This window comes from Acinetobacter sp. YT-02, assembly GCF_002412355.1.
GTDB classification, from domain to species: Bacteria; Pseudomonadota; Gammaproteobacteria; order Pseudomonadales; family Moraxellaceae; genus Acinetobacter; species Acinetobacter towneri.
Map to the genome: position 1 here is coordinate 1 of NZ_NOZT01000003.1, position 57,671 is coordinate 57,671.

Below are 57,671 nucleotides of genomic sequence, written 5' to 3' on the forward strand. Positions count from 1 at the left end.
TCCAAACCTGCATCTTTTAAGCGTTCTGCCTGAGATTGATTCAACATCCCTAAAGTCATGCAAGTTTCTAAGCCGAGTGCTTTGACTTCACGCACCATTTCTAAAACATACGGCATATCGCGTTCATGCGGATTACGCCATGCTGCGCCCATACAAAAACGTGAAGAACCTGATGCTAAAGCTTCTTTAGCCTCTTGAATGACTTTATCAACTGCAATACGTTTTTCAGCTTCAAGCTGTGAATCATAATGCGCAGATTGCGAGCAATATTTGCAGTCCTCAGGGCATTTGCCTGTTTTAATCGACAATAAGGTACTGACTTGTACGGTATTGGCAGCAAAATGTTGGCGATGCACACGCTGTGCTTCAAAGACTAAATCCAGAAAAGGTTGCTCATATAACTGCTGAATTTCTTCTCGAGTCCAATCATTGCGTACGGTCATTATTTTCATCCTTGATTATCACGCATCATGCTTAAACTTGTGCCATCTTTTATTAAGCCGAGCATGCGATATATTTTTAGTGTGATTATTCCTGTATAGAGTATCCCTTTATCTCTGCGTGAGAAATAAAGGGTGTGTGCTGACAAAATTAAAAGGTCGATCTTGCAGCAGTAAATAGCTGAAATAATGCCTTAAGCAATTTCCTTTAAATTTAATTCTTCACGCATAAATTCACGTAATTTAAATTTCTGTGCCTTGCCTGAAGCGGTCATTGGAAATTCACTAAAGAAGCGCACATAACGTGGGACTTTATTGTGTGAAATGTGTTCTGCACAGTATTGGCGAATTGCCTCTTCGGTACATTCATGGTGTTCATGCAAAATAATACAGGCACATAGTTCTTCACCATAACGATGATCTGGCACGCCAATTACTTGCACATCGCAGACCGCATCGTGAGTATATAAGAAATCTTCAATTTCTTTCGGGAACAGGTTTTCACCGCCACGAATCACCACATCTTTAATGCGACCTTTGATTTTTACAAAGCCTTCATCATCCATTTCTGCAATGTCGCCTGTGTGCATCCAACGTGCAACATCAATGACTTCTTGGGTTTTGTCATGTTCATCCCAGTAACCCAGCATGACTGAATAACCACGCACACACAATTCTCCTAACTGTCCGCGCGGCACGACTTTGCCTTCTTCATCGACAATTTTTACTTCCAGATGTGGATGTACACGCCCCACCGTACTGACTCGACGTTCCACCGAATCTTCAGTCGAACTTTGTGCGCTCACAGGCGCTGTTTCGGTCATGCCATAACAAATGGTGATTTGCGCCATGTGCATACGGTCGATGACGCGTTGCATAATTTCTTGCGGACACGGACTGCCTGCCATGATGCCTGTACGCAAGCTAGATAAATCAAATTCATCAAACTGTTCATGCTCTAAAATGGCAATAAACATGGTCGGTACGCCGTAAGCAGCTGTACATTTTTCTTGCTGAATGGCTTTTAAGGTATCGAGCGGGTTAAACACTGCCGATGGATAGACCATGGTTGAACCATGTGTGATACACGCTAAATTGCCCATCACCATACCAAAGCAGTGAAACAGCGGTACGGAAATACAAACACGGTCTTGTGGACTTAAATGAATTGCTTCTCCTACAAAGTAACCATTATTTAAAATGTTGTTGTGGGTCAGCATAGTGCCTTTCGGATTGCCCGTCGTGCCTGAGGTAAATTGAATGTTAATGGTTTCATCGAACTGCAACTCACTGGCAATGTGTTGCAGTTTTTTCAGCATGTGTGTGGTTGGAGCTGTCAATAAATCCTGAAAACGATGCATTCCTGTATGTGCTTGATCATCAATTTTAATCACATGCTTTAAATGCGGTAAACGCTTGGCGTTGAGGACTTTATTGTCTGCCTGACACAGCTCTGGGGCAATTTTCGTTAAGATGTCCTGATAGTTGGTACTTTTAAACTGCGATGCAATTACCAAACCTTTACAGGAAACTTTGTTGAGCACAAATTCCAGTTCATTGCTTTTATAGGCTGGGTTTAAATTCACCAAAATCACCCCTGCCTTAAAGGCTGCGAATTGAGTGATCGTCCATTCCACACAATTCGGAGACCAAATGGCAAGGCGGTCACCTTTTTTAAAACCGAGTTTTAACAAACTACAGGCAAAGGCATTGACCTGTTGCTGTAGTTGCTTATAGGTCAGACGCACATTTTGATGCACGCTTACCAAAGCATCCTGATCTGCATATTGCTGGCAAGCCTGATCAAACTTTTCACCAATGGTCATGCCTAACAAAGGCTGATTACTGGTGCCATAGGCATAACTTAACCGTACTTGTGTCATTGAATCGATCTCCTTGATTCTTTGTAATTCTGTTTTCCATTATGACGACGATTACTTTTTGCCTGTTTTGTGCGTTGTTTTTACTACCCTCCCTGCTGTTTTCGCACTGCATTTACACAAAAGTCGGCAATTTGTTTGACAAAGTAATCTTTATAATTTTGATCAAACATCACATTGCGAGACGGGTTTAAAGGTTCAATCACTACAAAGGTCATGGAGCCAACCACACCCAAAGCAGCAGTGTTCAAATCTTCAAAATCAAACTCACCATTGACTTTTCCTTCAGCCAAAATTTCCTTGATGCTCTGTTTGATCAGTTGTTTACTGCGAAAACGCTCATGTTCCATTTCTGGGTCTACAGGCTCGAACATTAACGAATACGCCAATTGAGGGCTGTTCATCGCACGCTTCACAAAAGTGGTGACAGATTTTTGCAATTTTTGTTTTGCACTTAAATCTGACTTCGCAATGTGGTCCAAAATTTCGACCTCACGACGAATCGCATCCGATAAAACTTCAATCAAAATCTGACTTTTATTTTCAAAGTAGCGATACACCAAACCTGTAGATACGCCTGCGCGTTCTGCAATGGCTTGGATAGACGCTTCTTTAAAGCCCCCATGAGCAATAAGTTCACGAGCAGAATCTAAAATCGCCATGCGATTTTGTTCCATACGTTCCTGCATCAATGATGATCTTTTATAACTCATATCTTATTCTCAACCAGATAAAATGAATTGTAAATCATTTTGTGAATTTTAGTTCACTTTTTTAAATTTTCGATGTATGTTAGAACCTAAGCACAACAACAATGCTTGTTTTAGGAACAACAAATATAACCACAGGATGGATGAACACATGATTTTACAAAGCTTAGACTTCGGCTTAGATAAAACCTTAATCGCCCTGCGCGATTCAATCGCTGCTTTTTGTGCAAAGGAAATTGCACCCATTGCTCAACAGGTTGATCGTGATAACGAATTCCCTGCCCAGCTTTGGAAAAAATTTGGCGATATGGGCTTACTTGGCTTAACCGTGAGTGAAGAATACGGCGGCACTAACTTAGGCTATTTAGCTCACATCATTGCCATGCAAGAAATTTCTCGTGCATCAGCATCCATTGGTTTGTCTTACGGTGCTCATTCTAACCTATGTGTGAACCAAATTAAGCGAAATGGGACAGAAGAACAGAAGCAACGCTATTTACCAAAACTGATTTCAGGCGATTACGTCGGCGCTTTGGCAATGTCTGAACCAAATGCAGGCTCAGACGTGGTTAGCATGAAACTGAAAGCTGAAGATAAAGGCGATCATTACTTGCTCAACGGCTCAAAAATGTGGATTACCAATGGCGGTGATGCCGATGTTTTGGTGGTGTATGCCAAAACTGACTTACAGGCAGGCGCCAAAGGTATGACTGCTTTCTTAATTGAAAAAACCATGTCAGGTTTTAGCCACGGCAGCCATTTAGACAAACTCGGGATGCGCGGCTCAAATACCTATCCATTGTTCTTTGACAATGTTGAAGTACCAAAAGAAAACGTCTTGGGCGGTGTGGGCAATGGTACAAAAGTACTAATGAGTGGACTGGACTATGAACGTGCAGTTTTAAGTGCAGGGCCGCTAGGCATTATGGATGCCTGCATGGATACCGTGATTCCTTATATTCATGAGCGTAAACAGTTTGGTCAGGCATTGGGTGAATTCCAGCTTATGCAAGGCAAAATTGCCGATATGTATTCGACTTGGTTGGCATGTAAAGCACTGGTCTATGCCGTTGGCGCAGAATGTGACAAAGCTGAACACAGCCGTAGTTTACGTAAAGATGCAGCCAGTGCCATTTTATACGCTGCCGAAAAAGCCACATGGATGGCAGGTGAAACCATCCAAACCTTGGGCGGTAATGGCTATATCAATGAGTTCTCTGCAGGACGTTTATGGCGTGATGCCAAACTCTATGAAATTGGTGCGGGTACTTCAGAAATTCGCCGTATGTTGATTGGCCGTGAATTGTTTAACGAAACTGCCTAAAAATAAATCACAAGAATAGACAAGGATGTTGGCATGAATCAATTACAGAGCAAAATTAATATTCGCAGCGACGAGTTTAAAAACAACCAAGCTGCGATGCAAAGCCTAGTCGATGACCTCAGAGAAAAAGTCCAAAAAATTGCTTTGGGTGGTGGCGAAACTGCACGCCAAAAACATTTAGACCGTGGCAAATTACTGCCACGTGAACGGATTGACCACCTGATCGATCCGGGTACTGCATTTATTGAAATTGGTCAGTTGGCCGCTTATCAGGTCTATCAGGATGATGTCCCTGCTGCGGGTGTAGTGGCGGGTGTCGGTCAAGTGAATGGCGTGACCTGCATGATCATTGCCAACGATGCCACAGTAAAAGGTGGAACGTACTATCCACTGACTGTGAAAAAGCATTTACGCGCACAGGAAATTGCCGAACAGAATCACCTGACTTGTATTTATTTGGTCGATTCTGGCGGTGCATATTTGCCGCTACAAGATGAAGTCTTTCCAGACCGTGATCATTTCGGACGCATTTTCTATAACCAAGCGCGTATGTCGAGCATGGGCATTGCCCAAATTGCCGTTGTGATGGGAAGTTGTACCGCAGGCGGTGCGTATGTCCCTGCCATGTCAGATGAAACCATCATTGTGCGTAATCAGGGGACAATTTTCTTGGGCGGCCCACCGCTGGTTAAAGCCGCAACAGGTGAAGTGGTTAGCAGCGAAGACTTGGGTGGTGGCGATGTACACACTCGCCTTTCAGGTGTAGCCGATCATTTGGCAGAAAATGATGAACATGCCTTGGCAATTGCCCGCAACATCGTTGCCAATTTAAATAAAAAGCCAAACCCGCAGCCTGAGCATATAGAAGCACCATTATTCGATGCCTCTGAACTGTATGGCATTGTTCCGACTGACGCGCGTAAACCGTTTGATGTACGTGAAGTGATTGCCCGTATTGTCGATGGTTCACGTTTTGATGAATTTAAAGCGCGCTTTGGCACCACATTAATTACAGGTTTTGCCAAACTATATGGTATGTCTGTCGGGATTATTGCCAACAACGGTATTTTATTTTCCGAGTCGGCACAAAAAGGCGCACACTTTATTGAACTATGCACCCAACGCAACATTCCCCTGTTATTTATTCAAAATATCACAGGCTTCATGGTTGGACGCCAATATGAAAATGAAGGCATTGCCAAAAATGGTGCCAAACTGGTGATGGCGGTTGCCACAGCCAATGTGCCTAAACTGACTTTGGTGATTGGCGGTTCTTTTGGTGCAGGTAACTACGGGATGTGTGGTCGTGCTTATTCACCACGTTTTATGTGGACATGGCCAAACTCACGTATTTCAGTGATGGGTGGCGAACAAGCATCGAGCGTATTGTCTACCTTAAAGCGTGATCAGATTGAAGCCAAAGGTGGTAGCTGGTCTGCAGAAGAAGAAGATCAGTTCAAACAGCCAATTCGTGAACAATACGAACGTCAGGGTCATCCATATTATGCGTCTGCACGCTTATGGGATGATGGTGTGATTGATCCAGCACAGTCGCGTGAAGTTTTGGCATTAAGTTTAGCCGCTGCCCTCAATGCACCCATCCAACCGACCAAATTTGGCGTGTTCCGCATGTAAGAGGTGACAAAATGGATTATCAGTTTTTACAGCTCGAACAGAACAACCAAGTGGCTACGGTTTGGATTAATCGTGCGGAATTGCATAACGCTTTCAATACAGAGGTGATTGAAGAATTACACGCCTGCTTTCAGGCACTGAATAGCCGTGATGATATTCGAGTGGTGATTTTGGCAGGACGCGGCAAAAGCTTTTCTGCAGGTGCAGATTTGAACTGGATGAAACAGGCAGGTCAAGCTTCTACAGCAGAAAATCAAGCCGATGCCCTAAAACTGGCAAAAATGCTGCAAAGTTTAGCGACGTTAAAACAACCGACTATTGCCCGTGTGCATGGTATTGCCTTTGGTGGTGGTATGGGTTTGGCAGCTGCCTGTGATATTTGCGTTGCCAGCACCGATGCCAAGTTTGCGACCTCTGAAGTACGTTTAGGTTTAGCACCATCTACCATTAGCCCTTACGTCATTCGTGCGATTGGCGCACGTCAGGCATCACGTTACTTTTTAACGGCAGAGCGTATTTCTGCAGAACAGGCACAGCAAATTGGTTTAGCGCATGAAGTCACTTCAGCCGAAGACTTAGACAGCAAAATTGATGAAATTGTGCAAGCCTTATTGCTTGGTGGCCCAGAAGCGCAACATGCTTCTAAACAACTGATTCAGATGGTTAATCATCAAGTTTTGACCGAAGATTTACTCCAACAAACTGCACAGCATATTGCACATGTTCGCCAAGGAACTGAGGCGAAAAATGGCTTAAATGCTTTTTTAAATAAACAAAGCCCGGCTTGGATCAAGACCACGGCAGAATAAAAGAAGGATCGCACGATGTTTGAAAAGATTTTAATTGCCAACCGTGGTGAAATTGCCTGCCGTGTAATTCGTACCGCAAAAAAACTTGGGATTGCGACAGTCGCGGTGTATTCAGATGCCGATGCGCAATCACAACACGTTAAACTGGCAGACGAAGCCATTTATATTGGTGAATCGCCTGCGGCACAAAGTTATTTGCAAGTTGAACGTATTATTCAGGCAGCCAAAAGCACAGGTGCACAAGCGATTCACCCGGGTTATGGTTTCTTATCTGAAAATGACCAATTCGCACTTGCCTGTAAAGACAACAATATTGTTTTTATTGGCCCGCCAGTTGAAGCCATTTTGGCGATGGGTCTAAAAGCAACCTCTAAAGCCTTGATGGAAAAAGCAGGTGTGCCACTAACTCCGGGCTACCACGGCAGCAATCAAGATGCGGCATTTTTAAAGCAACAAGCCGACAGCATTGGTTATCCTGTGCTCATTAAAGCCAGTGCAGGCGGTGGCGGTAAAGGCATGCGTTTAGTAGAACGCAGTGAAGACTTTCTCAGCTCACTCGCTTCATGTAAAAGTGAAGCACGTTCTAGCTTTGGCAACGAAGACGTGCTGATTGAACGCTATGTGATTCAACCACGTCATATTGAAGTACAGGTTTTTGGCGATACTCACGGCAACTACGTGCATTTGTTTGAACGTGATTGCTCGGTACAACGTCGCCACCAAAAAGTGCTTGAAGAAGCACCTGCACCAAAAATGCCAGAAGATAAACTCGAAACTATGCGCCAAGCCGCAATTGATGCCGCACGTGCTGTAAATTACGTGGGCGCAGGTACGGTAGAGTTTATTGTCGAGCAAGACGGTACTGCTTATTTCATGGAAATGAATACCCGCTTGCAGGTCGAACACCCCGTCACAGAAATGATTACAGGGCAAGACTTGGTTGAGTGGCAATTGCGAGTTGCTTTTGGTGAGCGATTGCCAAAACAGCAACATGAATTGCAAATTCATGGTCATGCCCTTGAAGCGCGTGTGTATGCCGAAGAACCAGAAAAAGGCTTTATTCCTGCCATTGGTCAAATCAGCTATCTGCATTATCCAGAGCAAAATGATGCCGTACGTGTCGATAGCGGGATTGTCGAAGGTGATGAAATCAGCACCTACTACGACCCAATGATTGCCAAACTGATTGTTTGGGGTAAAAACCGTGAAGCAGCATTAACGCAAATGCACCATGCTTTAGGTCAGTTCCACGTCGATGGTTTAGGCAACAACATTGCATTCTTGGATCGTTTGGTGCTGTGTGATTCCTTTAAACATGCCAATTTGGATACAGGGCTTATTCAACGTGAGGAAGCATTTTTACTTAACGCAAAACCTGAAGTCGCTACAGAAACTGTCGTTGCAGCTGCGTTAATTGATGTACTTTCTCGTATTCAAAACAACAAAGCGGCAAACAACGCGGTTTGGCAAAAAGACCACTTCTGGCGCTTAAATCAGCAAAGCGCCCACACAGTGCAATTACAGTGCAATGACCAAACACTCAAAATCCAGTTAAAACCATGCACTTCTGGTTTTGAGGCTCACTACAATGGGCAAACGCTGAGCGTTCAAGGCGAGCTTTTGGATGCACATCGTCTACAGGTTTGTATCAATGGTCAGCAACAAAAAATAGCATTTAACCAACATGCGCAAGGCATCACCCTGTTCCAAAACGGTCAGCGTCATGTGTTTAGCTATGTACAAGCAAACTTTAACAGCGATGATCAACAAGACAATGCCAACAATCTGACTGCACCAATGCCGGGTGTAATCACCCAAGTTTTGGTGGCAGCCAATGCCCGTGTGAAAAAAGATGATGTACTGATGACACTGGAAGCCATGAAAATTGAATATTCAATTCGTGCGCCTTTCGATGGCATTGTGGCAAGTTCGTACTTCCAAGCGGGCGATCAGGTCAAAGCAGGCGATGAACTGGTTGAATTTGAAGCCTTGACGGAGGAAGTTGCATGACTGAATTTGTCAAAATTGTAGAGGTTGGCCCACGAGATGGTCTGCAAAATGAGAAAACGCCACTCACTTTGGCAGACCGTAAAAACCTGATTTTGGATTTAATGCAAACAGGTTTAAGCAGCATTGAGGTCGGTTCTTGCGTATCGGCCAAATGGGTACCGCAAATGGCAGACAGCGATGTGCTGTTTGCCAGCCTGCCACAAAACCCAAACATTCAATTCAGTTTACTGACCCCAAACTCAAAAGGTTTTGAGTCGGCTTTGGCGGTGGGTTGCAAAGAAGTTGCCGTGTTTACCGCCGCTTCTGAAAGCTTTACCCGAAAAAATATCAACTGTTCAATTGAAGAAAGTTTGGAAAAATTTAGCGATGTCATGCGTCAAGCCAAAGCGCACAACATTCGCGTGCGTGGTTATGTATCTTGTATGGTGGACTGTCCTTATGAAGGCGCAATTGACCCGAAACAAGTCGCAAAAGTCACACAGCAATTATTGGACATGGGCTGCTATGAAGTGTCTTTGGGTGAAACCATTGGTACAGCAACCCCTGACCGTGTGCAAAAAGTCTGGGATGCATGTTTGGCAGAGGTCGATGCCAAAGTTTTAGCAGGTCATTTTCACAATACTTACGGCATGGCGATTGCCAATATTTATCAATCGCTCTTACAAGGCATTCGTGTATTTGATTCATCCATTGCTGGTTTGGGTGGCTGTCCGTATGCCAAAGGTGCATCGGGCAATGTGTCTACCGAAGACTTGTACTATTTACTGTCCAAGATGGGTTTTGAAACAGGTGTGCGGTTAGAGCCGCTGATGCAAGCCAGTCGCAACATCAGCAATATCTTACAGCGTGATAATCCATCTCACTATGCCAATGCCTACTGGCAAAAGGTTTGTGCTTAAAACCCATTTCATCCTCAATAGCATTGGAACATAAGCAATAAGGATGGCAACAACACAACATGGCAAGTGAATGCCGTGCAGAGAATAAAGAGGTGACAAATGTCCAATAAAGTATATGACAGCGCACAAGCTGCATTAAATGGCGTGGTTCAAGATGGGCATACCTTGGCGGTGGGTGGTTTTGGTTTATGCGGTATTCCTGAAGCCTTGATTGCTGCGTTAAAAGATACAGGTGTGAAACAGCTGACTTGTATTTCCAACAACGCAGGGGTCGATGGTTTTGGTTTAGGCTTATTGCTTGAAACCAAACAAATTAAAAAAATGATTTCATCTTATGTCGGCGAAAATAAAGAATTTGAACGCCAGTTTTTAAGCGGTGAACTGGAAGTTGAACTTACCCCGCAAGGCACACTGGCAGAAAAATTACGCGCAGGCGGTGCGGGTATTCCTGCATTTTTCACCCCAACAGGTGTAGGCACTGTCATTGCAGAAGGCAAAGAAGTCCGTGAATTTAACGGCAAAGATTATATTTTAGAAGAATCTTTGACTGCAGATGTCGCTTTGGTCAAAGCCTACAAAGCAGATAAAGCGGGTAATCTTATTTTCCGTAAAACAGCACAAAACTTTAATCCTGTTTGTGCTATGGCAGGCAAAATCACCATTGCCGAAGTTGAACAAATCGTTGAAATTGGCGATTTAGACCCCGACGAAATCCACTTAGCTGGTATTTATGTGAACCGCATTGTCCTCAATGCAAGCCCAGAAAAACGGATTGAACAAATGACTTTAAAGGCGGAGGCTTAAGACATGGCTTGGACGCGTAATCAAATGGCGCAGCGCGCTGCACAAGAATTAGAAGATGGTTTTTATGTCAATTTAGGCATTGGCTTACCCACACTGGTCGCCAATTATATTCCTGAACATATCAATGTCTGGTTACAGTCCGAAAATGGCTTGCTTGGCATTGGTGAGTTCCCAACTGCCGAAACTGTAGATGCCGACCTGATCAATGCAGGTAAACAAACTGTGACAGCGCGTAAAGGTGCGGCTTTTTTCTCTAGCGCAGATTCCTTTGCCATGATTCGTGGCGGGCATGTCAATATCGCTATTTTAGGGGCAATGGAAGTTTCTGAACAAGGCGATCTTGCCAACTGGATGATTCCCGGCAAGAAAGTTAAAGGTATGGGCGGTGCAATGGATTTGGTTGCAGGCGTACAAAAAGTTGTGGTGTTGATGGAACATTGTGCCAAAGATGGTACGCCTAAAATTGTATCGCAGTGCAGTTTGCCACTCACAGGTAAAGCGGTGGTGCATCGTATCATTACCGACTTAGGCGTGCTTGATATTACTCCACAAGGCGTAAAGTTGATTGAACTTGCACCCGATGTCAGTTTTGATGAAATTCAAAAAGTCACAGGTGTTGCCTTACAAAAAGTCGCAGCTTGATGAATTTATCTCGAGTGAATAACCCTCTCCTTTGCAAGTTTTGATGCACTGCTTTAAAACTTAATACAAGGGAGAGAGTTTATTTTGACTCCTATACTTTTCCACTCAACAAAACCAATAAATCACTGATTTATAAAATTATTCCACTAAACCAAAAATCATTTAAAAAATCACTTTCAATTTCGATATTTGCACAATACTTCGGGATTGATCCACAATAAAAAAGCCTTCACTTTGCAAAGTGAAGGCTTACAAGAAAATAGACCTATTTTAAGATTGAGGCGCCTTTTGCTCTACCACGCCAGCATCTTCCACACTACGCACCGTGCCTGTATCTACATTCAAGACTTCAAACTCAATACGGCGGTTTTTAAATTGACCTTCTGGCGTTGCATTTGCCGCAATCGGCTGCTCTGAACCAAAACCAATGGCTTGCAATTGACCCGGATTTACACCACGTGATACTAAATAATCGACCACTGCTTGCGCACGTTGTTGTGACAAAGTTTTGTTGGCATTGGCATCACCTACGGCATCGGTATGCCCTTTCACGGTTAATTGCACTTGTGGCGCGCGCTGCATCAATATCGCAGCCTGATCTAAAATAGACTTATTGGCTGCTGGAATTTCAGTCGATGCAGAATCAAAATTAATGATTTGCATATTGAGTGCCGTCGCAATATCCAAAGCTTGAATATTGTCAGGATTAATTGCAGCCAAAGCCTGCTCGGCATTGCTAATACTGCTGGTTACAGCCTGATTAACATCGGTTACTGTAGTTTCTGCAGGTTGCTGAGTCACTACAGTCATGTTTTTAGCCAATGGACGAATTTGACTGGCTAAACGCTCTGCATCGGCAGGGTTCGTGGCTTGAATAGACAGTTGATTACCCACCCAGTTTAAATTGACATTCGGTACACCTTTCAGCATTTTTAAAACGCTTGGAATCACGTCCTGATCAATAAATTCCGAATGATAGTTGGCAAAATTTTCTGCACCACAACCTGTTGGATGATTGAAAATTTGCTTCACTTCATTCTGCAGAATTTCCATATAGCTTGGATTATTCAGCAAAATTTGACAGGTCACCAAATTACCATCACTGCCTGTACTGACTTGCAACATTGCAGCCTGATTTGCTGCCACTTGGGTCTGTGTGGTTGCAGGCGCTTGGTTGCGGTCACTACATGCACGGAATAAAAATGCCAATAAACCAATTAAAATAATTAAAGCTAAAATTGGCAATAACCACGAACGGCGTTCTTCTACTGGCTCAGTCACAATGACTTCAGGTGCTTGATGTACGGTTTGGCCCGCAGCATTATTTACCCCCAAAGCAGCCAATAATGCTGTTGCCCACTGCGGTAAAGCCGCCTGAATTGAATCTAAATTGTTTTGCAGTAAATGCTGAATTGCAACTGGGTCAGATGAACCTGCCTGATTTTCCAAAAAGTTTAAACTTGGTGCAATTGAACGATTCAGGGTGTTTTCAATTTCGGTTTGCGGTGCTGTGCCGCTGACCAAATCTAAAAACTGCTGTTTTAAAGATAGATTTGAACCAAATACATCGCCCACACGTGGATTCAGTTGTCGCAGCAGATTGTCAATCAGTTCAGGTCGTGAATTTAAAATAGACAATAAAATGGGATAAAAACTATTTAATGCCTGATTTTTTTCAAGCAAATGCTGGGTTTCCCCTTCCAATACAATGGATGACACACTTTGTTTGAGCAAGTCTATAAAATCTGTTTGCATATATATGCCCTCTTTTTTTGTCTTTGTTTTCAAGTTGTTTTTTAGTGTATATGCTTAAAATTTAAACAAATGTAATAAATTGTGGTGTTTTGATTTTGTTGTGAAATTTGAGTCAACGGAATGTAGAGTCTCTTCTTCGATTTTCTATTTGGGGATTGTTAAAATTCAATAAAAAAGCCAGCCGAAGCTGACTCTTATTTAAACTTGAAAATAAAATATCAATCAGAGCATATTAAGCAGTAAAGACGCGTACTGGTTTGCCTTTTACAACTTGATTAATCAAAGGCGTATTTTTGCCTTGTGACACAATCGTTTCTTTGTTCAGTGTCCATTCCACTTCTGGATCAACCAAGACCCAACCCGCTTCCTGTTCCCAACGACTTTGCATTTTTGCCACACGCGCAGGTGCAAGTGTCACTTTTTCTACCCATTCCAATGGACTGAACAGACCTTCCTGAATCAGTTGAATCCCAAATGGAATATAAGTATCAAATGCAGTAAAACCTGACAAAGTATCTGCAAATGGTGCCATTTTTGCAGAGCTATTTAACGGCTCATGATGAGTACAAATCCCATCAATCACACCATCTTTTACACCTTGACGCAGTAATGCTTTGTCTTGCTCTGAGCGCAGTGGCGGACGTACATGCGCTAACGAGTTAAAACCATCAATAATTTGATCGGTTAAATGCAGTTGATGCATCGCAACATCACAAGTGACAGGTAAACCTTTGGCTTTAGCTTGTTGAATCAATTCAACTGATGCACCACAAGACAATAAGCCAAAATGCGCACGTACACCTGTGGCTTCAATCATCAGCAAATATTTGGCAATCGCTACGGTTTCTGCCAAAGTTGGAATCATAGGCAAGCCCTGACGCGATGCAATAAAACCTTCATGCACACAGCCATCTTTAGCAATTTGCGGTTCTTCGGCATAGAACACCACGGTCATGTCCAAACCTGCAGCATATTCCAGTGTGCGAATCACGACATCATCATCTTCAAAAGGTGCATTGGCATTGGACACTGCACTACAGCCGCCTTTTTTCAGTCCCGCCATATTGGCAGGCTGCTTGCCGTTTAAACCTTGAGTTTGTGCACCAATCACTTCTAAATAAATGCCACCATCCAACATGGCTTTTTCGACCAAACCATGAATGAGTGCACCGTTGTCTTGCACGATTGGTTTAGAATCGGGTGGCGTAAATAAGTGCAGAATTCCGTTTTCACGTGCGGCCTTGCCTTCAGATTTGAGCGTGCCATGTTGTTGCTGACCAGGTTCACGTAAACGTGCGCATAAATCGACCATAGTTGGCATGAGCCATTGACCTTGGGCATCTATGCTTTCGCTAATATCTGCACTTTCTGCAACCAACTTGCCATTTTCAAGATATACCGTTTGTACGCGGTCAATTTGCTGGATTGGGTCAAGCACACGTACATTTTCAATTTTTACAATCGCCATGACTTTTTCCTTATACCGCAATCGCGTCAATCAAACCTTGTTCTTGCAATTGACCTTGCATCGCCAAGGCCAATACCGCCATACGTACCGCAATACCGTTGGTTACTTGATTTAAAATCACCGATTGAGGCCCATCGGCAATGCTTGAATCAATTTCGACACCACGGTTCATTGGACCAGGATGCATCACAATACAGTTTGGTTTTGCAAGCGCCAAACGCTCTTTGTTTAAACCGTACATTTTGTAGAATTCGGCTTGTGAGGCAAGTGCTGGCGAATCAATACGTTCATTTTGAATACGCAGGGTGATAATCACGTCGCAATCTTTAATGCCTTCTTCCATTTTGTTAAATAAACGCACGCCTGCGCCATATTCATCAAAACCGTAGGGCAACAAGGTGTTCGGTGCAATCACGCGAATGTCTTTACAGCCCAGTGTTTGCAAGGCAGCCACATCGGAACGCGCCACGCGTGAATGTTTGATATCACCAATAATCGCAACACTTAATTCTTCATAAGGTCGTTGGGTTTCACGGCGAATGGTCAGCATATCCAACATCGCTTGCGTTGGATGTGCATGACGGCCATCACCCGCATTAATAATGGCAACCTTTGGGCAAACCGTTTTAGCAATAAAATGTGCTGCACCTGAAGATGAATGACGCACCACAAAAATGTCAGCAGCCATCGCCTCTAAGTTCCACAAAGTGTCACGCAAAGTTTCACCTTTAGAGGTACTTGAACGGGCAATATCAATATTGAGTACATTGGCAGAAAGACGCTTGGCTGCGGCTTCAAATGTGGTGCGGGTACGAGTAGAGTTTTCGAAGAACAAATTCATCACCGTGCGCCCTTCGAGCAAATTATTGGTGATCAGTTGGTTTTGTTCATTGAAAAAGGACTGTGCTGTGTCCAGAATTTGGGTGAGGGTTTCTTTGGAAAGACCTTCGATGGTTAAAAAGTGTTTTAAATGCCCATCTTTATTCAATTGAATCTGGCTCGGAGTATGCAATGCCGCCAAATGCATGAGAGATTCCTTATACGTTAAGTTAACGCATTATACAGAAATTGATTTGGCAAAGCAGTGTAACTTGGCGTGATTTAGTCAAAAGAAACTTATGATTTTAAAAATTAAGTCATGCAGACTCATCTACACTTTCTTTCATGCTTAATACTCTACAAAGCGATGTGAAAGGATGGCATTTATATTTAACTGCTCTGCTAGCCAATCATCTTGATATGAGCTTGATGAACATCTGGTGGGTCAATCTTCGCCTACAACTGCCTACGCAACCTTCAGGCTATGTAGGCATAGTCTGTACAATTCACCGTTTAACGCAATGCCCCTATATAATGATGGGACACCTGCGCCCGATAAATTTCTTCAGCTGTAGGTTCAGTCAAGTCATCTATATTTTCTATATTTTCTACTGCATCTAATTGCTGCGCTTCAGTCTGTGGCGACGTTATTTCTGCATCAGCATCCATTAAGTTAGCCAATATACTTTTTAAGCGCAGCGCATAACGGCACAATTCCTCATCGTGTGTAGCGAGCGCCAATTGCAGCACAGCACGTGCATAGTCTGAATTTTCAACCAGATACATGACATCAATCACACGTCCACTGACCCGTCTTAATCGCGTATAAATTAAAGTGGCAACTGAAAAAATCTCGTTATTTGCTGTTAAAGCCTGTGCCGTGTTTAAAGTAGCCGTGGTCATTTAAATATTCCCCTTATCGCTTCATTGTTGTTTTGCAGTGTTTGATGCTCATCTGCAAAATGTTCACCATCACAACAATGTATGAGCAAAATACATACCAATCATGTGAATATTCAGGTTTTTATTTTTCCGCAATACAATCACTCAAAATTTTTTAGAGATGTCATTACATCCTCATTGCCTTTTTAGAAAAAAACAGTAAAAAATGCCCTGAAGCTCTTCAAACCTAGACCTTTAAAATTCTGCACGATTCACGCTAAATCACTAAGTTTTCTAGCACAAAATACGGTAAAATAGCCGATTGCTGAATTGCTTTTGGAAATTTTCATGAATTCGAAACCCCGTCTTTCTACATATTGGGTCACCTGTGCAGATGGACTTGAAACCTTATTGCAAGAAGAAATGCAAGGTTTAGGTATTCAAAATATCGAACGTTTACCGGGTCGTTTAATTTTCAAAGGCACACTCGAAAATGCCTATCGTGTCTGCATGTGGTCACGTTTAGCCTCACGTGTCCTTACACCAATTCACACACACGAAATTGAATTTAGTCACGACGCGCGCGATGTAGCCGAAGAGCTTTATGAAGGTGCGCTGAGCTTTGACTGGTCACTGATTTTTGCGCCACAAAGTACTTTTGCAGTGCGTTTGCATATAGAGCGTGACATTAAAGTGAACAGCCAATTTGCGACCTTGCGCGTTAAAGATGGTGTGGTCGATTCATTTATGGATGCAGTGGGCAAACGTCCAAGCATTGACATCAAACAGCCTGAAATTACCTTATACGTGTTGGCAGGTAAAAAAGAACATACATACTGCCTAGATTTATCTGGCGATTCACTGCATAAACGCGGCTATCGTCGTTTTATGACCGATGCCCCAATTAAAGAAAACCTTGCCGCAGCGATTCTGCAAAAAGGTCAATTACAACAAATTCAACCCGACATTATTTTAGACCCAATGTGTGGTTCGGGTACGTTTATTATTGAAGCATTGATGATGCTGACTGACCGTGCACCGGGTTTGGTACGTCGTTTCGGTTTTAACGGTTGGCAAGGTCACGACCATGAATTATGGATGAGCATTAAAGCAGAAGCGGCTGAACGCCATCAAACTGCATTACAACAACCATTGCCAAAATTTTATGCTTTCGATGCCGACTGGGAAGCAGTCAAAGCCACCAAGCAAAATATTATTGCAGCAGGTTTTGAAAGTCTGCTCGATCAGATTCAAATTGAAGAACGTACTTTGGCTGACTGGCCCGACTTTCAAGCCGAAGGTAAAAAGGCCTTTATTGTAACCAACCCACCTTATGGTGAGCGTTTGGGCGATAAAGCCTCGAACCGTGCCTTATATTTGGGTCTGTCTGCCCTCTTGCAAAAGCATTTCCCAAATCAAAAAGCAGCCGTCATTGCAGCCCAAGTTGAACAAGCCGATGTGTTGGCTTTCAATGACCCGCAAATTTTACGTTTGATGAACGGTAAACTGCCAATTTATGTCCGTTTTGGTACGATCAAACCTGCAACATTCGCACGCCCATTCTTAGCAGATTGGCAACCGCAACAGTTTGAACCCATTGAAGGCGCAGAAGATTTCACCAACCGTTTGCAAAAAAACATGCAAAGCCTGAAAAAATGGGCGGTGAAAGAAAATGTGCATTGTCTGCGTTTATACGATGCCGACTTACCTGACTTTAATGTCGCAGTCGATTTATACGGCGACCGTTTGCACGTGCAAGAATATGCACCGCCGAAAAAAATTGATCCTGAAAAAGCCAAAAAGCGTTTTAACCTTGCCTTACAAGCCATTCGCGCTGTCACAGGTTTAGGGCGCGATGCGGTATTTATTAAAACCCGTGCCCGTCAGGAAGGTAAAAACCAGTACACCAAACAAAGTACCGCCTCGAAGCGTTTTATTGTGCAAGAAGGTCAGGCTAAAATTTTGGTTAACCTCACCGACTACCTAGATACAGGCTTGTTCCTTGACCATCGTCAAATGCGTTTACGTATTGCCAAAGAAGCACGTGGCAAGCACTTCCTGAATTTATACAGTTATACCTCAACTGCAAGTTTACATGCCGCGCTTGGCGGTGCAGCAAGTACCACCAGCGTCGATTTATCCAATACTTATTTGAATTGGTCTAAAGAAAACTTTGTATTGAATGGTTTAACGGTAGACCATGCCGATGAACAACATCAATTCTTTGCCAGTGATTGTTTTGAATGGCTCAAAGAAGGTCATGAACAATATGATCTGATCTTTATTGACCCACCAACTTTCTCAAACTCTAAAAAGTTCTACGGAACATTTGACGTACAACGCGACCACGTTTCTTTAATTAAGCGTGCCATGAACCGCTTAACCACAGGCGGAACGCTGTACTTCTCCAACAACTACCGTGGTTTTGAAATGGATGAAGAAATTGAAGCCATGTTTGATGTGCAGGAAATTAGCCATGAAACCATTGGGCAAGATTTCAAACGCAACACCAAAATCCACCGTGCTTGGAAAATTCAGCACCCGCCTGTTTAAATAAACGATATGGCAATACAACAAAGCCTGTTCATTTGAACAGGCTTTGTTTTATCGTAGATCAGTATCTAGATTATTGACCAGTTAAAAACTTCTTTTCACCATATTGATAATGCATCGACAGTTTAAATTCATCACCATCACGTTGAATTTGCTGATTGCTTTGCATCGCACTGAGTATCTGTTCCAACTCCTGATCAGACATGCTTTTACCTGCAGCATTCATATAATTATTCATAATGGTTTTGACCACTTGCTTGTTAAAACTCACATCGGTTTGCATTTCCAATAAACTTGGGAACATTTTCGCTAAGCCTTCTACAGTGGTTTGATGCCCTGGCATCACTTTACCAACCAAATCTGCCCGAATACTGCCTGTGCCTAATTTCAACTGATTCTTCTTGGATTCGAACTGAAAGCCCTCATTAATCACAGCCAACAAGGCTTGTTGAACTTCTTTCTCAAAGTTTTCCGCTTCTAGGCATGAGTTGTTTTGTTTTTGCACAATATCAAGAAACGTCTGCATTTTACTGCGCTGCAAGCTTTTAACATCCCAATTCACTTGCAGGTCTTGCATGGCAGGCACATTATTTAAACCTAACTCGGCAATTTTAAATTTCGATTGAATATCTACCGTGCGCTCATGCAGTTGAGTATCCATACGCCAACTGAAGTCTTTCATTTTGCCTGAACCCACTGCTTTTGGGTCTTGACGCTGCATTTCTGCAATACTGAATTGGAAATAGCCCGGCTCTAAAGACTGCACATTCAAAGCCTGATTGGTTTTAAACTGCATGCCATTTACTTGAAGATGTCCAAATTGATCCAGCACCGTCAATTGAGGCACATCAAAACTCATATTTACAATTTTATGCTGCCCCTGACTTTGTTTCGCCTGAAACTCAATCTGCATAGGAGAAAATTTAGCTTCAAGTCCTGCTTCTTTTTTCTCTATAGCAGGTATGCTCAATTTCGTGGTCGATACACCCAACCAATTCACTTGCGTTGTCACATTTAGAGGCTGCTGAAAGAACTCGGAAAATTGTCCCTGCCCTTGTTCCAGATTCATTTTAGAATCAATTTGGTAACCTTTCCATGTCCGCTGAATTTGATCTTGTCCGTGAAACACCAGTTTTTCTTTAGCATTACATGGGTCTGCAATAATGGTCATTTTCCATTTGGCAGTACCTGTTAAAGTCCCCATGTCGTAGTCCGTATATTGGACGCTCACATTGGGTACAGGATTTAAATTTTGTTGATAATGCTCACGCAGGCTCTTATCTGCATATAAATTTCCTGCAGTGACAGCTCCTGCCAACACTGCAACCCCCATTCCACCCCATACTATTTTTGACATAGATTCTGCTCAGAATTTATCTATTCTTATTGAACAATAAATTATAATTAATCTTCTTTAAAAAAGATAATTGTTTTGCAAATAAATCACTTAAATATAATATTCATCACAAAATATTAAAAATAGCTGTCATTTTTTACCAAAAATTTTACTTATGTGACCTAAATTGTCAGTCATAAAAACCCAGCCGAAGCTGGGTTTCTTAAAAGTTGCTTACACATAGCCAATTAGCTGAGTTTCATTTTTTCAAACAGCAAATGACCATTTTCAGCTTTAATTAAAATCGTATCACCTGCAACAAAGTCACCTGCGAGGATTTTTTGCGCCAATGTGTTTTCCACTTGTTGCTGAATTGCACGTTTCAATGGACGCGCACCGTAGACTGGGTCAAAACCTGCTTCAATCAATTGATCAAATGCAGTATCGTCTATCGACAAGCTCAAGTCGCGTTCGCTTAAACGCGCACGTAAACGATCCAATTGAATATCGGCAATGCCACGAATTTGTGCTTTTTCCAGTGAATGGAACACCACCAACTCATCAATACGGTTAATAAACTCAGGGCGGAAATGTTGTGAAACTGCGGCCATGACCACGGTACGCACTTCTTCACGTGTTGGATTGTCACCCAATTCACGTACTTCGTGTGAACCCAAGTTAGAAGTCATCACAATTACAGTGTTCTTAAAGTCCACCACGCGACCTTGCGAGTCGGTTAGGCGTCCATCATCCAACACCTGCAACAAGATGTTAAATACGTCTGGATGGGCTTTTTCCACCTCATCAAACAGCACCACACTGTACGGTTTACGACGTACTGCTTCGGTTAATACACCACCTTCTTCATAACCGACATAGCCTGGAGGCGCACCGACCAAACGGCTGACCGAGTGTTTTTCCATAAATTCAGACATATCAATCCGAATCATGGCGTCATCGCTGTCAAACAAGAAGTTCGCTAACGCTTTGGTCAATTCTGTTTTACCTACCCCTGTTGGGCCAAGGAACAGGAACGAACCACTTGGACGGTTAGGATCAGACAAACCTGCGCGTGAACGACGTACCGCATTCGACACCGCCACCACAGCTTCATCTTGCCCCACCACACGGTTATGCAAGAAATCTTCCATGTGTAGCAATTTTTCACGTTCACCCTGCAGCATTTTCGATACAGGAATGCCCGTTGCAGCACTCACGACTTCAGCAATTTCATTGTCCGTAACTTTGTTACGCAATAATTTTGGTTCTTCTTTCTCTTCAACCAACTCATCTTGTGCCAGTTGTTTTTCCAACTCAGGAATCACACCGTATTGTAAACGTGACATTTCCGCCAAGTCATTTTCACGCTGCGCTTTTTGCAATGCCATACGTGCCTGATCAAGCTGAGTCTGAATTTGCTTAGTGCCTTCAACCAAGGTTTTTTCCGCTTTCCAAACTTCTTCCAAATCATTGTATTCATTTTGAACTTCAATAATTTGTTTTTCCAGATGTGCAACTTCAGCACGGCTGCCTGCATCTTCATCTTTCTTCACGGCTTCAAGTTGCAGTTTTAATTGAATTAAACGGCGCTCTAATTTATCTAAGGCTTCAGGCTTAGAATCTAGCTCCATTTTAATCCGTGACGCTGCCTCATCCACCAAATCAATTGCCTTGTCGGGAAGTTGACGGTCAGTGATATAACGGTGCGACATTTTAGCGGCGGCAATAATCGCCGAATCTAAAATTTTAACCCCGTGGTGCACTTCGTAGCGTTCTTTCAGACCTCGTAAAATTGCAATGGTGTCTTCTACACTTGGCTCATCGACCAATACTTTTTGGAAACGACGCTCTAAAGCCGCATCTTTTTCAATATATTGACGATACTCATCTAAAGTAGTGGCACCGACGCAGCGCAATTCGCCACGCGCCAATGCAGGTTTCAACATATTGCCTGCATCCATGGCACCATCGCCTTTACCTGCACCCACAAGTGTGTGTAATTCATCAATAAATAAGATGACTTCACCTTCTTGTTTCGCCAAGTCTTTTAAGACCGCTTTTAGGCGTTCTTCAAACTCACCGCGATATTTCGCACCTGCCAACAATGAGCCCAAATCTAAAGATAAAACACGTTTACCTTTTAAGCTTTCTGGCACTTCACCATTCACAATACGCTGCGCCAAACCTTCAACAATCGCAGTTTTACCCACACCAGGTTCACCAATGAGTACTGGGTTGTTTTTGGTACGGCGTGACAACACCTGAACGGTACGGCGAATTTCATCATCACGACCAATTACAGGGTCTAGCTTGCCCGCCAACGCACGTTCGGTTAAATCGATGGTATATTTATTGAGTGAGTCACGTTGATCTTCGTGATTATTGCTCATGACTTTTTCATCCCCTCTAATTTTGTCAATCACGCTACGCAAACTATCTGAGGTCACGCCTACACTGTTCAGTAGTGTTTTGGTCGCGCCCACTTCGGTCAAACCCAGCATCAACCAATCAGTTGACAAGAACTCATCACCTGCTTTTTGGGCAAAACTGTCAGCCAAATTCAAGGCTTTAACCGCATCTGGACTTAAGTTGATATCGCCTGTTGGATTGGCCAAAGTCGGTGCATCAGCAATCGCTTGCTGTAATTTGCTTTGCAAATCACGTAGGTTTGCGCCTGCTTGTTGTAATAAACTGACATTGGAAGCTTCTTCGAGCAAAGTCGCCAATAAGTGAATGCCTTCAATGGCAGTATGATCTTTCCCTATCGCGAGAGATTGGGCATCGGATAAAGCTTGCTGTAGGCGGTTGGTAAACTTTTCAAAACGCATTCTTGTTATTCCTCACAACAAATTGTGTACTTGATGGATATATGGGAACGCAGGCGTAAATTTCAATTAAATTTTTTATATATTTTTCAAAATCTTAATTAAAATTAACGGTTAGATTTCAATTATAATATTGGACTGATTAAAGTAAATTTCAAGTTTAATCTGGTAATTTTTTTATAGTGAGTTGAATTATTGACATACACTTATATATCAACAAATTAAAGGCTTCTGATTATTATTCATGCAAATAGAAATATTTAGTTACAATGATTGGCAAATATACCAACCATTGTATGACCTATCAGTCAACGCTTAATCTTGTTCAATAATTTCAAAATCATGGCTAATTTCAACACCACCATCAGATAGCATTTTACTGGCAGAACAGTATTTTTCTGCTGAAAGTTCAACCGCCTTCGCGACCTGCTTTTCCTTAACAGCCTTGCCTTTGACCACAAAATGCAAATGAATTTTGGTGAACACTGCAGGGATGCTATCGGCACGTTCTGCTGTTAACTGACATTCAACATGCGTCACTTCTTGGCGTGATTTTTTTAAAATAGTCACAATATCGAATGAAGCACAACCACCAAGTCCCATTAAGATTAACTCCATAGGACGTGGACCACGGTTTTCACCACCATATTCTGCGGATCCATCCATCACTACAGAATGACCACTTTCTGATTTGGCTTCAAAAGCAACGTTCTCTAACCACTGAACACTTGTTTGCATTGCAACTACCTAAAAAAAACTATAAATTGACACGGGTATTTGTACACTAACATAACTTGAGTTGATAAGGAATTTCATCTCTACTGTGTGACAAGTTCAGACTAGGTCTTGTGCGATCTATTATTTATCCATTTTCGGAACCGTTAGCATGACTTCAAACTTTTCACAGCTGAGCACTGATGCATTGTCCCCTGGACAACTGCCTGACTCAGTCAAAGCATTATTAAAACGTGCATACATCAACCGTTATCCAAAACGGACAACTATTGTTGATGCGGGGACTGAATCTAAATCGTTATATTTGATTTTAAAAGGTTCAGTATCAATTATTCTTCGCGAAGATGATGATCGCGAAATTGTTGTGGCATATTTGAATCCAGGCGACTTTTTTGGGGAAATGGGTCTGTTTGAATCGAATCCACAACGTACTGCAGAAGTTCGTACTCGTGATGTCTGTGAAATTGCAGAAATTACTTATGAAAACTTCCACGAACTCAGCAAACAATATCCTGACTTAAGCTATGCAGTTTTTGCACAGCTGGTACGTCGTTTAAAAAATACTACACGTAAGGTAACTGACCTTGCCTTTATAGATGTGTCTGGTCGTATTGCACGTTGCTTGATTGATCTTTCTGCGCAACCAGAAGCCATGATTTTGCCAAACGGTCGTCAAATTCGTATTACACGCCAAGAAATTGGTCGTATTGTCGGCTGTTCACGTGAAATGGTCGGGCGTGTTCTAAAAACACTTGAAGAACAAGGCATGATTGAAACTGATGGTAAAGCCATTCTGATTTTTGATGCTTCTTTGGAGCAAAATGAAGCCACTGATGGCAACTTTGATGACGAGTAAACCATCTATATGCTCATTAAAAAAGCAAATCTTCGGATTTGCTTTTTTATTGCCTGTATATAACTTATAGCCATTTTCAACTATAAAAATATAATTCTTACGACCATTACAAAGCATCAGCAATTTTAACTGCCACAAGCGGCTCAAAATGGTTTAGCCTCTTAGGACATGACTTCATAAAGACAATGTTAAGCGAGATGCTAAGATGCAATTTAGACCTTTGGCAAAAACAGGCATTCTAGTTCCAGAAATCTGTTTAGGCACCATGACATTTGGTGAACAAAATACCCAGCAAGAAGCCTTTCAACAACTCGATTATGCACTAGAACGAGGCTTATATTTTTGGGATACCGCAGAGATGTACCCTGTTCCACCTAAAGTAGAAACCCAAGGGGCAACTGAAACCATGATTGGTCACTGGCTGCACCAACGTGGCGGACGTGACAAAATATTTCTCGCCTCTAAAATTGCAGGACCATCACAAGGTGGTAGCCATATACGAGATGGCAAAACCCGCTTTAATGCGCAGGATATTCATTCTGCGCTAGATGGTAATTTAAAACGTCTGCAAACCGACTATATCGACTTATACCAACTGCACTGGCCGCAGCGTCCAACCAACTTTTTTGGCAAACTCGGTTATGGCAACCAAGAAGCACAAAATACGCAAGAAATAACCGATCTTGCTGAAACCTTAACCGCATTGCAACAAGAAATTCAAAAAGGACGGATTCGCTATATTGGGCTGTCGAATGAAACCCCGTGGGGCACCATGAAGTTTTTACACTTGGCAGAACAGTTAGGATTAAGCAAATTTGTTAGCGTACAAAATCCATATAACCTGCTGAATCGTACTTATGAAATTGGTATGTCTGAAATTGCCCATTATGAAGGTGTTGGACTACTCGCCTACTCACCTTTGGCTTTTGGTTATTTAACTGGTAAATTCCGTCATGGCGCACGCCCTGCCAATGCACGTGTCACGCTATATTCACGTTTTAGCCGTTACAGTAATCCACAAAGCGAATGGGCAACCGAGCAATACGCCCAACTTGCAGAACAACACGGCTTGAGTTTGACGCAACTGGCGCTGGCATTTATCAAGCAGCAATTTTTTGTGACAAGTACCATTATTGGCGCGACGAATATGGCGCAACTCAAAGAAAATATTGATGCCTTTGACATCACCTTATCAGATGAAATTTTACAAGGCATTGAAGCCATTCATCGTCAACAACCCAATCCAGCGCCCTAATTTTATTTTAAGCACTGCTTTAAAATGAAATTAAAAATATGAACTCAGCAATAACTCATCATTTTTATGCTGTTTAAAGTCAAAAAGTCTTCATAAAAAAAGATGCGCATAAAACCATGCGCATCTTTTTTGTGTTTTATCTTAACCAGTTGAACTGGCTGAGGTCATCTTAACGACGACTTTGGTTATATAGCGCTTGTGCTGCTGGCAAGTTTTTACGCATTGCTTCAATACGCTGACTATTCGATGGGTGAGTCGATAAGAAGGACGCACCGCCGCCACCTTCAAGCTTGTTCATTTTTTCCCAAAGGGTAATTGCAGCTTGTGGGTTATAACCTGCACGCGCCATCAGCATTAAACCACCCTGATCGGCACGACTTTCCAAATTACGTGAATATGGCAAGCCAATCCCAATTTGGGTACCCAATTGCGCTGCTGCTGCACCCAATTGACCAACGTTATTGCCTGCCGCACTTAAACCTACGTTCAAGGCAATATTGGTTAAAGCCTGTGCACCAATTTTACTTTTCGCGTGTTCTTCTAAAGCATGCACCATTTCATGCCCCATAATTGCGGCAATTTCAGCATCAGTTAAATTCAGTTTATTCACAATACCAGTGTAGAACACCACTTTACCACCAGGTGCGACAAAAGCATTGACCTGATCAGACTTAAGTACCGCCAATTGCCACTGGAAAGGCTGACCTGTTTGGTTCATTTGATTGGCATGTGGGATCAAACGCTGAAACACAGTATTGATACGTTTATACGTGGTGGAGCTTGTGTCTAACTGATTTTTATTGCGTGCGTCTTGCACCATTTCATTATAGCTTTTGGTAGCAGTTGCATTTAAGGTCGCAGTATCTGCACCCGCCATGTCTGCAACAGTCGTACACCCTGAAACTGTGATTGCGCCTGCGGCACATAAACTTAACATCAGTTTTTTGTTCATTATAATAATCTCCGCCTTGCGAGCTATCTTCATACCAATCAATTATATGAAATCAATTCAAGGCTTTAAATCTATAATCACTTCATAAACATATCATTTATGTAAACAACGCCTAAGCTGTGTACAGATTGTATGTCTGAGCGATCAATCACTACCCTAGTAAAGAAATTGATAACACAACCAAAATACTAAACAGAAAACATTTAAACCCAAGTAAATTTTAGACACTACTTCTACTTTTTCTTCCATTTCTGGATTTTTGCGTTTGTAGAGTAGGTAAGCATTTTGAATCAGAATCAGTGGCACCAAAATACAGGCAAAAATAACGCTTAAACCAATAAATGCCTGATACATAATATTCGGATCATGCTTTTGCGATAAAATCAGCATCATGGCAATGGTCGGTGCGCCGCCCATCGCAAACAATAAAGAATAAAAAATCGTACTGGTAATATTTTTATGCATCCTGCATAACCTTAATTAAATTTAATTTTCTAAAGCCATTGTAACAAGCCACCCTGCTCTGCACAGCGCCAGTCATCTGCAACTTTAGTCTTGAAAAAACAACTCACTCAGCATCATCTATAATGTTTCCAAAAATGAGTCGCTATTGAAACTGAAACAACAGCAATAAAAAGCCCCATCATTTAGACAGGGCTGAATACATCATCAGAGCTTAAATGCTATGCTAAAGCACAACGACTTAAGCATCAAATGGATGACGTAATACGATAGTTTCTGCGCGGTCTGGACCTGTAGAAATAATGTCGATTGGACATTCAATTAACTGCTCAAGACGTTTGATGTAGTTCACTGCATTTTCAGGCAATTGTTCTACACTGGTCGCGCCCACAGTTGATTCAGACCAACCTGGCATTGTTTCATAAATTGGCTTTAAGTTTTCGTATGCAAGCGCATCAGAAGAACCTACACAACCTGAATCGGTATTTTCATAACCTACGCAGATTTTGATTTCTTCTAAACCGTCCAATACGTCTAACTTGGTCAAGCAGATACCAGACAGTGAGTTTACATCGACTGAACGACGTAAAATTTCGGCATCAAACCAACCACAACGACGTTGACGACCTGTAGAAGCACCGAACTCGTGACCCACAGTACCTAAGTGTTTACCAATCGCATCACCTACGTCATTTGCTGCGTCATACACCAACTCAGTTGGGAATGGGCCTGCACCTACACGTGTGGTATAAGCTTTGGTAATCCCTAAAACGTAGTCTAAATGTAATGGACCTAAGCCTGAACCAGAGCTTACACCGCCCGCAGTTGTATTCGATGAAGTCACATACGGATAAGTACCGTGGTCAACATCAAGTAATGAACCTTGCGCACCTTCAAACATAATGTTGTCACCGTTTTTACGGTAATTATGAATTTCAGTCGTTACATCAACCACTAATGGTGCAATCACTTCACGCCATTGGTCACATAGCGCTAAAACTTCATCTAACTGAACTGCTTCAACACCGTAGTATTGTGTCAATTGGAAGTTGTGATAGTCCAATAATTCAGTCAATTGAGCGCGTAGTGCTTCACCGCCACGAACCAAGTCAGCAACACGAATCGCACGACGTGCAACCTTGTCTTCATAAGCTGGGCCAATACCACGACCTGTTGTACCAATTTTGGCATTACCACGTTTTTTCTCACGTGCTTGGTCAAGTGCAATGTGGTTCGGCAAAATAAGCGGACAGTTTGGTGAAATACGTAAACGCTCTTTCACTGGCACGCCTTCTTGTTCCAAAATACCCATTTCTTTAATGAGTGCTTCAGGAGAAAGTACTACACCATTACCAATTAAGCACAGTACGTTTTCACGTAAAATACCTGATGGAATGAGGTGTAATACAGTTTTCTTACCACCAACCACGAGAGTATGGCCTGCGTTGTGTCCGCCTTGATAACGAACGACTGCCGCCGCCTGATCTGTGAGCAGGTCGACGATCTTACCTTTACCTTCGTCGCCCCATTGGGTACCAAGTACCACAACATTCTTGCCCATAATAGCCTCATTACATCATGCTGTTAAAATTGAAAACCAAGACCTGTAACATGAAACATGCCTTGGCGATTAAATTTTTTCGACTGTCCACTCACCATTTGCAAGAACCAATTGGTGCGTTGCGTATGGAACCGAGTTTAAATCATCATTACCCAACAATTGAATTACACTAAAGCCTTGCGCACGTGTGTTTTGGATAGCCGCGATTAAATCAGGTTGTGAGCCTTTAGGCGCAACAACAACAGACGATGATTCAAAACGACCTGCACTTAATACAAACAAGTCACAAGAGAAACCTGTTGCAGGGCGCGCACGTCCGAAATGCTGACCAATGCCATCATAACGACCGCCTTGTGCCAATGGTGCAGCACGATTTGGCGCATACACTGCATACATTAAACCTGTGTGATAGTGATAAGAACGCAGCTCAACCACATCAATACCAATATGCAAGTTTGGCCAACGTGCCTGAATTTCAGCTTGTGTTGCTTTCACGGCTTCAAACGCTTGCTTAAATTCGGTATTTTCCAACACATCAGCACTTAAATGAGCCTGCAAAGCAGTTAAATCACTGGCATAGCGACCTAAAGCATAAAAATCTGAACCGAAATTTAAATCTTGGGTAAATTCTGCCAATTCAGGCAATGCTTTACGCTGATATAAATCTGACAATTGACGTTCAGTGGCTTTGCTTAATTCTGCTTGTTTAACCAAGCTACGGAACAAGCCGACATGACCCAAGTCTAAATGCACACCTTCTGCCAAACCTGCTTCTTTTAGCAAGCTGAGCATCAGATCAACCATTTCTACATCGGCATCAATGCTGTCTGAACCAAATAACTCTGCACCCAATTGCAATGGTGCACGTGTGGTATTAAAACCTTGTGGTTTGGTATGTAAAACCGTACCTGCATAGCAGTAACGTGCAATGCCATCTACAGGATGTACATGCGCATCAATACGCGCCACTTGGGGTGTCATATCGGCACGCACACCCAGCAAACGACCTGAAAGCTGGTCGATGACTTTAAATGTGGCAAGGTCTAAATCTTGATTCGATTCTGAAAGAGAAGATAGAGATTCAATGTATTCTATGAATGGCGTGTACACCAACTGATAACCTCGAGATGCGAGGAAATCCAGTGACTTACGACGCAAGCTTTCAATCACTTGCGCTTGTTCTGGTAATACATCAGCTACACCATCAGGTAATAACCATGTCTCTGAAATGGGCATGTTGTAAACCTAAATTCTTGTTTGCGCGGAACGAATCCGCATAAAAAAATCGGGAGCACACCCGATTTCTCCTAGTTTAGCATGATACTTTTGCTCATGCACCTGACTTTTTCTGAAATATGCGGTAAAAAATATGAATACACCACATCTTTCAAAGCCGTCATTTAAAAGTCCTGATTTGATTTGACCGCCTTTGCCAATAAACTGACCAACTCAGCATTTTGCATTTCAAGCTGTGCGGTTTTTTGCACAGTTTTATCGAGTGCATCTTGCTGAACCTGCATCTTTTTAGCCAAATCCTGCATGATCTCCAACGTCTTTTTTAGATGCTCTTCTAAATGTAATACTTTTTGCTCGACTTGCTGTTGATGTTGCACGTCGCTGCTGCTGTCTGCCTGATTTTTAAATTGCAACCAAATCAGAAAAATGACAGCAAGTGCCAGCAAAAAAATAAATCCCCACAATAAAATAATCATCATGCCACTACTCTATTCAAATTTTCTATGCAAACTTTGTTATATCAATCAGTGAATTAACCGTGAATACGAAGTGTAAAATCTGTCATCACTATTACACGCTTTTCACACTTTGTATATGTCTTAAAAAGTAGCCGCTTACACCGCCCGCTGACTAAAAGATTCACACAAATCTAGTAAACGGTTGGCATAACCCCACTCGTTGTCATACCACGCAAAAACTTTGGCTTGATGACCCACGACCATGGTTTGACTTAAATCGACAATTAAAGAATAAGGTGAATGGTTAAAGTCGCTCGATACCAAAGGCTCATCGGTCACTTGCATAATTTCGGCATAATCATGCGCTGCCGAAGCACACAACACCTGATTCAATTTGTGCACCGTAATTGGTGACTGAGAAATAAAAGTTAAATCAATAGCTGCAACATTAATGGTCGGTACACGAATCGAGTAACCATCAATCCGATCTGCCATTTTTGGCATGACTTGTTTTAATGCACCCAAGGCAGATGAAGTTGTAGGAATAATATTTTGCCCTGATGCACGCGCACGACGTAAATCACGGTGTGCTTGATCCAATACAGTTTGATCGGCTGTGACTGCATGAATTTCAGTCATTAATGCGGTATCAATTCCGAAAGCATCATCAATGATTTTAACTAATGGTACTAAAGCCTGCGTGGTACAAGATACGCTGGAAATAATTTGGTCGGTACTTTTGACTTCATGATGATTCACACCATAAACAATCGCAGCATCTACAGTATCGAATGGTGCAGCACCAATAATTACACGTTTGGCGCCCGCAGTAATATGCTGCGTTGCCGCCTCGCGGGAACGGAACAACCCTGTACATTCCAATACCACATCTACATTTAAAGCTTGCCACGGCAACTGTGCAGGTTGAGCCTGATTCAACACCTGAACTTTTAATTGCGCCAAACCTGCAGAAATATTCAAAAAAATCTGTTCATTTTCAAGGCTAATTTCCACCTGTCCTTTAAAACGACCATGGGTACTGTCATATTTAAATAAATGAACCAAGGTTTCTACATCGGCAATGTCATTTATGGCGACGATTTCAAAATGAAAGTCTTTGGGATTTTCAAACCAAGCCCGCAGCACATTGCGCCCGATTCTACCAAAGCCATTGATTGCCACTCGTTGCATGACTGATCCTTTCATAATGAAATCAAAATTTAAGCACAGACTATGTTAATAGATTTTGAGGCCTTACTGAAAAAAATCAGATCAATTCTGGGATTTTTCACTTAATTTGCTGATTAATTCGGCAAACTCAAAATACCCATCTAACAATTTCAGCTTGTGGTTGATTAGTTTGACACTCTCGCCTACGCACAAACATTCAACAACAGCTCATCATGCCCCACTTTCGTCAGCAATTTTCCATCATCCTCTATTCAAAAGATTTATTCTGCGCACAGCAACAGAGATTGATTCAGAATTGTCATCAATTCACGCTAAAATGATTGGTGATAGTGGCTTTTTCCGTTATAATTTGGCGTTTTTAAAATTTTAAGCCTGCATGACAGCAAAGAATTATTTTTTGTCAGACTGTCTTGCGTTTAGCCAAATCGGAATTTATGGAGTGACTTGGTTGTGAGTACTCGTTTTATGACATCAGCTGAAATTCGTGAAGCATTTTTGCGTTACTTTGAATCGCAAGGGCATACACGTGTCGCATCGAGTTCTCTAGTACCCGCCAATGACCCAACCCTGTTATTTACCAATGCAGGTATGAACCAGTTTAAAGACTGTTTTCTTGGGCTGGAAAAACGTGATTATGTACGTGCTGTATCGTCACAAAAATGTGTGCGTGCAGGCGGTAAACATAACGATTTAGACAATGTGGGTTATACCGCACGTCACCATACTTTCTTTGAAATGTTGGGTAACTTCTCGTTTGGTGATTATTTCAAACGTGATGCAATTAAATTTGCTTGGGAATTTTTAACCAGCGAACAATGGTTAGCTCTACCAAAAGACCGTTTATATGCCACGGTTTACCACACCGATGATGAAGCATTTGACATCTGGAACAAAGAAATTGGTTTAGATGCTTCTCGTATTATCCGTATTGGCGATAACAAAGGCGGCCAATATGCTTCAGACAACTTCTGGGCAATGGGTGATACAGGTCCTTGCGGCCCTTGTTCTGAAATTTTCTATGATCATGGCGATCATATTTGGGGCGGTTTACCAGGCACACTAGAAGAAGATGGCGACCGTTTCATTGAGATCTGGAACAACGTATTCATGCAGTTTAACCGTACTGCAGATGGCGTATTGCACCCACTTCCAGCACCGTCTGTAGATACAGGCATGGGCTTGGAGCGTATTTCTGCAGTATTGCAACACGTCAACTCTAACTACGAAATTGATCTGTTCCAGCACTTACTCAAAAATGCAGCACAGATTATTGGTTTAGACACGACTGCTCTTGAAGTAACTGCACAGCAAACTGGCAAGCCTGTAGACTACCCTGCTTCACTCAAAGTAGTTGCTGACCACGCTCGTTCTTGCTGCTTCCTAATTGCCGATGGCGTGAATCCATCGAATGAAGGTCGTGGTTATGTATTGCGTCGTATTATTCGTCGTGCAGTACGTCACGGCAACAAGCTTGGCGCAACAGGTTCATTCTTCCACAAAATGCTTCAGCCTTTAATTGAAGTAATGGGTCAAGCTTATCCTGAACTTGCAGCAAATCAAGCGCGTATTGAAGCGCAACTTCTAAAAGAAGAAGAACAATTTGCCAAAACGCTTGAGCAAGGTTTGAAATTGCTTGAGGGTGAATTGGCACAGCTTAAAGGCTCGGTCATTCCTGGTGAAGTGGTATTTAAACTATATGACACTTACGGCTTCCCAACAGATTTAACGGCAGATATTGCACGTGAACGCGACTTGACCATTGACGAAGCAGGCTTTGAAGTTGAAATGGCAGCGCAACGTCAACGTGCACGCGATGCAGGTAAATTTGCAGTTGACTACAACTCAATTGTAAAAGTTGAAGGTGAAACTCAATTTGATGGCTATGACGCAACGACTGGTCAGGGTCAAATTGTGGCTATTTATAAAGATGGCGAACAAGTCGATGAAGTAGTTGAAGGCGATGAAGCTTTAATCGTACTCAATCAAACCCCGTTCTATGCAGAAAGCGGTGGTCAGATTGGTGATACAGGTCTATTCAAAAACGAAACAGGTATTTTTGAAGTTCAAGACACCAAAAAATCTGGCGGTGCTTTTGTTCATCAAGGTATTGTTACCATGGGCAGTTTAAAAGCTGCGCAAGCGGTGGAAGCGATTGTAAAAGCAGACATCCGCGAAGCTACTGCACGCAACCACTCTGCAACACACTTATTGCACGCTGCCCTACGTCAAGTTTTAGGTGCACACGTACAGCAAAAAGGTTCGTTGGTTGCTTCTGATATTTTACGTTTTGACTTTGCCAATGACCAACCTGTGTCATTTGAACAATTGCAAGAAATTGAGCGTTTGGTAAATGCAGAAGTCATTGCCAATACCGCAGTTTCTACTGAATTACTGGATATTGAAGCAGCCAAAGCCAAAGGCGCAATGATGCTATTTGGTGAAAAGTATAGCGATGAAGTTCGCGTACTTTCTATGGGTTCAATCATTGAAGATAAAAACTTCTCCATTGAACTTTGTGGCGGTATTCACGTGAAACGTACAGGTGATATTGGTCTGTTCAAAATCATCTCTGAAGGTGGTGTTGCAGCTGGTGTACGTCGTATTGAAGCAATTACAGGCAGCAAAGCCGTTGAAGCCGTTCAAAAAACTGAACGCGATATCAACAGCATCAATGCTTTGTTGAAAGCACAAAAAGACCAAACTTTAGAAAAAGTGAATACATTGGTCGATACAGCATCTAGCCTTCAAAAGCAGATTGAACAGCTCAATCAAAAATTAGCGCACTTCCAAGCAGCTGAACTTTTAAGTCAAGTACAAGAACTTTCTGGACGTACCACGCTCATTACCACTGTACAAAATATGGATGCAAAATCACTGCGTAATTTGCACGACGGTGTAAAATCCAAACTCGACCAAGCAGTGATTGTACTTGCAGGTGTAGAAGGCGATAAAATCAGCTTAATCGCTTCTGTTGCACCAGACTTTACTGCTACGATTAAAGCAGGAGACATCATCAAACACTTGGCTACAGAACTAGGTGGTAAAGGTGGTGGTAAACCTGATTTGGCACAAGGTGGCGCGCCACTTAACGAGAACTTTGCAACGGTGATGGCAGGTTTAACTGCTTGGCTTGCGGCAAAATAATCTCACTTTTTGTGTAACTGACCCTGAGCAGGTAAATTCAGGGTCATGGCTTATATGGAACAACTATGGCACTAATCGTTCAAAAATATGGCGGTACCTCAATGGGTACTCCCGAGCGCATTTTAAATGTTGCTCGTCGTGTGAAGCGCTGGCATGATCATGGCCACAAAGTAGTGGTTGTCGTTTCTGCCATGAGTGGCGAAACCAATCGCCTACTCGCTCTCGCGAAAGCCATTACCGAAACCCCTGATCCGCGTGAATTAGACCAAATGGTGTCTACAGGCGAACAGGTGACGATTTCGATGTTAGCGATGGCGCTGAATTCTATTGGCGTTGCAGCAAAATCACTAACTGGTCGCCAAGTTGGTATTCAAACTGACAGCGCATTTACCAAAGCACGTATTGAAGCGATTAATACTGACGTGTTAACTGAAAACCTAGACGCGGGCCGTGTGATTGTGGTTGCTGGTTTCCAAGGGTTTGATGCTGAAGGTAACACCACGACTTTAGGTCGTGGTGGTTCTGATACTTCTGGCGTTGCGCTTGCTGCTGCATTGAAAGCCGATGAATGCCAAATTTATACTGACGTAGATGGCGTTTACACCACAGACCCACGCGTTGCACCAAAAGCCAAAAAAGTAGATCGTATTTCTTTTGAAGAAATGCTAGAAATGGCTTCTTTAGGTTCTAAAGTATTGCAAATTCGTGCGGTTGAATTTGCAGGTAAATACCAAGTACCTTTACGTGTATTATCAAGTTTTGATAATGACAATGATGGCGCATTCGACGAAGATTTTAAACAAAATGTCGGCACACTCATTACTACTGAATTGGAAGACAACATGGAACAACCTATCATCTCAGGTATCGCGTTTAACCGTGACGAAGCAAAATTAACTATTTTAGGTGTGCCTGATGAGCCAGGTATTGCATCTAAAATCTTGTCACCTATTGGCGCTGCCAATGTTGAAGTTGACATGATCATCCAAAACGTAGAAGAAGATGGTACTACCGACTTTACTTTTACTGTAAACCGTGGCGAACTTGCCAAAGCAAAATCAATTCTTGAAGCAACTGCCAAAGAAATTGGTGCACGTGAAGTCGCTACACGTGGTGACATCGTGAAAGTATCTATCGTAGGTGTAGGTATGCGTTCACACGCAGGTGTTGCAAGCAAAATGTTTACTGCACTTGCAGATGAAGGCATCAACATTCTCATGATTTCTACTTCTGAAATTAAAATTTCAGTCATTATTGAAGAAAACTATTTAGAGCTTGCAGTACGTACTTTACACACTGTATTTGGTCTAGATCGTGAAAGCGGTGAGTCTAGCGCACGCGCTTAATACGCCCCTGTCAGAAAATGTAATTGTCTGACAAATTTTGCGAAAAAGTACAAAAAAATAGAGCCACTATAGTTTTTTTTATAGTGGCTCTGTTATATTGAGCAACATGCTTTCATAAATTTTGGCAGCGCTGTATCTTATAAAATAAATAATGATACGTTCCGTTAAAATTTACTGGTTTTTATTTGGTTGTGACTTTTAAATTGCTTTAAAAATCAATGCAGGTTTAGCATTTTGCAAGGAGATAAACATGCTGATTCTGACCCGACGTGTCGGAGAAACATTAATGATTGGGGACCAAGTCAGCGTGACTGTGCTTGGTGTCAAAGGTAACCAAGTTCGTATTGGTGTAAATGCCCCGAAAGAAGTATCGGTTCATCGTGAAGAAATCTATCAACGTATTCAACACGAGCGTGCCATGCATGAGCATTTGCAACATTTAGATCAAGATTATCAACCTTCATTTGAAGAAGATAACTACTCGCAAAATGACTTTAATCGTTAAACGATTAAGGTAATTGAATATAAAGCGGCTCATTTGCCGCTTTAAATTTTTCTGCTGAATGCTTTTTAAAAACTCGCATCATTTCAGAGTTGCTCGCTGATTCAAATCATGTAAAAGCTATTTTACAGGCAACTCAGCACAAGTTTTGCATGAAAATTACTGTGAGTTTTCCATTAACTCTAAAGCCTTACGCACAGGTGCAAAACTACGTCGATGTGCCGCAATTACACCATGCTGTGCAATGGCTTCAAAATGTGCTTTGGTTGGATAACCTTTGTGTTTAGCAAAACCAAATTGTGGAAATGCTTGATCAAGCAATACCATTTCACGGTCACGCGCCACTTTAGCTAAAATACTAGCTGCTGAAATTTCTGCATGCAATGCATCACCCCCAACAACTGCGTCACAAGACATCGCTAAACCTTGTGGAATTTTATTGCCATCGACTAAGACATGTTCAGGTTGAATAGACAAGGCTTCCACCGCACGGCGCATCGCCAATAAAGATGCTTGCAAAATATTCAGCTCATCAATTTCGGCTGCAGAGGCTTCTGCAATTGCCCAAGCCAAAGCCTTTTCCTGAATTTCAACAAACAACTTTTCACGTTTTTTTTCAGTCAGCTTTTTAGAGTCATTCAAACCTTCAATCGGGTTATTCGGATCCAAAATAACTGCCGCAGCGACAACAGAACCCACTAAAGGCCCACGTCCTGCTTCATCTACACCTGCAATTTTCATCATCTTTTTCCAGAAAAATAGGCTGAAATCTTCAGCCTATCTTACGATGCGAATCAACACGCACCATCTTTAATTTTACAGAATCAGTAAACTTATCTTACTGCTTCTGCCACACATGCATTAATGGTTCTTGATACTGCATTGCTCACAATCGTTGCACGTGCAGCAGGGTCAATTGCTGCAGTGGCTAAATCTACTGCAGTCACGTTTTGTGGTGCTTTTTCACTGACACAACCACAAATTTCCGCTTGAACATTTTGCTTTTGCGTTGGTGTCATAACACGTGTCGCAGTGTGCCATGCAGGAATGTTATTTAATTCAGTCACGCACTTGGCATTAATTGCAATTTTAATCGCCGCCATACCCAATTGTTGAGTTGCTGTCGGTGCAGTTGTCGTTCCTGTAGTAGTACCTGTAGTTGTGGTACATGCAGATAAAACCAAAGCGATAGGTGCCAATACAGCGAGTAGTTTTTTCATGGATATTTCCTGTATTTAATATTCAAGTCATTTGGGTGAAACAATGCCGCTATTGTGCCTAAACCTGTTTGGCGAAGGAATAGCTTTTTGCAATTTCTACATTCAAGTGCTTAGGCTAGAGGCTGTTGATAATTCTTCTATGTTTGCGACATGAGAGATATATCTCGCAACGTTTTTTAGCCGATATAAAGCATGAGGCAGGAAATTAGTCATTCTAAATGACTGACTCATAACGCAATAGCAGCAAAAAATATGCTTGTCCTGAAAGGCTGTGGCTAAAACTTTCTCAGATTGCGTTATGAAACTTGGCAATAGTCTCGCTATTCCCTGCGTTTCATGCCTGATCTGCTCAGTTTTAGCCTACAGCGCAAACTATTTATGAAATATCAACCGCCCCCTCAAGAACGCTATTTTTTTTGCAGCGTTGCAGATTTTCAACACTCCGTTGCAGGTGGATACTTTTTTCGCTACATGCTGTTGTTTAGCATGCAAGCACACTATTCGCCTGAAACACAACATGAACAGTTCCACTTCATATTACACCCGTACCGCACAAGTTTTACATTGGCTCATGGCGATTATTTTTATTGGTGATTCGCTTATTTTGGCGTTACACCCACCCTGCGCCACAACTGCCTGACAGCATGTCACCGTTGATGAAAACACTAGCGCATTTAGGACATCTAGGTCTGTATTTTATGCTGATTGCGATTCCAATCACGGGCTGTTTGTTTAGCTGGAGCGTGGGTAAACCTGTGCATACTTATTTGTCATGGTTTGCAGGGGCAATGGTGGTTGGGCATATGCTTGCAGCACTTAAACATCACTTTATAGATAAAGACGATGTATTGCGTAGTATGACGCAACAAGGTAAATAATTTTAAAGCTTGAGTTTAAAGCGATTCAAATCGTTCTCCCACAAAAAAGCAGCTTAAATTAAGCTGCTTTTTTTGTAGTCTAAGCTAATCTAAATTCAGTTTAACTCATCCCAATGCTTGAATTTGCTCAATCCATTTTTGCTTTTCTTCAGCCGAAATAAATGAAGCTTCAAAAGAATTAACCGCCAATTGTTTTAATTCAGCATTGCTTAAATCTAAAGCTTGGCTAATAGCAACAAAGTTATCATTCATATAACCACCAAAATAAGATGGATCATCTGAATTAACTGTCACTTTAACACCCTGCTGCAATAAACGGCGGATGTTGTGCTGTGCCATATCATCCACTACGCATAGCTTTAAATTACTCAATGGACAGACCGTGAGCGGCATTTTCTCTGCAATTAGACGTTGCATTAATACAGGATCTTCTTCAGAACGCACACCATGATCAATACGGTTTACTTTCAGTAAATCTAATGCTTCCCAAACATATTCGGCTGGCCCTTCTTCGCCTGCATGTGCCACGACTAAAAAGCCTGCTTCACGTGCTTTGGCAAAGACACGTTCAAACTTTGAAGGTGGATGTCCAACTTCGCTTGAGTCCAAACCCACTGCGATAATTTGATCTTTATAAGGCAAAGCCTGTTCAAGTGTGGCAAATGCTGCATCTTCGCTTAAATGACGCAAGAAACACATAATTAAATTTGAACTGATGCCTAATTTTGTTTGCGCATCATCACAAGCACGTTGTAAGCCATTAATCACGGTTGCAAATGCCACACCACGCTCGGTATGGGTTTGCGGATCAAAAAACATTTCGGTATGTACCACACGGTCTTCAACACATTTTTCAAAATATGCCCAAGCCAAATCGTAAAAATCTTGCTCATGCACCAACACTTGTGCGCCTGCATAATAAATATCTAAAAAAGACTGCAAGTTATGAAAGTTATAGGCTTGTTTGACTTCTTCTACGGACTGATAAGGGATGTCTATTTGGTTGCGCTGCGCAATGGCAAACATCAATTCAGGTTCAAAAGTACCTTCAATATGCACATGCAATTCTGCTTTAGGTAATGCACAGATTAGCTCAAGTTGATTCATGTTCTGTCCTTTTTGCTATTTTATGGGAGAATTTTAAAAAATTGATCAAAATAAAAAAGGGTGCAAACTGAGTTTACACCCCTTTTCCGTTTAAGAATATTAACCGCCAAACATGGCAAATTTTAATGCCCAAAGTGCAGCAATAATCCACACCATATAAGGTACAGACTTGGCTTTGCCAGTGAGTAGTTTAATCAGCGCATAGCTAATAAAGCCCATAGCGATGCCATCGGCAATAGAATAAGTAAATGGCATGAACACGACTGTTAAGAATGCAGGCACGGCTTCGGTGATGTCATCCCAATCAATATGCACAATGCCTTGAATCATCAACACACCCACAAATAACAAGGCAGGTGCAGTCGCAAAACCTGGTACCGATTGCGCAAGTGGTGCCAAGAACAAACAGGCAATAAACAACAAGCCAACAATCACTGCGGTTAAGCCTGTACGACCACCCGCTGCAACACCTGCAGATGATTCAATATACGGCGTTGTTGAAGATGTACCCAATGCCGCACCTGCAACAATTGCAGAAGAATCGGCAAAAAGTGCTTTTTTCAAACGGGGTAATTTACCATCTTGCAACAAGCCTGCACGGTGTGAAACACCCACTAAAGTACCTGTAGAGTCGAATAAATCGACTAAGAAAAATACGAAAATTACGCCAATTAAACTTGCTGTAAATAGACCTTCAAAGTCCATTTGCATAAAAGTAGGTGCAATAGATGGAATTTCTCCAACCACACCTTTAAATTCGCTTAAACCTAAAGCTGTTGAAATAGCAGTCAGCACCAAAATACTGATGATAATTGCACCACGTACTTTAAAGTGATGCATTACTACAACCATTAAAAAGCCAAGTAGCGCTAGCAGTACTGATGGTTGTTTTAAGTCACCCAAGCCCACCAAAGTCGCAGGATTATCAACAATAACACCTGCATTTTTTAGGGCGATTAAAGCTAGGAATAAACCAATACCACCGCCAATGGCTAGTTTTAATGACATGGGAATGGCATTAACAATGGCTTCACGGATTTTAAACATGCTAATGGCAATGAAAATAATCCCTGATACAAAAACTGCAGCCAAAGCCGTTTGCCAAGGCACACCCATGCCTAAACAAACCGAGTAAGTGAAATAGGCGTTTAGCCCCATGCCTGGTGCGAGTGCGATTGGGTAATTGGCAACAATTCCCATCACCAAGCAGCCAATAGCTGCGGCTAAACAGGTGGCGACAAAGACAGCTCCATGATCCATTCCTGTTTCAGATAAAATCATCGGATTGACAATAATGATGTAACACATGGTTAAGAATGTGGTTACACCCGCCAAAATCTCGGTACGGAATGTGGTCTTGTTTTCGCTTAATTTGAATAAGCGCTCAAGCATTCCCGCTGAGGATGGATTAGGAGTCGTCATGACCTAGCCCCTGTAAATAAACTGAATTTGCAGTATGACTGAATTTTAAGTCAGCACTTAAAAGCCTGTGTTAGTTGCGGCAATCGATTTGCCCAATAAGCATGTGAAATTACACAAAAGAGATAAACTTAATTCACAATCAAGCATTTGATTTTATCAAAATCAAAATTTCGGAATGCTAAATAAAAAAGCCGCATAAATTTTATGCAGCTTTATTCATCTTTTTTTTTACTTCAACCACTCTCAAAAGTAATGCAATTGAGTTGTGATGAAGCAGTTTCAATTGGCAAATTATACCATAGGGATTTTTTAAAAATTCTAGTTTTTTGAATTAAAGATAAAATTTTACGATAAAGTGAAGCACACAAAAGTGTGATGAATAAAGCAATTACCACACATTATGTTAGAAATTTCTACGCTTATTCTGTGACTTGCAAAATCTGTGGTGTAGCCGCTTCTGTTTTTTCTAGCGATAAATTTGCAGATTCAGTCAAAACTCGGTTCAGTTCTGCCTGCTTTCGCGTTTCCTCTTCCAAGTAAACGAGATAACCTAATAAAACGACCAACACCACCAAAACTGGCACAAGAATGTGTTTCATGTCATTTACTTTTATTGAACAATTTTCATACATATTAGCAAAAATTATGCGCGGTGTAACTCTTAATACGCCCCAGTCAAAATTTGTGCTTCAGCGATCAAACTCAATCTATTACATTAAGCCATTGTATGAATGGTATTTTTAAAACGTTTCCAAGATACATAGAAAAATGTTGTTGCAATTGCGATTAACCATAGAAAGGAAGGCCAGACCACATCCAATCCTGCATTTCGGTATAAAATTGCTTGCGCCAATGTTACAAAATGCATTGTCGTTGCAATCAACATGATATTTTGAATAATTTCTGGCATGCTTTCTCGTGGTGTACTTGCCCCAGACAACATTTGCAAGGGAATCAGAATAAGCATCATCAGCAAACCGAATTGCGGCATCGATTTAGACACGGTTGCCATATATATACCCATTGAGGTTGTTGCAAATAAGGTCAGCAAGGCTCCAAAGAAAAATAACAGCAAACTTCCTTCTATGGGTACCTGTAATGCCCCCTGCCCCACTACTTTTAAGCCTAAAAAAGCTGCTAAAAGCACCACAAGGCTCATCGATAAAACCTTTGCCAGCATAATTTCAAAAACCGTGACTAGCATGACCGTTAAATGCTTAATGGTGCCATGTTCTCGCTCACGAATCAGTGCACAAATGAAATGTGGAAAGAGGCTTCAAAGCTCTAGTGCAAAATAAAAACCAATTAGTGCAAAATAAGCCGAAAACTTACATGTGTACACCACTGTGTACATATTTTTAAACTATAAGCGAATTTATGTATCTTTAAGAAAAGCAATAAAAAAGCCCTAAATCGTTATAATTCAGAGCTTTATTACTTATATGAAGTTATGTAACAACATATAATTTTAATGTATTGGTAGGCATATCCAGACTCGAACTGGAGACCTCTACGATGTCAACGTAGCGCTCTAACCAACTGAGCTATACGCCTAAAGTGCTTCGCATCATATTCAGTTTTGATTTTTAAGACAAGTCCTTTCTGTGTTTTTTCAACACATCCGAGCAAGTTTTAAGCAAATCAAAAAACACCTGCTCTGAAACACGGTCATGTTCAGGCGCATAAGAATATTGTTGATAGCACACGCCTAAACGCTTAAATGCCTCTTGTTCATTTGCATCTACCTGCGCTGCTAAACGCTGCATCCACACACTCACTGTTTCTGCATCCTGTTTTTGCAACTGAGCGGGCAATCTTTTAGAAAATTTGTCTAAGGCACGATTTATGCGAGAACCTTGCTGACGTTTTTTCCAAAAAATCCAGCCAAAATACCCTGCTAAGATCATGAGAATACTTGAAACCAACACCGCTGCCAAAGCATAGTTTGAGTGCAGCCCTAAGCGTCCAAACCAGTGACGCTGTGACTCGGCATCATAACCCACGACCTTGCTTTGCCATTGATAACTTGCATAATCACTCCACACCCGTAAAGAACGAATAAAATTAGAATGTTGGTATTGCCACATTTGTGTGTCAGCACCCAAAACGGCCCGATCATCTGCCATTAGGTTTTGCATACCATCATCTATACGTTGAGGTGCAATGATGGCTGTCGGGTCTATGCGTACCCATTGTTGATTGAGCAACACTTCTGTCCAAGCATGTGCATCTTGCTGTCGTACTTCCCAGCTTTGTCCATCGGGTGCAAGTTCCCCACCCTGATAGCCCACGACTACACGCGCTGGAATCCCGACATAACGCATCAATAAGGCAAAACTTGAGGCATAATGTTCACAAAAACCTTGCTTACTCTGAAACAAGAATTCATCGACTCGGTTTTGTCCGAGTGTTCCGGGTTTTAAGGTATAACTAAAACCATTATTGCGATACCACTGCAATACATTCTGCACGTAGCGTTCAGGTTGTTGCTGACTTTGGGCAAACAGCTGCAGGGCAAATTGCTGTGCCTTTGGGTCAGATTGCGTCTGTACCTGAACATTTAAACGCTGGCTAAAGCGTCGATAACGCTCGTTCTGTGCATCATCCCCTTGAATACGTGCGGATTCCCCAACCCACTGCAAAGCAATCGGTTGAATCCGACCATTTTGACGCTGTGGCACCATACTCCAATCACGGCGTAATACATAACCGTGTTGATTCGGTACAGATTTTTCCAGCGCCATAATCCACTGTGCACGTGGGTCTGCGGCAATATATTGATACTGAAAATCGACTTGCTCTGGCTGTAATTGTGCTGCCTGAACGGGTTGTTGATTGCTAAAATTGCTTGTCCATGTGCGACCATCATATTGATCAAGTACCATCGCCCGCCAATATAGTTTTGAACGTGGCGGCAGTTGCTGCATATTCCCCACAATACGAAATGCCAAAGCAGAAGATTGTGATAATTCGGCAATATCGCCCGGTGACATCGTGTCACTAATACCTGTCACGCCTTTGGCATCAGGAATAGGTACATGCCACAATGGCGGTAAACGTGGAAAGAATAAAAACAATAATAAAAAGAATGGCAAAGCGTATGCGATAAACTTGGCGACATTTTTAAGGTCATGCTTTGCATCTTGCCTGCTCGAATGACGCGACGCATAATCTGAAAATGCACTTTTTTGAATCCGATATAACCCAATTAAACAACTGATTAAACATAGAATAACCAACACGGTCATCCACATGCTCTGGCTGTATAAAAATGAACTGGCGCTCACAAAAAGCGCAAAATTAAATAAAATAATCAGGTCGCGCTGAGTATGACTTTCTAAAGCTTTGGCAAACAAAAAGGTGCTTAATAAGGCAACCCCTGCCTCTACACCAATCAGGCTTTTATAACTCAAATAAATGCTGGCTAAGGCACAACAGGTCAATCCATAAGTCCAAACTTTAGAAATACGCGCTGTCTTGTTTTTATAGTGAAGATACAACAGCAACAACATGAGTCCGAAAATGACACTCAATGCCACAGGGCTAAACAGCATGTGAGCAGCCAAAATTAAGATCAGGCTAAGCAGAATAGATTGCTGAATCGAATTGTGCATGATCATCAAGCCTGTGCCAAAAGAATTTTTGCCTGTTTCAACTGCCGCTCGCCTACGCCTTTTTCAAGGGTCGCATGCGGCAAAAACATCGCATAATTCAACTGTTGTTGTTCACATTGTTCAACTAAGCCCATCATCAAACTTAGTTTTTCTTCGTGGGTCGGTGCAGGCATGTGTTCATAGTGAATGTCGATACTCTGTTGATCCTGATATTGTTCAAAAACTTTCACATATAAGCCCTGACCGCGTGCCGCTTGCTTCCACGACACGGCTTGTAAGGAATCGCCCAATTGAAAATCACGCAGCTCACGAAACTCGTCTAAATCGGGTTGAAAGCTGTGTTGATGCTGTTTATTCTCTGCGCTATACATGGCGGCTTTGGGCGCAACCCACGCGGTACGTGTCAAATTCAAATAAGTCCACGCACGTACCAAGCCAAAAGGATAAACCGAATAAATGTGTAAATGAGGGAAATTAAACTGCCCACGTTGCTCCGCAAAAAATGTCAACACATACTGCTGCTGAGTGTCTTGAATAAGAACCTTTTCTAATTGATGATCGGCTTTAATCCATAAATAGCGTGCCTGCGCGACCTCTTGTTTGAAATGCAATTGTAATTGCAATACTTCACCTACTTGCCCAACTTCGGTGGTCACAATTTCAATCTCTAATTCATGCAGCTGCTTAAAGGTCAAATAAAAACTGATACATAAAATGGCACTGATCAAAAAGCAAAAGCCTAAAATCAGGTTATTGCCATAATTCACGCCTGCAATAAACGTGATCAAAATCAGCACTAAATACAGATAGCCCTGTTGGTAAATAAAAACCAAAATATCTTTTTGTTTTAAGGCCTTGTGTCGATCAAATTTAAAACGTGTCTTGATCCAGTTTTGCCATGCCTGCTTAAACATGCGTGTACTAACTCACTTTAACCTGTTGCATCACATACAAAGTTTCTGCCTCACTCAATCCAATACGATGTGCAGCAACTGCCACAAATACCGCTTGAATATCATCGGCAGTGACAAAACTACGTTGCTCAATTAGAGCATGTGCTTGTGCTGCTTTTTTCAATGCCAAAACACCACGGGTAGATAATCCGTGACGCGCTTTACGGGTTTCTGTGGCTAAGTCGAGTAAGTAATCTAGCGCGGTATCTGACACATAAATTTCCGTGACCAATTGCTGTAAATTTAAAATTTCTGTTTCAGTAAAAATATGGGCCAAACTGGCAATCAGCGCATGTCTGGAGTTTTGTTGCAGCAACATTTTTTCAGCAAAACGCGATGGATAACCCAAAGACAGACGCATTAAAAAACGATCAAGCTGTGATTCTGGCAGCGCATAAGTACCACTTTGAAACAGTGGATTTTGTGTGGCAATCACCCAAAAAGGTTGCGGCAAGCTATAACGCACACCATCCACCGTAACCGCGCCTTCTTCCATCGCTTCCAACAAGGCACTTTGGGTTTTAGGCGAACAACGGTTAATTTCATCTGCCAATAAAATTTGGGTAAAAATAGGGCCTTGCTTAAACTCAAATTGATGTTCTTTTTGATTAAACATATTCACGCCAATCACATCACTGGCCAGCATGTCATTGGTAAACTGAATACGCTGAAATTGCAGACCCGCCAAGTGCGATAAGGCACTCGATAAAGTCGTTTTACCTAATCCGGGTAAATCTTCAAAAAGCACATGCCCGCCCGCCAACAAACAACTTAACGCCAATTTGGTCTGCTGTTCTTTATCTAAAATAATGGTATTAATTTCAGTCAAAAAAGCCTGAATTTTTCCAGCATAAGATTCAATCTGTGCATTGAGCTGTTGCTGCGCTTGCGTCAGTTGTTGTTTTTGAACTTTTTCTGTACCCCAAATCACAGTAAATCCCCTTATCCCCAATAAAAAACGGCGCATGTTTAAACATACACCGTTTTGCTAAATTTCCAAAGAAATCCTCGAGATATTCTAAACTGCCTAAAAAAGTAAGTTTTAAACAGCTCGTATCTCTATACGTTTCCATCGTGATACGGGATTAACACGGACACTTTTTCAAACCACCTTTTGCCGATGGATAACGCGCATCGACACAGTAGCGATAAAAAGTCTTCGGATCCATGGCTTCTAAATCTGGATGATGCTTACGCATGTGTTCCAAATAATTCTGATAATCGGGTACACCGACCATTAAACGAAAACTTTGTTGCAAACGCTGCCATAAAGTAGCGATACGCGACCAGTTTTTCGGATTCAGAATCAAATCCTTTTGCGACATGATGGTCATTTTAATGATGTTGTAAATCACCGTTTTACCTTGTTGGGCAAATTTAAGCTTAATCATGTGCTCACTCCTAATGACCGCTATTCGGCTGAATCGTTTCAGGATCACGATAAATCGCTTCAGCTTCATGTACAGTTGGTGTTGGACTTGCCAAGGCACGACGAATCACCCCAATGGCAGCGAACAACATCACAAATGCCACAATCATAAAGAAACCACATAACACGGCATTAATTTGATTGGACATGACAATGGTTTGCATTTCAGTCACTGTTTTTGCAGGTGCTAAAATTTCATTGCGTTGAATTGCAGCATTGAAACGATCTGCTTGCGCCAAGAAACCAATTTTGGGATTGTCGTGGAAAATCTTTTGCCAACCTGCAGTCATTGAAGTAATGAACAAGAAAACTGTTGGGATAATCGTCACCCAAACATATTTTTCTTTTTTCATTTTAAACAGAATCACTGTACCTAAAATGAGCGCCATCGCTGCCAAAATTTGGTTACCAATACCAAATAGAGGCCATAAGCTATTAATACCGCCTAAAGGATCGACCACGCCTTGATAGACGAAGAAGCCCCAACCAGCCACCGCAACTGCTGTGCCAAGCAAGTTACCAAAGAAGTTATGTGAATTTTTCACTGCAGGAATAACAATACCTACAGTATCTTGCACCATAAAACGGCAAGCACGTGTGCCTGCATCTACTGCAGTTAAAATAAATAAGGCTTCAAATAAAATGGCAAAGTGATACCAGAATGCCATCATTGAGCGGTTATTAAAAATCTCGGTGATGATATGTGCCATACCAATTGCAAACGTTGGCGCACCACCCGTACGTGACAGAATCGAGCTTTCACCGACTTCTTTTGCCAAAATGGTTAAAGCCTCAGGAGTCACTACAAAGCCTAAATTTCGTACCGCTTCTGCTGCACTTTCCACCGTTGTACCTAAAACTGCAGTGGGTGCATTAATGGCAAAGTACACGCCTGGGTCTAGCACCGTGGCACAAATCATTGCCATGATTGCCACGAAAGACTCCATCAACATGCCGCCATAACCAATCATCCGAATGTCTTTTTCGTTATTGACTAGTTTTGGCGTCGTACCTGAAGACACTAAGGCGTGGAAACCTGAAATCGCACCGCAGGCAATGGTAATAAATAAGAATGGGAACAATGAACCCGCAAATACTGGCCCTGTACCATCAATAAAATGGGTCACCGCAGGCATCTTCATTTCAGGCATTGCAAACACAATCCCGACAGCCAAACCCGCAATAACACCAATTTTTAAGAACGTCGATAAATAATCACGTGGCGCCAATAACAACCACACTGGCAAAACTGAAGCAATAAAACCGTAGGCAATTAAACACCACGTTAATTCTGTGCCACTTAAAGTAAATAAAGGCCCCCAGAATGGATGCTGTGCAACATTTTCACCATAAATAATACCCATCATCATCAGGACAAAACCAATAATGGAAACCTCAGCAATTTTCCCCGGGCGAATAAAACGCATATAAATGCCCATGAAAATCGCAATTGGGATGGTGGCTGCAATACTAAATACGCCCCACGGACTATTGGTTAAAGCTTTCACGACAACCAAAGCGAGTACGGCAAGAATAATCACCATCACGCCCAGCGCACCCAGCATGACAATCACACCAGCAAATGAACCCAACTCTTGTTTTGCCATTTCTCCCAAAGAACGCCCATCACGACGTGTAGAAATAAACAAAACCAAAAAGTCTTGGACTGCACCTGCCAACACCACCCCGACTAAAAGCCAGATCGTGCCGGGTAAATAACCCATTTGTGCTGCAAGAATAGGCCCAACTAAAGGGCCTGCACCTGCAATCGCGGCAAAGTGGTGACCAAATAACACACTTTTATTGGTGGGCACATAATCTAAACCGTCAGCCAAACGATGTGCGGGCGTTAAGCGTCGCTCATTTAACTCAAATACTTTGGTGGCAATAAATAAACTGTAGAAGCGGTATGCAATGCTATAGACACAGACCGCAGCTAAAACTAACCAGACTGCATTGACGTGTTCGCCTCTACTGACTGCCAATATCCCAAAAGATACTGCACCCAATATAGCGACCAAAAGCCATATAATTTTTGAAGTCAGACCTGACTTCGGTTGAACTGTTTCCATGTCAATCTCTCTTCTTGTTACATTTTTTAAGCGTTACTTTTATTGTCGAGATTTAGGGGCTGTAGACACTTCGTCTATGTTTGCGACTACGCATATTTTTTAACTGATATAAGGCATGAGGCAGGAAATTTAGTCATTCTAAATGACTGACTCATAACGAAATAGCAGCAAAAAAATATGCTTGTCCTTCGCTGCGCCTTGCACTGCAAACAAAGCAGTGCTTGTTTTTGCTAAGGCTGTGGCTAAAACTTTCTCAGATTGCGTTATGAAACTTGGCAATAGTCTCGCTATTCCCTGCGTTTCATGCCTGATCTGCTCAGTTTTAGCCTACAGCGCAAGCCATTTATGAAATGTCTACAGACCCTTGCTTTAATTCCTAAATCCTTGGTAGATAATGCTCCTTTTATTTTGATATCTGCTGCTCTTGCATTCATAGTGTGCGCTACCGCACACGTAAATGAAGCACCAACAGTTTCCTATACTTTTCACCTATTCTTTTACCACATAATCAAATCAACAAAAAAGGGGGATGACGCGAATCATCCCCCTCTTTTACTATGATTTATCAATAAATCATTATGCGCGTTCTAGGTATTCACCTGTACGTGTATCTACACGAACGCTTTCTTCTTGCTGTACGAATAAAGGAACACGTACTACTGCACCTGTTTCTAATTTCGCTGGTTTACCGCCACCACCAGAAGTATCACCACGTACACCTGGATCAGTTTCAACAATTTTTAATACCACGAAGTTTGGTGCGTTTACAGTTAAAGGCACACCGTTAAACAACATAATGGTACATTTTTCGTTTGAATCGTCTTTTAACCATTTTGCAGCATCACCCATTGCGGTTTTGTCAGCAGCAATTTGCTCAAAAGATACAGGATCCATGAAGTTCCACATTTCGCCATCGTTGTAGAGGTATTCCATTTCTACTTCTACAATGTCAGCTGCTTCTAGTGAATCACCAGACTTAAATGTTTTTTCTAAAACTTTACCAGAACGAAGGTTACGAAGTTTTACGCGGTTAAACGCTTGACCTTTACCTGGCTTTACATATTCATTTTCCATGATTGAACATGGGTTACCATCAAGCATAACCTTAAGGCCTGACTTGAAATCATTCGTAGAATAATAGGCCATGACTGGCACACTCCAAACTGACTAACTTAACTATTTATGTTACAAAGCAAATGACCAACACAGCTTTGCGATGCTCGCCATCTTGCAACATCTTTTTTTCATCGGACGTATTGTAAATGAGCAAGCCATAACGAAGCAATGAAAATCCACTACCGATCACCTCAAGATATCGGTAAAATCAGCTGTTTTGTAATGATTCTGATTCAAAGCGATCAAATCATTCACGGCATTCACGCTCAATGAACAAAGAATTCATCTACGCTAAATAGATGCGCACTTGGTTTATTTCACCTCATATTTAAATCTTTTCTGGCATGATCAACTACCTGTACCAAGAACAAAACTGGCAATCTCAACTCAGTGACTTGATCACCGACCCACGCGAATTGTTAAATATTTTAGAGCTGTCTGAACAGCAGTTGCTGTCAGGTGCTTTACTGGCATCCAATCAGTTTAAATTGCGTATCCCGCGTGCATTTGTGGCCAAAATGCAAAAAGGCAATCCACTCGATCCTTTACTGTTACAGGTTCTGCCACATCATTTAGAACTGGAAGATCATCCTGGATTTGTGACCGACCCTTTGGGTGAGGAACAAGCCAATCAACAACCTGGAGTCTTACACAAATATAAATCACGCTTTTTGCTGACCTTGACTGGTGCTTGCGCAGTACATTGTCGTTATTGTTTCCGCAGGCACTTTCCTTATCAGGAAAATCTGCCAAAAACTGAAGACTGGGACAATATCCGTAATTACATTGAAAGTCAGCCCGATATTAATGAAGTGATTTTAAGTGGTGGCGACCCGCTCACTTTGTCAAATCGTAAATTAAATATCTGGATTGAGCGATTGGCGTCTATTCCGCAAATAAAATTTTTGAGAATTCATTCACGAGTTCCGATTGTTATTCCCAACCGTGTCGATGAATCGCTGATTTCCTTACTAAAAAATAGTAGGCTGCGTATTATTCTAGTGGTACACTCGAACCACGCATCAGAATTAGATGACTTTACCTGTTCGCAACTTGCCAAGTTAGTCGAACAAAACATCACCGTTCTGAATCAAGCAGTCTTATTAAATGGGGTCAATAATTCTGCTCAGGTCTTGGTCGATTTAAGCTATCGTCTTTTTGATGCAGGGGTGATGCCTTACTATTTACACGTGTTAGATAAAGTAAAAGGAGCGCATCATTTTGATTTAATGCCGCAAGACATTGATCACATCTATAAAGAGCTTTTAGCGAACTTACCCGGCTATTTAGTTCCTAAACTCGTTAGGGAAATTGCGGGCGAAAAAAACAAGACACCGCTTTTTGGGGTTTCAACTTATTGAGTTAAATAACAATCATGAATATGAATACTTCAGATCTTTTTCTAGTTCCCAGCGAACTAAAGCTGGAGCAATTGAGTTTTTGTCAAAATACGGTTAAAAGCATTCAGGCATGGGCAGCGGATTTATCCATTTTACAATTGGGTGATTCTTCCCAAGCTCTATTTAATGCACTTTTAGAAATTTCAGAACTGAAATGTCAGGAAACATTACGTTTTGACTTAATTCAAGCTATTCATCCGACACTTGAAAATGTGCTTACCAGTCTGGAAAAGCATTTTTTCAACCAAGCTTTGATTAGTAATGACCGCAACGATCATATTATTGAACTCGCGCTGTTATTACGCAGTCATTTCGCCAAAGTCTATATTAATATTTCCCGACGTAGCCACCAACAACTCACCCAACAAAAATTTTCTTTATTTGCCTTTAATTTAAAAAAGAACTTACAAACTGCACGAGTTCTATCTAGCTATTATGCTTTACAACAATTAGCTCTACTGCGCTATCAACAACACATGCTTTATAGCCACGCCTTGCCAAATCAGTGGTTAATTGCACACCAACTTTTAGATACAGCCATTCAACAACATTATTATTTAAATAATATTAATCAGTTACAAGGCACACAACATCAACTGATTAATATTGCTCAAGCCTATGCACAGCTGATTTTATTGGAAATTTTCAATACCCATCAAATTCGACCTGCAGAAATTCAAGGCTTATATCTCTGTAGCTTTGATTGGGCAAAACTGATTCAAGTTTTACCCAAAGAAACGACGCTTTCACGTTATGTGGTCGATGCAAGCAAAGATCATCCACCTATTTACAATACGCACCAAAGCCAAGGTTTTCATGCCAATATTTTTATTGCAACTCAACCCCTACTCGATCATTTAAATGAAGCTCAAGGTCGTAAAGGTGAACATTTATCACGCAATGAAAAGCTATTCTTAACCCCTGCTTTGCATTTCCACTTGCACAATATTTTGACCAATACAGCAGAACGTGTGCATGAGCGTTATGAATATTCGGCACGGATTAAAATTTGCTTTGGTTTGACTGTGGCACATTTTTATCTGTCTAATGGTAAAAACTTCAATGAAACGCTGGCTTTGGGCGATAACTACCAATTCCAGAATGAAAGCCAGTTTATCAATGCCATGCATACCAACTCTACGGTAGATATTAGCGCTGTTAAAACCTTAGACCGTGAAGCCAAACAAATTTACAATGCCGATGTTTTAGATATTAGTGTCAATGGCTATCGTATTAAATGGACGGGTGAAACACCGAAAAACCTTAAAACAGGTGAATTTATTCTGGTTCAGGAAAATAGCCAAAGTCCGTGGCGTGGTGGTGTCATTCGCTGGATTAAACAATCTGCTGAAAAAAGCTTAGAACTTGGCTTGGAAATTTTAACCCAAGATATTTACCCTTGTGCTGTTTTTGTTAAAACAGATCGGCATACAGGACATTATCATCCAGCATTATTGGTACAAAGTACGCAGGTCAATGAAGTCAATACCTCATTGATTTTGCCAAGTCTGCAATTATTACGTGACAAACAAACCGTACAGCTACGTTTAGGTGAAGAAGAACTAAAAGTGTTCTTAATTAAGCCGTTATTGATTACCCAAAGCTTTATGCGCTTTGATTTTGAGTTGTTGAATGACCAACAACAGCCTTTACTTGATGGTTTTATTCAGAAACAAGTGAATGAAGTTAAAAATCACGATTTATGGGAAGCATTAAAGTGAGAAATCCATTATTGTCTAAAAAGCTCAAACGTACCGAAACACGTTTACTCATAATCGATGACAACCAAATACGTTTTAATCAAATTTGTGAACAACTCACTGCAAATGAGCACCGTGTTCAGGCTTATCTATTAGATGACATTAAAAACTTTGAAAAACAATTACATTTAACTTGGGATTTGGTGATCTTTGGTCGTGCTTATGACCTAAAAGTCGATCAGGCACTCACTTTAATTCGTGCATCACAGCAACCAAATTTACCGCTACTTTTGCTCAAACCAGACGATTACGATGCCACGCAATACACCAGTTATGTGCGCAAAGGCATCTATGACATTATCAATTTAGATTACCCCGAACGCTTCTATTTTGGCTTAATTCGCGCACTGTCTTTTAGTCGCTTACAGCAGTCACAAGAACAACTTATGACTGAACTGGAAAATGCACAATCACAAGCTCAGGCGTTGGTCGAAGACAGTAGCAAAGCAGTAGCCATTATTCAGGAAGGAATTCATGCACAAGCCAATGCTGAATATTTACAGCTATTTGGTTTAAAAAGTGAAGATGACCTTATTGGCTTGCCATTATTGGATTTATTGCAACCGCAAGATATTACAGATTTTAAATTCCGCTTTAAGAAAGTCAGTCAAGGACAATTTGAACACGGCCGTTTTGATATTCATAGCCAAAACCCGCTATTAGCAAAACAAAACCCGCTCAAAATTGAATTTGTTGGAGCAGCTGACGACGCCATACAAATCACCATAGATATTGAAAATACGGCGCAAAATACTGTCCCTGCTCAAACGACAGCAGACAAAGCAGCGACAAAACCAAGCACCTACCAATTGGTAAATCGCACTTTAGCCAAACAGCCATCTAATGCCAATGCTTTGGTGGTGTTTTCTTTGGCGAACTGCCCTGAATCAATTTTCCAAGCCGACTGGCAAACCACAAAAAATTACTTTGCCAACATCCGAAACTTTTTAAAAGAACAGACCAATGTACCTTTATTTAATGTGAGTAATGGTTTAGTGGTTGGTTTGTTCCAAGCAGAATCGCCTGCAATTTTAGAATCGAAACTGATTGGCTTAAATTCACTCACGAAACCGCAATTACTTACGGTAGATCAACATACTTACCCACTTAATTTGCGTATTGGTTATGTGCCATTCACTCCAGACATTCAAAATGAAAGCAGTTTTGAGCAACTGATTAGCCAAGGTTTTGCCAACGCATTACCACAACCGCAGGAACAACATAACTCAGGTTTAACCTTAGACTTGTCCTTTGGTGAATCTAACTTAAATGTAATTGAATCTGCTGCAGCTGTACCACAATCGTATAGTGAATCTGCGATTATTGCAGCGATACGTCAAAGTCTTGATCGTGGTGAAATTCATTTGAAGTATCAACAACTTTATGATAAGCAAGACACCAATTTATATACCTATGAAGTAACTAGTGGCTTTATTTTCAATAGTGAATGGAAATCACTGACAGGCTTAATAGATTTGGCTGAAGACCCAGAATTATCCATTAAACTGGATCGTTGGATTTTGGTCGAAGCTTGTAAACAATTGCACAACTTCATCACCCAATATCCTGAAGCGAAGCTGATTATCAATTTAAACAAATTTGTTTTATTACAAGACCGCAGCTTCCCTGAGTTTGTGTCTAAACTGATAACGATTATTGGTAGCCGCCTCAGCCATCCATTAATTTTGCAATTCTCTGAAGAAGACATCAGCCAAAACTTAGGTGATGCGCAGAAACAAATCAGTTTATTACGTCAGCACGGCGCTGAAATTTCTCTGCGTGATTTTGGTCATTCGATTTATAGTGAATCTATCTTGAAACAAGTCGATATTCACTACTTGACCTTGCACAGTGCACTGACTGAAAAACTGGCTGCTGATGACTCGACGCAAGAATTACAGGAACAATTGAGCATTTATAGTGAAATTAAACCTGTAGAAGTGTTATTGCGTGACTTAAATGATATGAACCTGTTTGCGAATGCGTGGAATGTCGATGCGCGCTTTATTCAGGGTGATTATTTCCAGAAAAAACTCGATCATTTAATTGATGTGCAAGACCAATAAGGTCTTGTGCATTAGGGTCTATTTGTAGACCCTAAAATTTAAGGCACAAAAAAACGGGCAATTGCCCGTTTTTTTCGTACTGGATATTAACGTTTGATAGAACGTGACATACCAGCAAAACGTTGTTTGAACTTGTCGATACGACCGCCAGTGTCAACGTTCTTTTGCTTACCAGTGTAGAACGGGTGGCATGCAGAACATACGTCAAGATAAAGAGTTTCTTTACCAACTGCTGAACGAGTTTCGATTACGTTACCGCAAGAACAAGTTGCAACTAATTTTTCATATTTTGGGTGAATATCGGCGCGCATCGTCGATTACTCCTAAGATTTAAGAAGGCTTAAGCTGTCATCGCAATTGGTCACTCTCATTAAAAAAATGAGGACATGCTTTAAAAGCAGACCAACACCACAACAGACCATTCTTTTGGCCCACCGAGACGGATACCGTCAGAGCTAAGCACAACAAGTTGGGCAATATTATACGGAATAAAATATTTTAAAGCTAATTATTCTTAGGAATTTAATTCCTGAGGTTCAGTCGAATCGGGCTGCTTTTCGAGATAATTGGCTATCACACCGCACACCATCAACTGAATTTGATGGAAAATCATGATCGGTAAAACAATCATCCCCAACGGCTGCCCAATAAATAAAATTTGCGCCATCGGTACACCACTGGCTAAGGTTTTTTTGGAGCTACAAAAAAATGCGGCAATTTGGTCTTCACGTGCAAAACCCAACCATTGCGGCACAACCCACGCCAACCACATCACAAGGGTCAATAACACGGAACAAGCAATAATCAACAGCAATAAAGTCATACCACTAACTTGATGCCACAATCCTGCTACCACTGCCCCACTAAATGCACCATAAACCACCATCAAAATCGAACCCTGATCAAATACCTTGACCAGCTTTGGTAATTTCAACATCTGAGGAAAAACATAAGGACGTAATAACTGCCCCAAAATAAATGGCACCAATAACAATAAAGTAATTTGAATAATCGAATTTGTCGGGTCAAAACCGTGTTCAGACTGCCCTAAAATAAAGATGCCTACTAAAACTGGGGTAATAAACATCCCAATTAAATTAGAGAATGACGCACTGCAGACTGCGCTGGCAACATTGCCTTTTGCCACTGACGTAAAGGCAATTGAAGATTGCACGGTTGAAGGCAAAAAGCACATGAACAAAAAGCCCCAATACAGCTCCTGCCCGAGCATTGGCACTAGAATTGGCTTTGCCAGCAAACCTAAAATTGGGAATAACGCAAAGGTAAAAGTAAATACCAACGCATGCAATTTCCAATGCATCATGCCCTGAATGACAGCTTCACGTGATAATTTCGCCCCATGCAAAAAGAATAAGATTGCAATGGCAACTGTCGTAATCACACTAAAAACTTCGGCTGCTTGCCCTGACACAGGCACGACACTGGCGAGGATGACCATCACAAACAAAAGAATGGTAAAGCGATCCAATGCCAATAACTTCAACATAAACACATCCTGTATATTCTTTTACTGTTGCAAAAAAGCCCAGCAATTTTTACCTTTCGATAAAGGTATATTACTGAGCAATATTCAAAAAGCGAGCATTTTCAGGCGATGTTCAATATTTTCAAACTGAATACTGAACAACATTCAGCTTATTGCACCACAAAGGTTTGGTTTTTACTGCTTTGCGGATGAAAACTTAGTTATTACGTGCGTTCTGATCTTGCTGAATCAGTTCAACTTTATAACCATCTGGGTCTTCAACAAAAGCAATGACAGTTACACCACCTTTCATTGGCCCTGCTTCACGTACCACATTGCCGCCGCGCGCTTTAATTTCTTCACATGCTTTGTAGGCATCGTCTACCGCAATTGCAATATGACCATAACCATTGCCCAAATCATAGCTGTCTGTATCCCAGTTATGCGTCAACTCCAAAACGGTGTGATTTTCTTCATCGCCATAGCCTACAAAAGCAAGGGTAAAACGACCTTCTTCATAATCACGCTTACGCAGCAAAGTCATGCCTAAAACTTCTGTATAAAATTTTAATGATAGCTCTAAATTACCTACACGTAACATGGTATGCAGCATGCGCATGTCATTCATCCTTTTGTTCAATCGGTTTTGCTTGTATGTG

At 41.7% G+C, this 57,671-nt stretch carries 47 protein-coding genes, 1 tRNA gene and 2 pseudogenes (1 of these 50 running past the window's edge); 17 read left to right on the forward strand and 33 right to left on the reverse strand.

What is annotated here, in order from left to right; translation table 11 throughout:
• The 3 genes from CF596_RS01910 to CF596_RS01920 form a co-directional block, all read right to left on the reverse strand.
• Positions 1-443: radical SAM protein (locus CF596_RS01910; RefSeq protein ID WP_347337701.1), on the reverse strand; the 443-nt coding region annotated here is incomplete at its 3' end.
• Between the two features lie 191 nt (positions 444-634).
• Positions 635-2,323, reverse strand: a complete 1,689-nt coding sequence (locus tag CF596_RS01915) for an AMP-binding protein (protein ID WP_096901051.1) — start codon at positions 2,321-2,323, stop codon at positions 635-637.
• A gap of 83 nt (positions 2,324-2,406) precedes the next feature.
• Positions 2,407-3,033 carry a TetR/AcrR family transcriptional regulator gene (locus CF596_RS01920; RefSeq protein WP_004971526.1) on the reverse strand — a complete coding sequence of 209 codons (627 nt, stop codon included), beginning with the start codon at positions 3,031-3,033 and terminating at the stop codon, positions 2,407-2,409.
• Positions 3,034-3,181: 148 nt separating this feature from the next.
• On the opposite strand from CF596_RS01920, the gene CF596_RS01925 reads away from it, so the two are divergent.
• The 7 genes from CF596_RS01925 (at position 3,182) to CF596_RS01955 (ending at position 11,153) form a co-directional block, all read left to right on the forward strand.
• On the forward strand, positions 3,182-4,354 hold the full coding sequence (locus CF596_RS01925) for an isovaleryl-CoA dehydrogenase (RefSeq protein WP_096901146.1): 1,173 nt from the start codon (positions 3,182-3,184) through the stop codon (positions 4,352-4,354).
• 33 nt (positions 4,355-4,387) lie between these two features.
• Positions 4,388-5,989, forward strand: a complete 1,602-nt coding sequence (locus tag CF596_RS01930; protein ID WP_096901052.1) for a carboxyl transferase domain-containing protein — start codon at positions 4,388-4,390, stop codon at positions 5,987-5,989.
• 11 nt (positions 5,990-6,000) lie between these two features.
• Positions 6,001-6,798 carry an enoyl-CoA hydratase/isomerase family protein gene (locus CF596_RS01935; protein WP_004971533.1) on the forward strand — a complete coding sequence of 266 codons (798 nt, stop codon included), beginning with the start codon at positions 6,001-6,003 and terminating at the stop codon, positions 6,796-6,798.
• Between the two features lie 15 nt (positions 6,799-6,813).
• Positions 6,814-8,808, forward strand: coding sequence for an acetyl/propionyl/methylcrotonyl-CoA carboxylase subunit alpha (locus tag CF596_RS01940; RefSeq protein ID WP_096901053.1), 1,995 nt, complete (start codon positions 6,814-6,816; stop codon positions 8,806-8,808).
• The gene (locus CF596_RS01945) at positions 8,805-9,707 is read left to right on the forward strand and encodes a hydroxymethylglutaryl-CoA lyase (protein ID WP_096901054.1); all 903 of its coding nucleotides are present in this window, start codon (positions 8,805-8,807) and stop codon (positions 9,705-9,707) included. Before CF596_RS01940 ends, CF596_RS01945 begins: the two co-directional genes overlap by 4 nt.
• A 99-nt stretch (positions 9,708-9,806) precedes the next feature.
• Entirely contained in the window at positions 9,807-10,511 is a 705-nt protein-coding gene (locus CF596_RS01950) for a CoA transferase subunit A (RefSeq protein WP_004971542.1), read from the forward strand.
• A 3-nt stretch (positions 10,512-10,514) separates the two neighbouring features.
• Positions 10,515-11,153 carry a CoA transferase subunit B gene (locus CF596_RS01955; protein ID WP_004971544.1) on the forward strand — a complete coding sequence of 213 codons (639 nt, stop codon included), beginning with the start codon at positions 10,515-10,517 and terminating at the stop codon, positions 11,151-11,153.
• A gap of 270 nt (positions 11,154-11,423) precedes the next feature.
• On the opposite strand, the gene CF596_RS01960 is transcribed toward CF596_RS01955, so the two are convergent.
• The 4 genes from CF596_RS01960 to CF596_RS01975 all read right to left on the reverse strand — a co-directional run bounded on the left by CF596_RS01960 (position 11,424) and on the right by CF596_RS01975 (position 16,098).
• Positions 11,424-12,908 (reverse strand): OmpA family protein, encoded by a 1,485-nt coding sequence (locus CF596_RS01960; RefSeq protein ID WP_096901055.1) that lies wholly within the window; start codon positions 12,906-12,908, stop codon positions 11,424-11,426.
• A gap of 232 nt (positions 12,909-13,140) precedes the next feature.
• Positions 13,141-14,376: a dihydroorotase gene (locus CF596_RS01965; protein ID WP_096901056.1), complete on the reverse strand. Its 1,236-nt coding sequence runs from the start codon at positions 14,374-14,376 to the stop codon at positions 13,141-13,143.
• A 10-nt stretch (positions 14,377-14,386) separates the two neighbouring features.
• Complete coding sequence (locus CF596_RS01970) at positions 14,387-15,403, reverse strand: aspartate carbamoyltransferase catalytic subunit (protein ID WP_004971550.1); 1,017 nt, start codon at positions 15,401-15,403, stop codon at positions 14,387-14,389.
• Between the two features lie 305 nt (positions 15,404-15,708).
• Positions 15,709-16,098, reverse strand: a complete 390-nt coding sequence (locus tag CF596_RS01975) for a hypothetical protein (protein ID WP_096901057.1) — start codon at positions 16,096-16,098, stop codon at positions 15,709-15,711.
• Between the two features lie 327 nt (positions 16,099-16,425).
• On the opposite strand from CF596_RS01975, the gene rlmKL reads away from it, so the two are divergent.
• Positions 16,426-18,630 (forward strand): bifunctional 23S rRNA (guanine(2069)-N(7))-methyltransferase RlmK/23S rRNA (guanine(2445)-N(2))-methyltransferase RlmL, encoded by a 2,205-nt coding sequence (rlmKL, locus tag CF596_RS01980; RefSeq protein ID WP_004971555.1) that lies wholly within the window; start codon positions 16,426-16,428, stop codon positions 18,628-18,630.
• Positions 18,631-18,703: 73 nt separating this feature from the next.
• Here rlmKL and CF596_RS01985 read toward each other — a convergent pair whose 3' ends face one another.
• The 3 genes from CF596_RS01985 to CF596_RS01995 form a co-directional block, all read right to left on the reverse strand.
• Positions 18,704-19,987 (reverse strand): DUF945 family protein, encoded by a 1,284-nt coding sequence (locus tag CF596_RS01985; RefSeq protein ID WP_096901058.1) that lies wholly within the window; start codon positions 19,985-19,987, stop codon positions 18,704-18,706.
• 227 nt (positions 19,988-20,214) lie between these two features.
• Positions 20,215-22,794, reverse strand: a complete 2,580-nt coding sequence (clpB, locus tag CF596_RS01990; protein ID WP_004971561.1) for an ATP-dependent chaperone ClpB — start codon at positions 22,792-22,794, stop codon at positions 20,215-20,217.
• A 312-nt stretch (positions 22,795-23,106) separates the two neighbouring features.
• On the reverse strand, positions 23,107-23,529 hold the full coding sequence (locus tag CF596_RS01995) for an OsmC family protein (RefSeq protein ID WP_070156041.1): 423 nt from the start codon (positions 23,527-23,529) through the stop codon (positions 23,107-23,109).
• A 148-nt stretch (positions 23,530-23,677) separates the two neighbouring features.
• On the opposite strand from CF596_RS01995, the gene crp reads away from it, so the two are divergent.
• Both crp and CF596_RS02005 read left to right on the forward strand, forming a co-directional pair.
• Positions 23,678-24,382 (forward strand): cAMP-activated global transcriptional regulator CRP, encoded by a 705-nt coding sequence (gene crp / locus CF596_RS02000; protein WP_096901059.1) that lies wholly within the window; start codon positions 23,678-23,680, stop codon positions 24,380-24,382.
• Positions 24,383-24,587: 205 nt separating this feature from the next.
• Complete coding sequence (locus tag CF596_RS02005) at positions 24,588-25,637, forward strand: NADP(H)-dependent aldo-keto reductase (protein WP_096901060.1); 1,050 nt, start codon at positions 24,588-24,590, stop codon at positions 25,635-25,637.
• Positions 25,638-25,806: 169 nt separating this feature from the next.
• Here the strand turns inward: CF596_RS02005 and CF596_RS02010 are convergent, their stop codons facing one another.
• From CF596_RS02010 to CF596_RS02035, 6 genes are all read right to left on the reverse strand, one after another.
• Positions 25,807-26,589 carry a M48 family metallopeptidase gene (locus CF596_RS02010; protein ID WP_004971571.1) on the reverse strand — a complete coding sequence of 261 codons (783 nt, stop codon included), beginning with the start codon at positions 26,587-26,589 and terminating at the stop codon, positions 25,807-25,809.
• Positions 26,590-26,745: 156 nt separating this feature from the next.
• Complete coding sequence (locus CF596_RS02015) at positions 26,746-27,054, reverse strand: hypothetical protein (protein WP_004971573.1); 309 nt, start codon at positions 27,052-27,054, stop codon at positions 26,746-26,748.
• Positions 27,055-27,292: 238 nt separating this feature from the next.
• A complete protein-coding gene (locus CF596_RS02020; RefSeq protein WP_004971574.1) occupies positions 27,293-28,612 on the reverse strand; it encodes an adenylosuccinate synthase in 1,320 nt (439 codons plus the stop codon).
• 69 nt (positions 28,613-28,681) lie between these two features.
• Positions 28,682-29,848 carry an ATP phosphoribosyltransferase regulatory subunit gene (locus CF596_RS02025; protein ID WP_096901061.1) on the reverse strand — a complete coding sequence of 389 codons (1,167 nt, stop codon included), beginning with the start codon at positions 29,846-29,848 and terminating at the stop codon, positions 28,682-28,684.
• Positions 29,849-30,012: 164 nt separating this feature from the next.
• On the reverse strand, positions 30,013-30,327 hold the full coding sequence (locus CF596_RS02030; protein WP_004971580.1) for a hypothetical protein: 315 nt from the start codon (positions 30,325-30,327) through the stop codon (positions 30,013-30,015).
• A 135-nt stretch (positions 30,328-30,462) separates the two neighbouring features.
• Positions 30,463-31,497, reverse strand: coding sequence for a type I glyceraldehyde-3-phosphate dehydrogenase (locus CF596_RS02035; protein ID WP_096901062.1), 1,035 nt, complete (start codon positions 31,495-31,497; stop codon positions 30,463-30,465).
• A gap of 450 nt (positions 31,498-31,947) precedes the next feature.
• Here CF596_RS02035 and alaS point away from each other — a divergent pair, with 450 nt between their 5' ends.
• The 3 genes from alaS (at position 31,948) to csrA (ending at position 36,492) form a co-directional block, all read left to right on the forward strand.
• A complete protein-coding gene (gene alaS / locus CF596_RS02040; RefSeq protein ID WP_171324787.1) occupies positions 31,948-34,641 on the forward strand; it encodes an alanine--tRNA ligase in 2,694 nt (897 codons plus the stop codon).
• A gap of 65 nt (positions 34,642-34,706) precedes the next feature.
• Positions 34,707-35,987 (forward strand): aspartate kinase, encoded by a 1,281-nt coding sequence (locus CF596_RS02045; RefSeq protein WP_004971586.1) that lies wholly within the window; start codon positions 34,707-34,709, stop codon positions 35,985-35,987.
• Between the two features lie 250 nt (positions 35,988-36,237).
• Positions 36,238-36,492, forward strand: coding sequence for a carbon storage regulator CsrA (gene csrA, locus CF596_RS02050; RefSeq protein ID WP_004971589.1), 255 nt, complete (start codon positions 36,238-36,240; stop codon positions 36,490-36,492).
• A 156-nt stretch (positions 36,493-36,648) separates the two neighbouring features.
• Here csrA and rnhB read toward each other — a convergent pair whose 3' ends face one another.
• Together rnhB and CF596_RS02060 are read right to left on the reverse strand one after the other, a co-directional pair.
• Positions 36,649-37,233, reverse strand: coding sequence for a ribonuclease HII (gene rnhB / locus CF596_RS02055; RefSeq protein ID WP_286416765.1), 585 nt, complete (start codon positions 37,231-37,233; stop codon positions 36,649-36,651).
• Positions 37,234-37,322: 89 nt separating this feature from the next.
• On the reverse strand, positions 37,323-37,709 hold the full coding sequence (locus tag CF596_RS02060; protein WP_004971594.1) for a hypothetical protein: 387 nt from the start codon (positions 37,707-37,709) through the stop codon (positions 37,323-37,325).
• 517 nt (positions 37,710-38,226) lie between these two features.
• Between CF596_RS02060 and CF596_RS02065 the strand changes: the two are divergent.
• Positions 38,227-38,587, forward strand: a pseudogene (locus tag CF596_RS02065) (cytochrome b/b6 domain-containing protein).
• Between the two features lie 105 nt (positions 38,588-38,692).
• Here CF596_RS02065 and CF596_RS02070 read toward each other — a convergent pair.
• The 11 genes and pseudogenes from CF596_RS02070 to efp form a co-directional block, all read right to left on the reverse strand.
• Complete coding sequence (locus CF596_RS02070; RefSeq protein ID WP_096901064.1) at positions 38,693-39,694, reverse strand: adenosine deaminase; 1,002 nt, start codon at positions 39,692-39,694, stop codon at positions 38,693-38,695.
• A gap of 99 nt (positions 39,695-39,793) precedes the next feature.
• Entirely contained in the window at positions 39,794-41,116 is a 1,323-nt protein-coding gene (locus tag CF596_RS02075) for an NCS2 family permease (RefSeq protein ID WP_096901065.1), read from the reverse strand.
• A gap of 419 nt (positions 41,117-41,535) precedes the next feature.
• Positions 41,536-41,715: a hypothetical protein gene (locus CF596_RS02080; RefSeq protein ID WP_004971601.1), complete on the reverse strand. Its 180-nt coding sequence runs from the start codon at positions 41,713-41,715 to the stop codon at positions 41,536-41,538.
• Between the two features lie 116 nt (positions 41,716-41,831).
• Positions 41,832-42,368, reverse strand: a pseudogene (locus CF596_RS02085) (ABC transporter permease); the annotation flags it as partial.
• 225 nt (positions 42,369-42,593) lie between these two features.
• Positions 42,594-42,670: transfer RNA gene (locus CF596_RS02090), tRNA-Val, on the reverse strand.
• Between the two features lie 32 nt (positions 42,671-42,702).
• Positions 42,703-44,730 carry a DUF3488 and transglutaminase-like domain-containing protein gene (locus CF596_RS02095; RefSeq protein ID WP_096901147.1) on the reverse strand — a complete coding sequence of 676 codons (2,028 nt, stop codon included), beginning with the start codon at positions 44,728-44,730 and terminating at the stop codon, positions 42,703-42,705.
• A gap of 5 nt (positions 44,731-44,735) precedes the next feature.
• Positions 44,736-45,644 (reverse strand): DUF58 domain-containing protein, encoded by a 909-nt coding sequence (locus tag CF596_RS02100; protein WP_096901066.1) that lies wholly within the window; start codon positions 45,642-45,644, stop codon positions 44,736-44,738.
• A gap of 7 nt (positions 45,645-45,651) precedes the next feature.
• Positions 45,652-46,611: an AAA family ATPase gene (locus CF596_RS02105; RefSeq protein WP_096901148.1), complete on the reverse strand. Its 960-nt coding sequence runs from the start codon at positions 46,609-46,611 to the stop codon at positions 45,652-45,654.
• Positions 46,612-46,768: 157 nt separating this feature from the next.
• On the reverse strand, positions 46,769-47,074 hold the full coding sequence (locus CF596_RS02110) for a YbdD/YjiX family protein (RefSeq protein ID WP_171324790.1): 306 nt from the start codon (positions 47,072-47,074) through the stop codon (positions 46,769-46,771).
• A gap of 10 nt (positions 47,075-47,084) precedes the next feature.
• The gene (locus CF596_RS02115) at positions 47,085-49,184 is read right to left on the reverse strand and encodes a carbon starvation CstA family protein (protein ID WP_004971612.1); all 2,100 of its coding nucleotides are present in this window, start codon (positions 49,182-49,184) and stop codon (positions 47,085-47,087) included.
• A gap of 576 nt (positions 49,185-49,760) precedes the next feature.
• Positions 49,761-50,330, reverse strand: a complete 570-nt coding sequence (efp, locus tag CF596_RS02125; RefSeq protein ID WP_004971615.1) for an elongation factor P — start codon at positions 50,328-50,330, stop codon at positions 49,761-49,763.
• 314 nt (positions 50,331-50,644) lie between these two features.
• Here efp and epmB point away from each other — a divergent pair, with 314 nt between their 5' ends.
• The 3 genes from epmB to CF596_RS02140 are packed head-to-tail and all read left to right on the forward strand — an operon-like array spanning position 50,645 to position 55,526.
• Positions 50,645-51,661 (forward strand): EF-P beta-lysylation protein EpmB, encoded by a 1,017-nt coding sequence (epmB, locus tag CF596_RS02130; RefSeq protein WP_096901068.1) that lies wholly within the window; start codon positions 50,645-50,647, stop codon positions 51,659-51,661.
• Positions 51,662-51,675: 14 nt separating this feature from the next.
• Positions 51,676-53,421 (forward strand): GTPase, encoded by a 1,746-nt coding sequence (locus CF596_RS02135; protein ID WP_096901069.1) that lies wholly within the window; start codon positions 51,676-51,678, stop codon positions 53,419-53,421.
• Positions 53,403-55,526, forward strand: a complete 2,124-nt coding sequence (locus CF596_RS02140) for an EAL domain-containing protein (RefSeq protein ID WP_096901070.1) — start codon at positions 53,403-53,405, stop codon at positions 55,524-55,526. Before CF596_RS02135 ends, CF596_RS02140 begins: the two co-directional genes overlap by 19 nt.
• 86 nt (positions 55,527-55,612) lie before the next feature.
• Here CF596_RS02140 and rpmE read toward each other — a convergent pair whose 3' ends face one another.
• The 4 genes from rpmE to CF596_RS02160 form a co-directional block, all read right to left on the reverse strand.
• On the reverse strand, positions 55,613-55,837 hold the full coding sequence (gene rpmE / locus CF596_RS02145; protein ID WP_004971624.1) for a 50S ribosomal protein L31: 225 nt from the start codon (positions 55,835-55,837) through the stop codon (positions 55,613-55,615).
• A 203-nt stretch (positions 55,838-56,040) separates the two neighbouring features.
• On the reverse strand, positions 56,041-57,039 hold the full coding sequence (locus CF596_RS02150) for a bile acid:sodium symporter family protein (RefSeq protein ID WP_171062555.1): 999 nt from the start codon (positions 57,037-57,039) through the stop codon (positions 56,041-56,043).
• 190 nt (positions 57,040-57,229) lie between these two features.
• The gene (gloA, locus tag CF596_RS02155) at positions 57,230-57,631 is read right to left on the reverse strand and encodes a lactoylglutathione lyase (protein ID WP_242439118.1); all 402 of its coding nucleotides are present in this window, start codon (positions 57,629-57,631) and stop codon (positions 57,230-57,232) included.
• A 1-nt stretch (position 57,632) separates the two neighbouring features.
• Positions 57,633-57,671: the final stretch of an MFS transporter gene (locus CF596_RS02160; RefSeq protein ID WP_096901072.1), read on the reverse strand. The gene runs 2,160 nt beyond the window's last position; only the last 39 of its 2,199 coding nucleotides appear in the window; the start codon falls outside the window, past its right edge; it ends in the stop codon at positions 57,633-57,635.

Bases quoted from the DNA above. Each gene is read 5' to 3' on its own strand.
- CF596_RS02010 (WP_004971571.1), bottom strand. From the start codon at position 26,589: ATGAACAAAAAACTGATGTTAAGTTTATGTGCCGCAGGCGCAATCACA.
- CF596_RS01925 (WP_096901146.1), top strand. From the start codon at position 3,182: ATGATTTTACAAAGCTTAGACTTCGGCTTAGATAAAACCTTAATCGCC.
- CF596_RS01945 (WP_096901054.1), top strand. From the start codon at position 8,805: ATGACTGAATTTGTCAAAATTGTAGAGGTTGGCCCACGAGATGGTCTG.
- rlmKL (WP_004971555.1), top strand. From the start codon at position 16,426: ATGAATTCGAAACCCCGTCTTTCTACATATTGGGTCACCTGTGCAGAT.
- CF596_RS01935 (WP_004971533.1), top strand. From the start codon at position 6,001: ATGGATTATCAGTTTTTACAGCTCGAACAGAACAACCAAGTGGCTACG.
- CF596_RS01955 (WP_004971544.1), top strand. From the start codon at position 10,515: ATGGCTTGGACGCGTAATCAAATGGCGCAGCGCGCTGCACAAGAATTA.
- CF596_RS02100 (WP_096901066.1), bottom strand. From the start codon at position 45,644: ATGTTTAAGCAGGCATGGCAAAACTGGATCAAGACACGTTTTAAATTT.
- efp (WP_004971615.1), bottom strand. From the start codon at position 50,330: ATGGCCTATTATTCTACGAATGATTTCAAGTCAGGCCTTAAGGTTATG.
- CF596_RS02110 (WP_171324790.1), bottom strand. From the start codon at position 47,074: ATGATTAAGCTTAAATTTGCCCAACAAGGTAAAACGGTGATTTACAAC.
- CF596_RS02095 (WP_096901147.1), bottom strand. From the start codon at position 44,730: ATGCACAATTCGATTCAGCAATCTATTCTGCTTAGCCTGATCTTAATT.
- CF596_RS02115 (WP_004971612.1), bottom strand. From the start codon at position 49,184: ATGGAAACAGTTCAACCGAAGTCAGGTCTGACTTCAAAAATTATATGG.
- CF596_RS01940 (WP_096901053.1), top strand. From the start codon at position 6,814: ATGTTTGAAAAGATTTTAATTGCCAACCGTGGTGAAATTGCCTGCCGT.
- CF596_RS01915 (WP_096901051.1), bottom strand. From the start codon at position 2,323: ATGACACAAGTACGGTTAAGTTATGCCTATGGCACCAGTAATCAGCCT.
- CF596_RS02060 (WP_004971594.1), bottom strand. From the start codon at position 37,709: ATGAAAAAACTACTCGCTGTATTGGCACCTATCGCTTTGGTTTTATCT.
- CF596_RS02070 (WP_096901064.1), bottom strand. From the start codon at position 39,694: ATGAATCAACTTGAGCTAATCTGTGCATTACCTAAAGCAGAATTGCAT.
- CF596_RS02140 (WP_096901070.1), top strand. From the start codon at position 53,403: ATGGGAAGCATTAAAGTGAGAAATCCATTATTGTCTAAAAAGCTCAAA.
- CF596_RS02075 (WP_096901065.1), bottom strand. From the start codon at position 41,116: ATGACGACTCCTAATCCATCCTCAGCGGGAATGCTTGAGCGCTTATTC.
- CF596_RS02005 (WP_096901060.1), top strand. From the start codon at position 24,588: ATGCAATTTAGACCTTTGGCAAAAACAGGCATTCTAGTTCCAGAAATC.
- CF596_RS02080 (WP_004971601.1), bottom strand. From the start codon at position 41,715: ATGAAACACATTCTTGTGCCAGTTTTGGTGGTGTTGGTCGTTTTATTA.
- CF596_RS01950 (WP_004971542.1), top strand. From the start codon at position 9,807: ATGTCCAATAAAGTATATGACAGCGCACAAGCTGCATTAAATGGCGTG.
- CF596_RS02035 (WP_096901062.1), bottom strand. From the start codon at position 31,497: ATGCAACGAGTGGCAATCAATGGCTTTGGTAGAATCGGGCGCAATGTG.
- CF596_RS01930 (WP_096901052.1), top strand. From the start codon at position 4,388: ATGAATCAATTACAGAGCAAAATTAATATTCGCAGCGACGAGTTTAAA.
- CF596_RS02020 (WP_004971574.1), bottom strand. From the start codon at position 28,612: ATGGGCAAGAATGTTGTGGTACTTGGTACCCAATGGGGCGACGAAGGT.
- gloA (WP_242439118.1), bottom strand. From the start codon at position 57,631: ATGCGCATGCTGCATACCATGTTACGTGTAGGTAATTTAGAGCTATCA.
- CF596_RS01985 (WP_096901058.1), bottom strand. From the start codon at position 19,987: ATGTCAAAAATAGTATGGGGTGGAATGGGGGTTGCAGTGTTGGCAGGA.
- CF596_RS02030 (WP_004971580.1), bottom strand. From the start codon at position 30,327: ATGATGATTATTTTATTGTGGGGATTTATTTTTTTGCTGGCACTTGCT.
- rnhB (WP_286416765.1), bottom strand. From the start codon at position 37,233: ATGATGAAAATTGCAGGTGTAGATGAAGCAGGACGTGGGCCTTTAGTG.
- CF596_RS01995 (WP_070156041.1), bottom strand. From the start codon at position 23,529: ATGCAAACAAGTGTTCAGTGGTTAGAGAACGTTGCTTTTGAAGCCAAA.
- CF596_RS02135 (WP_096901069.1), top strand. From the start codon at position 51,676: ATGAATATGAATACTTCAGATCTTTTTCTAGTTCCCAGCGAACTAAAG.
- clpB (WP_004971561.1), bottom strand. From the start codon at position 22,794: ATGCGTTTTGAAAAGTTTACCAACCGCCTACAGCAAGCTTTATCCGAT.
- CF596_RS01960 (WP_096901055.1), bottom strand. From the start codon at position 12,908: ATGCAAACAGATTTTATAGACTTGCTCAAACAAAGTGTGTCATCCATT.
- CF596_RS02045 (WP_004971586.1), top strand. From the start codon at position 34,707: ATGGCACTAATCGTTCAAAAATATGGCGGTACCTCAATGGGTACTCCC.
- CF596_RS01970 (WP_004971550.1), bottom strand. From the start codon at position 15,403: ATGCATTTGGCGGCATTGCATACTCCGAGCCAGATTCAATTGAATAAA.
- epmB (WP_096901068.1), top strand. From the start codon at position 50,645: ATGATCAACTACCTGTACCAAGAACAAAACTGGCAATCTCAACTCAGT.
- CF596_RS01920 (WP_004971526.1), bottom strand. From the start codon at position 3,033: ATGAGTTATAAAAGATCATCATTGATGCAGGAACGTATGGAACAAAAT.
- crp (WP_096901059.1), top strand. From the start codon at position 23,678: ATGACTTCAAACTTTTCACAGCTGAGCACTGATGCATTGTCCCCTGGA.
- CF596_RS01975 (WP_096901057.1), bottom strand. From the start codon at position 16,098: ATGACCACGGCTACTTTAAACACGGCACAGGCTTTAACAGCAAATAAC.
- csrA (WP_004971589.1), top strand. From the start codon at position 36,238: ATGCTGATTCTGACCCGACGTGTCGGAGAAACATTAATGATTGGGGAC.
- CF596_RS02025 (WP_096901061.1), bottom strand. From the start codon at position 29,848: ATGCCCATTTCAGAGACATGGTTATTACCTGATGGTGTAGCTGATGTA.
- rpmE (WP_004971624.1), bottom strand. From the start codon at position 55,837: ATGCGCGCCGATATTCACCCAAAATATGAAAAATTAGTTGCAACTTGT.
- CF596_RS02015 (WP_004971573.1), bottom strand. From the start codon at position 27,054: ATGCATAAAAATATTACCAGTACGATTTTTTATTCTTTATTGTTTGCG.
- CF596_RS01965 (WP_096901056.1), bottom strand. From the start codon at position 14,376: ATGGCGATTGTAAAAATTGAAAATGTACGTGTGCTTGACCCAATCCAG.